Here is a 57,111-nt window from a genome sequence, read left to right on the forward strand (position 1 = left end):
GACGTAGGCACGCTTGCCCGGGTCGACCACGAACATGATGTCGACGGTGTGGTCCTGGTCGTTCGGCTGGGGCACGCCGTTGACGTTGGCGAAGGTATAGCCTTCGTTACCCAGACGGCGGGTAATCAGCTCGGAGGTAGTGGTCATTACCTTGCGCGAGAACACCTGGCCAGGCTGCACCAGCAGCAGCGATTTCACCTGGTCTTCCGGCACCTTGAGGTCACCGGAGAGCTTCACGTCGCGGACGGTGTACTTCTCGCCTTCGTTGACGTTGACGGTGATATAGACGTGCTTCTTGTCCGGGGTGATCGACACCTGGGTAGAGGCGATGTCCATGTTGATGTAGCCGCGGTCCAGGTAGTAGGAACGCAGGCGCTCCAGATCACCGGAGAGCTTCTCGCGGGCATACTTGTCGTCGTTCTTGAAGAACGACAGCCAGTTGGTGGTCTTCAGCTCGAACAGCTGCGACAGCTCCTCATCGCCGAACACGGTGTTGCCGACGATGTTGATGTGCTGGATGGCGGCGACGGTGCCCTCGTTGATCTTGATCTTCAACGCGACCCGGTTGCGCGGCTGTGGCACGACCTCGGCATCGACCTCGGCCGAGTAGCGGCCCTGGGCCACGTACTGGCGTTGCAGCTCGTTACGCACACCTTCGAGGGTGGCACGCTGGAAGATCTCGCCTTCGGACAGGCCCGATTGTTTCAGACCCTTCATCAGGTCATCGGTACTGATCGCCTTGTTGCCTTCGATCTCGATGCTCGACACCGACGGGCGCTCGACCACGTTGATGATCAGGACATTGCCGTCGCGGTTCAGCTGGATGTCCTGGAAGAAGCCAGTCTTGAACAACGAACGGGTCGACTCCACCAGACGCCGGTCGTCGGCCTGATCGCCCACGTTCAGGGGCAAGGCGCCGAAGACGCTGCCAGCGGAAACCCGCTGCAGGCCGTTGACACGAATATCGGAGATGGTGAAGGACTCGGCGTGAACTTCAGCGATCATCAGTGCGGAGAGGACCGCAGTTAGCAGCAGACGTTTCATGAAGTCCTTTTATTCCAACTGGCAATAAACAACCTGCCGCGAAAAGGCGGCAGGTTCGCAATGCGAAGCTTTTATAGTCGACCCAGATCGTTGATCAGGGCGAGCAACATCACCCCTACGACCAAACTGATACCGATCTGGACCCCCCAACCTTGCACCCGATCCGACAGCGGACGACCGCGCGCCCACTCGACCAGGTAAAACAGCAAATGCCCCCCATCCAGTACCGGGATGGGCAGCAGGTTAAGAACCCCCAGGCTTATGCTCAGGTAGGCGAGGAAATTCAGGAAATCCCCGATGCCGGACTGGGCTGAAGCGCCCGCCACTTTAGCAATGGTTATCGGTCCGCTCAAGTTTTTTACCGAGAGCTCCCCGAACAGCATTTTCTTCAACGATTCGAGGGTCAGGACACTCATGTTCCAAGTGCGCGAGACGCCCTCGCCCACGGCCTCCAGCGGGCCATAACTGACCTCGCGGAGCATGCCGGCAGGCCATTCGGTGCCTTTGACGCCAGCCCCCAGGTAACCACCGGCGGCCTTGCCTTCACCCTTGTGAGCCAGGGTTACCGGCACGTCCAGGGCTGCACCATCGCGCTCGACACGCACCACGACCTTGGCGTCAGGGCGGGCCCGCACCGTGTCGACCACCTGCTGCCAATCGCTCAACGCCACACCGTCGAGTGCCAGCAGTGTGTCGCCCAGCTTCAGCCCGGCAGCGGCAGCCGGGCCTTTCGGGTCGAGCTCAGCCACCACGGGCACTACCGCCGGGCGCCATGGCCGCAGCCCCAAGGCCTGGATCGGGTCCGGCTCATCGGCACCTTTCAACCAGCTGTCGAGCTTGACCTGCAACTGACGCGGCGCACTGGCACCTTCATCGAGCACCCCCACCTGCAGGGTTCCGCTTTCACCCAAACGACGGACCAGCTGCAGATTGACCGCTGACCAGCCGTTGGTCGGCTTGCCATCGATCGATACAATTTCCTGGCCAGCCAGCAGCCCAGCCGTAGCGGCCATGCTCCCGGACTCGACTGCACCGATCACCGGGCGGACTTGCTGTGTACCCAGCATCGCCAGCAGCCAGAAGAAGACGATAGCCAGCAGGAAGTTGGCTATCGGACCTGCGGCAACGATGGCAATGCGTTGGCGCACCGACTTGCGATTGAACGATTGGTCAGCCAGCGCCGGCGGAACATCGCCTTCGCGCTCATCGAGCATCTTGACGTAGCCACCCAGGGGAATCGCGGCCACCACGAACTCGGTGCCGTGCCGGTCATGCCAGCGCAGCAGCGGCGTGCCGAAGCCCACCGAGAAACGCAGCACCTTGACGCCACAGCGCCGGGCCACCCAGAAGTGGCCGAATTCGTGGAACGTGACCAGAACACCCAGGGCTACCAGGGTGCCGATAATCATGTAGAGCGCAGTCATACCCATCTCCGAATCACGTTCAGCGCAACCCTGCAGCAGGCCGCCATCAGCGGCCGTGGCGCCTCAGCCACTCGCGGGACAGCTCCCGGGCACGCTGGTCGGCAGCAAATACAGCCTCCAGCGAAGGCAATGGCACCACAGGTTCCTGCTCGAGCACCTGTTCGATCATACCCGCGATCTCAGGGAAGCGGATACGCCGCTCAAGAAATGCCTCGACCGCGATCTCGTTGGCCGCATTGAGCACGGCCGGCGCGCTGTTACCCGCCTCTGCCGCCTGACGCGCCAGGCGCAGGCAAGGGAAGCGCAGCGCGTCGGGCGCCTGGAAATCCAGGCGAGCAATCGCGAACAAGTCCAGTGGCGCTACCCCGGAGTCGATGCGCTCTGGCCAGGCCAGGGCATTGGCAATAGGGGTGCGCATATCCGGGTTACCCAACTGAGCCAGTACCGAACCGTCGACGTAATCCACCAGGGAGTGAATGACGCTTTGTGGGTGGACCACCACCTCGACCTTGGCCGGCGCCGCATCGAACAGCCAGCACGCCTCGATCAGCTCGAGGCCCTTGTTCATCATGCTTGCCGAGTCCACGGAAATCTTGCGCCCCATGGACCAGTTGGGATGGGCGCATGCCTGCTCGGGCGTCACATCGGCCAGGCCAGCCTGCGGCGTTTCCCGGAACGGGCCGCCCGAAGCAGTCAACAGGATACGGCGTACACCCACCTGGTTCAGGCCACGGCCATAGTCAGCGGGTAGGCACTGGAAGATCGCGTTGTGTTCGCTGTCGATGGGCAACAGCACGGCACCGCTTTGCCGCACCGCGTCCATGAACAATGCGCCAGACATTACCAGCGCTTCTTTATTGGCCAGCAGCACCTTCTTGCCCGCCTCGACGGCGGCTAAGGTGGGGCGCAGGCCGGCAGCGCCGACGATGGCCGCCATTACTGCATCGACCTCAGGGGCGGAGGCTATCGCGCAAAGGCCCGCCTCCCCTTCAAGCACCTCGGTGGAGCTGCCAGCGGCTGCCAGCGCAGCACGCAAGCGCGCGGCTGACTCGCCATTGGGCACTACGGCATAGGCCGGGCGATGCTGCACGCAAAGGGCAAGCAACTCGTCGATACGCGAGTAGCCGCTTAATGCGAATACCTGGTAGCGCTCGGGGTGACGGGCGATGACATCCAGGGTGCTCAGGCCGATCGAGCCGGTGGCGCCCAGCACAGTAATACGCTGCACTGCGCTCACATCACACCCCATTCAGCAGCCCACAGCAGCACGGCGAAGACTGGGATGGCCGCTGTCAGGCTGTCGATGCGGTCCAACACCCCACCATGGCCAGGCAACAGGTTGCTGCTGTCCTTGATGCCAGAGCGGCGCTTGAACATGCTCTCGGTCAGGTCACCGATCACCGACGACATTACCACCAGCGCCGCGCCCAAAAGCCCGAGCAGCAGCTGGCCAATACCCCAATCCCGGCTGATGCCGACCACCAGGGTAATCACCAGGCTGACAGCCAGCCCGCCATAGACACCTTCCCAGCTCTTGCCCGGGCTGACTTGCGGGGCCAGCTTGCGCTTGCCGAATGCTCGGCCGGAGAAGTAGGCGCCAATATCGGCAGCCCACACCAGCACCATGACAGAGAGAATCAACCAGTTACCCAACTGCCAGTGCTTGAGCAGCACCAGACCTTGCCAGGCCGGCAGCAGGATCAGCAGCCCGATCAGCAGACGGCAGGCAGCGCTGGCCCACAACTCGCCGCTACGCGGGTAAGTCAGCACCAGCCAGGTTGCCAGCCCCCACCAGATGACCGAAGCCCCCAACACCCAGGGCGCCAGGTCGGGCATCAGGTAGAGGAGCATCAGCGCTCCGGCGACCACGGCGGCGTAGACGATGCGCTGCGACTGGGCCATCAGCCCGGCCAGACGTGCCCATTCCCAGGCGCCAAGGGTCACCACGAAGCCGATGAACAGGGCGAAATCCCCGCCGTTGAGCAGGAAGAAGCCACCCAGCGCGACCGGCAGCAGGATCAGCGCGGTAATGATGCGTTGTTTAAGCATTAAGCACGAGCTCCAGCCTCGACCTGCTCGCTGGTCTTACCAAAGCGGCGCTGGCGCGAAGCGAAATCGGCCAGGGCATTGCGCATGGCCTCGTGTTTGAAGTCCGGCCAGTAAAGGTCGGAGAAGTACAGTTCGGCGTAGGCCAACTGCCACAACAGGAAGTTGCTGATACGGTGCTCGCCACCGGTGCGAATACAGAGGTCCGGCAACGGCAGCTCACCGGTGGCCAGGCAGGTCTGCAACAGGCCTGGGGTGATGTCGTCCGGGCGCAGATGACCGGCCTGGACTTCACGCGCCAACCGCTGTGCAGCCTGGGCGATGTCCCACTGACCGCCGTAGTTGGCGGCGATCTGCAGAATGAAGCGATTATTGCCAGCCGTCAGCGCTTCAGCTTCGCGCATGGCGGCCTGCAACTCGGGATGGAACCGCGAGCGGTCGCCGATGATGCGCAGGCTGATGTTGTTCTCATTGAGGCGCTTGGCCTCGCGGCGCAGCGCCGAGAAGAACAACTCCATCAACGCACCGACCTCTTCGGCCGGGCGCTGCCAGTTCTCGCTGGAGAAGGCGAACAGGGTCAGCACCTCGACCCCGGACTTGGCGCAGACTTCGATAACCGCACGCACAGCATCCACGCCGGCCTTATGCCCGGCAACGCCGGGCAACAGGCGCTTCTTCGCCCAGCGATTGTTGCCATCCATGATGATCGCGACGTGACGCGGCACCGAAGACGGTGCCACCAGCTTGGTCTTTTCCATTAAAAAACCTCGGCCTTAGACGGCCATAAGGTCCTTTTCCTTGGCTTTGAACGCAGCGTCAATTTCGGCGACGTACTTGTCGGTCAGCTTCTGGATCTCGTCAGCGGCGCGACGCTCTTCGTCTTCGCTGATTTCCTTGTCCTTGGTCAGCTTCTTCAGGTCAGCCAGGGCATCACGGCGCACGTTGCGCACGGCAACCTTGGCATCTTCGGCAACGCCGCTGGCCTGCTTGGTGTAGCCCTTGCGGGTTTCTTCGGTCAGGGCGGGCATCGGTACGCGGATAGTGGTGCCGGCACTGGACGGGTTCAGGCCCAGGTCGGAGGTCAGGATGGCCTTCTCGATGGCAGCGCTGAGGTTCTTGTCGTGGGCGACGATCTTCAGGGTGCGCGCATCTTCGACGGAAATCGCGGCCACCTGGTTCAGCGGCATTTCGCTGCCCCAAGCCGGGACCTTGACGCTGTCCAGGATGCTTGGGTGGGCGCGACCGGTGCGGATGGCTGCCAGGTTGCGGCCCAAGGCCTCGATGGACTTGCCCATGCGTTCCTGGGCGTCTTTCTTGATGTCGTTGATCATGCTTGACCTTCCTCGATCAGAGTACCTTCAGCGCCACCCACCACGATATTCAGCAGGGCGCCAGGCTTGTTCATGTTGAATACCCGCAATGGCATCTTGTGGTCACGGCACAGGCAGATTGCGGTCAGGTCCATGACGCCGAGCTTGCGATCCAGGACCTCATCGTAGGTCAGGTGATCGAACTTCTCGGCATGTGGGTCCTTGAATGGATCGGCAGTGTACACACCATCGACCTTGGTCGCCTTCAATACCACGTCGGCATCGATTTCGATGGCGCGCAGGCAGGCTGCCGAGTCGGTGGTGAAGAACGGGTTGCCGGTACCGGCGGAGAAAATTACCACATCCCCGGAGTTGAGGTGGCGAATAGCTTTGCGACGATCGTAATGATCGGTGACGCCAACCATGGAAATGGCCGACATGACCAGGGCCGGGATGTTCGAGCGCTCCAGCGCATCGCGCATGGCCAGGCCGTTCATCACGGTAGCCAGCATCCCCATGTGGTCGCCGGTGACACGGTCCATGCCGGCTGCGCTGAGCGCGGCACCACGGAACAGGTTGCCACCACCGATCACCAGGCCGACCTGGACACCGATCCCTACCAGCTGGCCAACTTCAAGGGCCATGCGATCCAGCACCTTCGGATCGATACCGAAGTCTTCCGAGCCCATCAGGGCCTCGCCGCTAAGTTTGAGCAAAATGCGTTTATAGCGAGGTTGGCGACCACTCACCTGCTGAGCCATTGCGAGTCTCTCCTGCGGCGTACTTTAGAAAATTCGTGCGGGCTGCTTGCAGCCTGCTAACTGTAGCGTGGCACCATTTTGGTGCCAGCGGAACGGGCTGGATAAACGCTGTTCCGCTTTGACAAAGAGGCTGCGCGCGTGAGCGGGCAGCCTCTTTGGGGCGACAGACGGGGCTGTCTTACTGCTTGGCAGCTGCTACCTGAGCGGCAACTTCAGCAGCGAAGTCGTCAACCGGCTTCTCGATGCCTTCGCCCACTTTGAAGTAGGTGAAGGAAACGATTTCGGCACCGGCTTTCTTGGCCAGTTCGCCGACCTTGATTTCCGGGTTCATGACGAAGGCTTGCTCGACCAGCGAAGCTTCGGCCAGGAACTTCGAGATACGGCCCTTGACCATGTTCTCGACGATGTTCTCAGGCTTGCCTTTGATCTTCTCTTCGTTCAGCTGCAGGAAGACGCCTTTCTCGCGCTCGATGGCTTCGGCCGACACTTCCGACGGCAGCAGGAACTCAGGGTTCGAAGCTGCAACGTGCATGGCGATGTTCTTGGCCAGCTCGACGTCGCCGCCCTTGAGGACGACAGCGGCACCGATCTTGTTGCCGTGCAGGTAAGCACCGACAACGTCACCCTCAACGCGGACCAGGCGACGGATGTTGACGTTCTCGCCGCACTTGGCGACCAGGGCTTCACGAGCGGCTTCACGCGAAGCGATCAGCGGAGCAGCGTCGGTCAGCTTCTGAGCGAAGGCTTCTTCGAGGCTTTCAGCAACGAAGTTCTTGAAGTCGTCTTGCAGGGCCAGGAAGTCGGTCTGCGAGTTCACTTCCAGCAGGACGGCGGATTTACCGTCGGTCTTGACGGCGATAGCGCCTTCAGCAGCGACGTTGCCAGCCTTTTTGGCAGCCTTGATGGCGCCCGAGGCACGCATGTCGTCAATGGCTTTCTCGATGTCGCCGCCGGCCTTTTCCAGGGCCTTTTTGCAATCCATCATGCCTTCGCCGGTACGCTCGCGCAGTTCTTTGACCAGCGCCGCAGTAATTGCTGCCATTTCAAAATCCTCTTGGAAAGTTTTTCAACCATTCCACCCGCTCGACACGGGCGTTAAATTCTGCAAATCCGCTGTTTTCAACTCAGCCGACCCATGATGCGGGGCCGTTGCTGACAGCAGGATTTCAAGGTGGCAAAAAGGGGGCTAAGCCCCCTTTTCGCGTGCCAAGTAGACGCTAGCGCCTATTACTCAGCAGCAGGTGCAGCCGCTTCTTCAGCGTAGACTTCGGTGCCGCCAGCAACGTTGTTGCGGCCGCGGATGACGGCGTCAGCCATCGAAGTCATGTACAGCTCGATAGCGCGAATGGCGTCATCGTTACCTGGGATGATGTAGTCAACACCTTCCGGGCTGCTGTTGGTATCGACAACGCCGATAACCGGGATGCCCAGCTTGTTGGCTTCGGTGATAGCAATGCGCTCGTGGTCAACGTCGATCACGAACAGGGCATCAGGCAGGCCGCCCATGTCCTTGATACCACCCAGGCTGCGATCCAGTTTTTCCAGGTCGCGGGAACGCATCAGGGCTTCTTTCTTGGTCAGCTTGGCGAAAGTGCCGTCTTCGGCCTGGGTTTCCAGGTCGCGCAGACGCTTGATCGAAGCGCGGATGGTCTTGTAGTTGGTCAGCATGCCGCCCAACCAGCGGTGGTCAACGTATGGCGAACCGCAACGAGCAGCTTGCTCGGCGACGATCTTGCCGGCGGAACGCTTGGTGCCGACGAACATGATCTTGTTCTTGCCCTGAGCCAGACGCTCTACGAACGCCAGGGCGTCGTTGAACATAGGCAGGGTTTTTTCCAGGTTGATGATGTGGATCTTGTTACGCGCGCCGAAAATGTACTTGCCCATTTTCGGGTTCCAGTAACGGGTCTGGTGGCCGAAGTGCACACCGGCCTTCAGCATATCGCGCATGTTGACTTGGGACATGATAGTTCCTTGATAAGTCGGGTTGGGCCTCCACGTATCCCAATGACCAACCCACGCACCTGAACACGAAGTTCGAGAATACGGGGCACCCAGGTCATCGTGTCGACACGTGTGTGGGTTTAGGGCTTACGGGGTCGTCCCCGAAAGCGGCGCATTTTATACCACAGACCGAGAACGAACGGAACCCAGCAAACATCACGTCCGTCAGCGGCTTTTGCAGCACCCCGCCAAACAGGCCAGAATGCCCCCTGTAGACAGCAGTATGGCCGCCTTTATCCCGACAGACTGCCGCCCTGCTCTGCTAGAATCCGGCCTTTCCCGTTTGTTCGCGCGGTATACCGCGCCGTAGAGAGCCTGTAATGACCGTCACCATCAAGACCGCAGAAGACATCGAGAAGATGCGCATCGCCGGCCGCCTGGCCGCCGAAGTGCTGGAAATGATCGAAGAACACGTCAAGCCCGGTGTCACCACCGAAGCGCTCGACCGCCTGTGCCATGACTACATCGTCAACGTGCAACAGGCCATTCCGGCGCCGCTCAACTACAAAGGCTACCCGAAGTCGATCTGCACCTCGATCAACCATGTGGTCTGCCACGGCATCCCCAACGACAAGCCACTCAAGGACGGTGACACGCTCAACATCGACGTCACCGTGATCAAGGACGGCTACCACGGCGATACCAGCCGCATGTTCCACGTCGGTACCGTGCCGGTATGGGCTGAGCGCCTGTCCAAGGTTACCCAGGAATGCATGTACAAGGCCATCGAGCTGGTCAAGCCGGGTTGCCGCCTGGGCGACATCGGTGAAGTGATCCAGAAGCACGCTGAAAAGAACGGCTTCTCGGTGGTACGCGAGTTCTGCGGCCATGGCATCGGCAAGGTATTCCACGAAGAGCCGCAGATCCTCCACTATGGCCGCGCCGGCACCGGCATGGAACTGAAAGAAGGCATGACCTTCACCATCGAGCCGATGATCAACCAGGGCAAGGCCGATACCAAGGTACTGGGCGACGGCTGGACCGCCATTACCAAGGACCGCAAGCTCTCGGCCCAGTGGGAGCACACCCTGGTGGTGACGGCTACCGGTTACGAGATCTTCACCCTGCGCAAGGACGATACCATCCCGCGCACCTCGGCCTGATTTCGCCCCAAGGCAACCTCAACGACAGGAACGCGACGCGATGCCCCAGGTGGATCCCGAGCTGTTCGATCGCGGCCAGTTCCAGGCGGAACTGGCCCTCAAGGCGAGCCCCATCGCCGCCTTCAAGAAAGCCATCCGCCAGGCCGGCGAGGTGCTCGACAAGCGTTTTCGCGGCGGCTGCGAAATCCGCCGGCTGATCGAGGACCGGGCGTGGCTCGTCGACAATATCCTGCAACAGGCCTGGAACCAGTTCGACTGGGGCGACGCCAACGGCATCGCCCTGGTCGCCGTCGGTGGCTACGGGCGTGGCGAACTGCACCCGCACTCGGACATCGACCTGCTGATCCTGCTCGGTGCGGCTGAGCACGAACAGTACCGCGAGGCCATCGAGCGTTTTCTGACCTTACTGTGGGACATCGGGCTGGAAGTCGGCCAGAGCGTGCGCACAGTCGACGAATGCGCCGAGCAGGCGAGCGCCGACCTCACGGTCATCACCAACCTGATGGAAAGCCGCACCGTCGCCGGCCCCGAACAGCTGCGCCAGCGCATGCTGGAGGTCACCAGCACGGCGCACATGTGGCCCAGCAAGGAATTCTTCCTGGCCAAACGGGCCGAACTCAAGGCCCGCCATCACAAGTACAACGACACCGAATACAACCTTGAGCCCAACGTCAAAGGCTCGCCCGGCGGCCTGCGCGACATCCAGACGGTGCTCTGGGTGGCTCGGCGCCAGTACGGCACCCTGAACCTGCACGCGCTGGCCGGCGAGGGCTTCCTGCTGGAAAGCGAAAACGAACTGCTGGCTTCCTCCCAGGACTTTTTGTGGAAGGTCCGCTACGCCCTGCACATGCTCGCAGGCCGCTCCGAGGACCGCCTGCTGTTCGACCACCAGCGCAGCATCGCCACGCTGCTGGGCTACACCGACGAAAACCCCAAGCGTGCCATCGAGCAGTTCATGCAGCAGTATTACCGGGTGGTGATGAGCATCAGCCAGCTGTGTGACCTGATCATTCAGCACTTCGAGGAGGTCATCCTTGCCGACGATGACAGCGGCACCACGCAGCCGTTGAACGCGCGCTTCCGCCTGCATGACGGCTATATAGAGGCGGTCAAACCAAACGTATTCAAGCGTACGCCGTTCGCCATGCTGGAAATCTTCGTGCTGATGGCCCAGCACCCCGAGATCAAGGGCGTGCGCGCCGACACGGTGCGGCTGCTGCGCGAACACCGGCACCTGATCGACGATACCTTCCGCAACGATATCCGCAACACCAGCCTGTTCATCGAGCTGTTCAAATGCGAAATCGGCATCCACCGCAACCTGCGGCGGATGAACCGCTACGGCATTCTCGGTCGCTACCTGCCGGAGTTCGGCCTGATCGTCGGGCAGATGCAGCACGATCTGTTTCACATCTATACGGTCGATGCGCACACCCTCAACCTCATCAAGCACCTGCGCAAACTGCAGTACACACCGGTCTCCGAGAAATTCCCGCTGGCCAGCAAGCTCATGGGCCGACTGCCCAAGCCTGAGCTGATCTACCTGGCGGGCCTTTACCATGACATCGGCAAAGGCCGACAGGGCGACCACTCCGAGCTCGGCGCGGTGGACGCCCAGAAGTTCTGCGAACGCCACCAGCTGCCAGCGTGGGACAGCCGGCTGATTGTCTGGCTGGTACAGAACCACCTGGTGATGTCGACCACCGCCCAGCGCAAGGACCTGTCCGACCCGCAGGTGATCAACGATTTCGCCCTGCACGTGGGCGACGAGACACGCCTGGACTACCTCTACGTATTGACCGTGGCCGACATCAACGCCACCAACCCCAGCCTGTGGAACTCCTGGCGCGCCAGCCTGCTGCGCCAGCTCTACACCGAGACCAAGCGCGCCTTGCGACGGGGCCTGGAAAACCCGCTGGACCGCGAGGAGCAGATCCGTCAGACCCAGAGCGCCGCGCTGGATATCCTGGTGCGTGAAGGCACCGACCCGGACGACGTGGAACAACTCTGGTCGCAACTGGGCGACGATTACTTCCTCAAGCACAACGCCGCCGACGTGGCCTGGCACAGCGACGCCATCCTGCAGCAACCTGCCGATGGCGGGCCGCTGGTACTGATCAAGGAAACCACCCAGCGCGAATTCGAGGGGGGTACGCAGATCTTCATCTACGCGCCCGACCAGCACGACTTCTTCGCCGTGACCGTGGCGGCCATGTCGCAGCTGAACTTGAACATCCACGATGCGCGCATCATCACTTCGAGCAGCCAGTTCACCCTCGACACCTACATCGTGCTGGACAACGACGGCGGCTCGATCGGCGACAACCCGCAGCGGGTCAAGCAGATCCGCGCCGGTCTCACCGAAGCGCTGCGCAACCCCGAGGATTACCCGACCATCATCCAGCGTCGGGTGCCGCGCCAGCTCAAGCACTTCAACTTCCCCCCCCAGGTGACCATTCTCAACGATGCGCAGCGTCCGGTGACCATCCTCGAGATCACCGCGCCGGACCGCCCTGGCCTGCTGGCACGGATCGGGCGGATCTTCCTGGAGTTCGACCTGTCGCTGCAGAATGCCAAGATCGCCACCCTCGGCGAGCGCGTGGAAGACGTGTTCTTCATTACCGACGCCGACAACCAGCCGTTGTCCGACCCGCAACTGTGCAGCCGCCTGCAGGAGGCCATCGTGCAGCAACTGCAGGCCGGCCAGACCAGCGACGCCAGCCCGACCCGCGTGACCTTTTAACGATTAGACGATTGACGAGACCTTGCGCCGATGAACCATGCCTTGACCCAGCTTCAGCCTTACCCGTTCGAGAAACTCCGTGCCCTGCTGGGCAGCGTGAAGCCTGCGGCGGACAAGCGCGCCATCGCCCTTTCGATCGGTGAGCCGAAGCACGAATCGCCGGCGTTCGTCGCCCAGGCCATGGCCGACAACCTAGACAAGCTGGCGGTCTACCCCAGCACCCTCGGCCTGCCCGCTTTGCGTCAGGCCATTGGTCAGTGGTGCGAGCGTCGTTTCGGCGTACCGGCTGGCTGGCTTGATGCGGAGCGCCATATCCTGCCGGTCAATGGTACCCGCGAAGCGCTGTTCGCCTTCACGCAGGCAGTGGTCAACCGTGCCGACGACGGCCTGGTGGTCAGCCCCAATCCGTTCTACCAGATCTATGAAGGTGCGGCCCTTCTGGCCGGCGCCACCCCGCATTACCTGCCGTGCCTGGAAAACAACGGTTTCAACCCGGACTTCGACGCAGTGACTGCCGACGTGTGGAAGCGCTGCCAGATCCTGTTCCTGTGCTCGCCGGGCAACCCTACCGGCGCGCTGGTGCCGATGGAGACCCTGAAGAAGCTGATTGCACTGGCCGACGAACATGACTTCGTGATCGCCGCCGACGAATGCTACAGCGAGCTGTACTTCGACGAAGACGCACCGCCGCCGGGCCTGCTCAGCGCCTGCGCTGAGCTGGGCCGCAGCGACTTCAAGCGCTGCGTGGTGTTCCACAGCCTGTCCAAACGCTCCAACCTGCCTGGCCTGCGCTCGGGCTTCGTCGCGGGTGACGCGCAGATCATCAAGCCATTTTTGCTGTACCGCACCTATCACGGTTGCGCCATGCCGGTGCAGACCCAGCTGGCGAGCATTGCCGCGTGGCAGGATGAGGCGCATGTACGTGAAAACCGGGACCAGTACCGCGCCAAGTACGATGCGGTGCTGGATATTCTACAGCCGGTGATGGACGTGCAACGCCCCGATGGTAGCTTCTACCTGTGGGCCAAGGTGCCGGGCGGTGATGCCGAGTTCACCCGCGACCTGTTCGAGGCGCAGCATGTGACCGTGGTACCTGGTTCGTACCTGTCACGTGAAGTGGATGGGGTGAATCCGGGTGCTGGACGGGTGCGCATGGCACTGGTTGCACCGCTGGCCGAATGCATCGAAGCGGCTGAGCGGATTCGTGCGTTCCTGCACACCCGCTGATTGATCAGGGCCGCTCTGCGGCCCATTCGCCGGCTTGCCGGCGATCGCCACCCCGCCGCTCTACTTGACGGCCCCCAGGTTCGCTTCACTCATATCCAGCTCCCCCAACACCTGCCGCACGACCTCATCGCCCACCAGATGCTGGCGATGCAGGTTGTACAGCTCCAACCGCTGTGCCCGCAGCGCCCGCAAGCGCAAACGCCGCTCCAGCAAGTCCATCTGCTCGGCCAGGGCCCGCGCCTCGGCCGTGTCGTTGTAACTGTTCAATTCATCGCGATACTCGGCCATCAACCTTGCCTTGAGCTCAGTGGCCATGGTCGCCTGAGCCGCATCTTGCGGTGCGCTGGCGTCAATCACCTCTTCCGCTTCCAGTGCATGAATCGCCGCCTCGACGGTGCGTCGCCAAGCCTCCAGGACTTCTTGATGCAACCGCTCGTCAGGGCTTTTGGTGATACCGCGCAGCAGGATCGGCAAGGCGATGCACGCGCTGATGAGCGACAGCAGGATGACCCCGGCGGCAATGAAAATCAGCAAGTCCCGTTCGGGGAAGGCCTTGCCTGCACCGATCAAGAGCGGCACCGACATCACACCGGCCAACGTCACCGCTCCCCGCACGCCACCCAGGGTCAGCAGCCAGCAGGAGCGCGCGGTCGGCATCAGGACGAGTGCTGGCTTACCGCGCCAACGCCGCACCACACCGATGGCCCGCCAGATGCTTTGTACCCAGATGAACCGCAGCAGGATCAACGCGCCGAAAATCGCCAGGACATCCAGGCATCGCCAGGCCAGGGTCGGCCACACGGTCGTTTCGTGGCTGACCACAGCCTTGATGATGTCCGGCAACTGCAGGCCCAGCAGCAGGAAGATCAGACCGTTGAAAGCGAACTCCAGCAACGACCAGACACTGCGGTTGAGCAGGCGGGTACTGGTCTGGCGTGGCAGCAGGTCGAGCCAGCTCTGCATCATGCCGGCTGCCACCGCCGAGAGAATGCCCGACACCCCAAGGCGCTCTGCCAGCACATAGGCGGCAAACGGCAGCAACAGCATGAACACCACATGGGTGGCCGGGTCATCCCAGCCGCGGGCGATCATCCATGCGCGCAAGCGGCCGATCAGCCAACTCAGGGCAACACCTACCGCCAGGCCGCCCAGGGCGACCAGCACAAAACTGAAACTTGCATCAGCCAGGGAAAACACGCCGGTGATTGCAGCCGCCAGGGCGAACTTGAAGGTCACTAGGCCCGACGCATCGTTCATCAGCGCCTCGCCCTGGAGCATGTGCATCAGCGGCGTAGGCAGGCGGTCCTGGGTTATGGCCGAGACGGCCACGGCGTCCGTGGGCGACAGTACCGCCGCAAGGGCGAATGCCACAGGTAGCGCAATACTGGGCAGCAACCAGTGGATGAAGTAGCCGGCACCGACCACGGTGAACAGCACCAGCCCCACGGCCAGGGCCACCACCGGACCACGGATGCGCCACAGTTCGCGCTTGGGGATGCGCCAGCCGTCGGCAAACAACAGCGGCGGCAGGAACAGAAACAGGAACAGCTCAGGGTCAAGGGCAACATGCAGCCCCAGGGTTGGCCAGGCCAGCAGCGCACCGGCGGCGATCTGCACCAAGGGCAGCGGTAGCGGGATAACCCGCCCGACCAGCTTCGACACACTGACCAGCGTGAGCAGAATAAGGACGGTGTAGGCTGACTGCATCCGTTAAAGCTTCCTTTGTGAACCAAGAACTACAGCGGGGCGAGACATCGCCATTGAAACAATATGTTAGCGGCCAGTGGCGATCCTGGGCCGCTGCACGATAGTCGCAGGACAACCGCGAATATGTAACACGATGATACTGACGGTTGTGACTGACGGATGCATGACGCGATTTCATCGGTGCTGGCAATCCCGAAGCAGCTAAATGGCGCCTGCGCCACTCTGCGAGCCTCAAGGCTTGCACACCCGTGGCGCTCGAAGGACCGATCCCGCATAATCCCGCGACTGACTTTCGGAAAATGGAGAGATTGGGGATACCTGTGGCCCCAATGTACACGATGACCTACACGCTCTACGGCATCAAAGCCTGCGACACCATGAAAAAGGCACGCACCTGGCTCGAAGACCACACCGTCGCCTACGAATTCCACGACTACAAGGCCCAAGGCATCGACCGTGACAGCCTGAACCGCTGGTGCGACGAACACGGCTGGGAAGTCATCCTCAACCGTGCCGGCACCACCTTCCGCAAGCTCGACGACGCCAGCAAGGCCGGCCTCGATCAAGCCAAGGCCGTCGAACTGATGCTGGCCCAGCCGTCGATGATCAAGCGCCCGGTGCTCGACCTCGGCACACGCACACTGGTCGGCTTCAAGCCCGACCTGTACGCCGCCGCCCTGGCCTGAGCCCGCTTACGCTTCTTACCCTATTTCGCACGAGGTAATCACATGTCCAATACCCTGTTCAGCCTGGCCTTCGGTGTCGGCTCCCAGAACCGCCAGGGCACCTGGCTGGAAGTCTTCTACGCACAACCGCTGCTCAAGCCTAGCGCCGAGCTGGTCGCCGCCGTCGCGCCGATCCTCGGTTATGAAGGTGGCAACCAGGCCATCGCCTTCAGCAACGCCCAGGCCGCGCAGCTGGCTGAAGCCGTCAAAGGTGTCGATGCCGCCCAGGCCGCCCTGCTGACCCGCCTGGCCGAAAGCCACAAGCCGCTGGTCGCCACCCTGCTGGCCGAAGACATCGCCCTGACCTCCACCCCGGAGGCCTACCTCAAGCTGCACCTGCTGTCGCATCGCCTGGTCAAGCCGCACGGCCTGAGCCTGGCAGGCATCTTCCCGCTGCTGCCGAACGTCGCCTGGACCAACCACGGCGCAATCGACCTGGCCGAACTGGCCGAGCTGCAACTGGAAGCGCGCCTCAAAGGCGAGCTGCTGGAAGTGTTCTCGGTGGACAAGTTCCCGAAGATGACCGACTACGTGGTCCCGGCCGGCGTGCGTATCGCCGACACCGCACGCGTGCGCCTGGGCGCCTACATCGGCGAAGGCACCACGATCATGCACGAAGGCTTCGTCAACTTTAACGCCGGCACCGAAGGCCCAGGCATGATCGAAGGCCGCGTTTCGGCGGGCGTCTTCGTCGGCAAGGGCTCGGACCTGGGCGGCGGCTGCTCGACCATGGGCACCCTGTCCGGTGGCGGCAACATCGTCATCAAGGTCGGCGAAGGCTGCCTGATCGGTGCCAACGCTGGTATCGGCATCCCGCTGGGCGACCGCAACACCGTCGAAGCCGGCCTGTACATTACAGCTGGCACCAAGGTCAACCTGCTCGATGAGAACAACGAGTTGGTCAAGGTGGTCAAGGCCCGCGACCTGGCCGGCCAGACCGACCTGCTGTTCCGCCGCAACTCGCTGAACGGTGCGGTCGAGTGCAAGACGCACAAATCGGCGATCGAGCTGAACGAGGCGCTGCACGCCCACAACTGAGAACGCCCTACGGGTTCGAAGTGTTAAGATCGGGTCTGGCGTACTCACGCCAGACCCGATTTTCATTCCAGGCCCCGTGATCATGTTCCAGCCCTCCCCCTGGCGTGTCGACTTCCCCGCCATCGCCGCCCTGCAACGGCAGCACCAGACCTACCTGGACAGCGCCGCCACGACCCAGAAGCCCCAGGCCCTGCTCGATGCCCTGAGCCATTACTACGGCCATGGCGCGGCCAACGTGCACCGTGCCCAACACCTGCCTGGCGCGCTGGCGACCCAGGCGTTCGAGGCCAGCCGCGACAAGGTTGCCGCCTGGCTCAATGCCGCCGAATCCCGCCAGATCATCTTCACCCACGGCGCGACCTCCGCGCTGAATCTTCTGGCCTACGGTTTGGAACACCGGTTCGAAGCAGGCGACGAAATCGCCGTGAGCGCCCTGGAGCATCACGCCAACCTGCTGCCTTGGCAGCAACTGGCGCGGCGCCGCAACCTGCGCCTGGTCGTACTGCCGCTGGACGAGCATGGCCGCATCGACCTGGACCAGGCACTGCAACTGATCGGGCCGCGTACTCGGCTGCTTGCCGTCAGCCAGTTGTCCAATGTGCTCGGCACCTGGCAACCGTTGGCCGCGCTGCTGGCCCACGCCCATGCCCAGGGCGCCCTGACCGTGGTCGATGGCGCCCAGGGCGTGGTGCATGGCCGTCATGATGTCCAGCAGCTGGGGTGCGACTTCTATGTGTTCTCCAGCCATAAGCTATATGGCCCCGAGGGTGTCGGTGTGCTCTACGGCCGCCCGCAGGCCTTGGAGCTGCTGCGCCATTGGCAGTTCGGCGGCGAGATGGTGCAACTGGCCGACTACCAGGGTGCTAGCTTCCGCCCTGCACCGCTGGGCTTCGAGGCGGGCACACCGCCCATCTCTGGCGTCATCGGCCTAGGCGCGAGCCTGGACTATCTGGGCGGGCTCGATGCCCACGCCGTTCAGGCCCATGAAACCAGCCTGCACCAGCATCTTCTGCGTGGCCTGGCCGACCGGGAGGGTGTGCGCCTGCTCGGCACGCCGCACACCGCCTTGGCCAGTTTTGTCATTGAAGGCGTACACAATGCCGACATTGCGCACCTGCTGACCGAGCAGGGCATCGCCGTACGCGCCGGCCATCACTGCGCCATGCCGCTGCTCAGGGGGTTGGGCCTGGACGGTGCCATTCGCGTGTCGCTGGGCCTATACAACGACAGCGACGACCTGCAGCGCTTCTTCGATGCGCTCGATCAAGGCCTGGAGCTGCTGCGATGAGCCTGCCCGCCGACGCCCAGGCGGCCCTGGAGCGCTTTGACCAGGCCCGCGGCTGGGAGCAGCGCGCGCGCCTGCTGATGCAGATGGGCGACCAGTTGCCCCCCCTGGCCGAGGGGGAAAAGTCGGAAAGCAACCGCGTACATGGCTGCGAAAGCCTGGTGTGGCTGGTGGCTGAACAGCATGACGGCCAGTGGCGGTTCAAGGCCAGCAGCGACGCACGCTTGCTGCGCGGGTTGCTGGCCTTGCTGCTGGTGAGGGTGCAGGGCCTCGACAGTGGCGCGCTGGCGGGGCTTGACCTGGGCGAGTGGTTTACCCGGTTGGGGCTGGAGCGGCAATTGTCACCCTCACGCAGCAACGGGTTGCATGCGGTATTGCAGCGAATGGCTGAACTGGTTTCAGCCAGTTGAAACGGACGCGGGTTTGACCCGCTCCGAAGGCCGCCGGGCCCCCGCCACCAGTTTTTCCACTGCCTTGCTGGCCGCCACCATGCCAAACGTAGCGGTCACCATCATCACCGCGCCAAAGCCACCGGAGCAGTCCAGGCGCACCCCTTCCCCGACGAAGCTCTTCTGCAGGCACACGCTGCCATCGCCCTTGGGGTAGCGCAGCTGTTCGCTGGAAAACACGCAAGGCACCCCGTAGTTACGGCTGACGTTACGCGAGAAGTTGTAATCGCGGCGCAAGGTCGAGCGTACCCGCGAAGCCAGCGGGTCATTGAAGGTCTTGTTGAGGTCGCCAATCTGGATCTGCGTCGGGTCAATCTGCCCACCCGCGCCACCGGTGGTGACAATGGCGATCTTGCGCCGCCGGCACCAGGCGATCAGCGCAGCCTTGGCCATCACGCTGTCGATGCAGTCGATCACGCAATCGAGGTTTTCGGTGATGTATTCGACCATGGTGTCCCGGGTGACGAAGTCAGCCACTGCGTGCACCGTGCACGCCGGGTTAATCGCCCGCAGGCGCTCGGCCATGACCTCGACCTTGGGCCGCCCCACCTGGCCCTCCAGGGCATGGGCCTGGCGGTTGGTGTTGCTGACGCAGACGTCGTCCAGGTCAAACAGGGTAATTTCGCCCACGCCGCTGCGCGCCAGCGCCTCGGCCGCCCAGGACCCGACGCCGCCGATACCCACCACGCCAACATGGGCCTGGCTCAGGCGGTGCAAACCCTCGTCACCGTACAGCCGGGCAACGCCGGCGAAGCGTGGATCTTCTGTGCTCATGATGGTACCCCGAAGCTCATACCGCAAAATCGGCGCGCATTATATGCCAGCAGCGTCGATGGCCTCCATCGTTAGGTAAGTCCCTACCAACCCTGCTTTAATGTCCTACCTCTTCGACAGATTTGGACGACAATGTCATCACGCAAATTCGGCCTGAACCTGGTGGTTGTCCTGGCCATCGCCGCACTGTTCACCGGCTTCTGGGCCCTGATCAACCGCCCGGTCTCCGCGCCTGCCTGGCCGGAGCAGATCTCTGGCTTCTCGTACTCGCCCTTCCGTCTTGGAGAAAGCCCGCAAAAGGGCCAGTACCCCACCGATGACGAGATGCGCCAGGACCTGGAGCAGATGAACAAGCTGACCGACAACATCCGCATCTATACCGTCGAAGGCACCCAGGCCGAAATTCCGCGGTTGGCCGAGGAGCTCGGCTTGCGCGTCACCCTGGGTATCTGGATCAGCCCGGACCTTGAGCGCAACGAGCGCGAGATCGCCAAGGCCATCGAACTGGCCAATACCTCGCGCAGCGTGGTGCGGGTGGTGGTGGGCAACGAAGCGCTGTTCCGCGAAGAGGTCACCCCCGAAGCGCTGATCCAGTACCTGGACCGGGTACGAGCCGCGGTCAAGGTACCAGTTACCACCAGTGAACAGTGGCACATCTGGAAGGAACACCCGGAGCTGGCCAAGCACGTCGACCTGATCGCCGCGCACATCCTGCCCTACTGGGAGTTCGTGCCGATGAAGGACTCGGTGGAGTTCGTGCTCGACCGCGCCCGCGAGCTCAAGCAGCAGTTCCCGCGCAAGCCCTTGCTGCTCTCGGAGGTCGGTTGGCCGAGCAACGGCCGCATGCGCGGCGGTGCCGACGCCACACAGGCGGACCAGGCCATCTACCTGCGCACTTTGGTCAATACCCTTAACCGCCGCGGCTACAACTATTTCGTCATCGAAGCTTACGACCAGCCATGGAAAGCCAGCGACGAGGGTTCGGTGGGCGCCTACTGGGGCGTGTTCAACGCAGAGCGCCAACAGAAATTCAATTTCGACGGGCCCGTGGTAGCCATCCCGCAATGGCGCGCGCTGGCGGTCGCCTCGGTGGTGCTGGCGATGATCGCGCTGACCGTGCTGCTGATCGACGGCTCGGCCTTGCGCCAGCGTGGCCGGACGTTCCTGACCTTCATCACCTTCCTCTGCGGTTCGGTGCTGGTCTGGATTGCCTATGACTACAGCCAACAATACAGCACCTGGTTCAGCCTGACCGTGGGCGTGCTGCTGGCGCTGGGCGCCCTGGGCGTCTTCATCGTGCTGCTGACCGAGGCCCACGAGCTGGCCGAGGCGGTGTGGATTCACAAACGGCGCAGGGAATTCCTCCCGGTGCAGGGCGACAGCGCCTATCGGCCCAAGGTCTCGGTACACGTGCCGTGCTACAACGAGCCACCGGAGATGGTCAAACAGACCCTCGACGCCCTGGCGGCACTGGACTACCCCGATTACGAAGTGCTGGTGATCGACAACAACACCAAAGACCCGGCTGTGTGGGAGCCGCTCAAGGCCCATTGCGAAAAACTCGGTGAGCGCTTCAAGTTCTTCCACGTCGCGCCGTTGGCAGGTTTCAAGGGCGGCGCACTGAACTACCTGATTCCGCACACAGCCAAGGATGCCGAGGTGATTGCGGTGATCGACTCGGACTATTGCGTGGACCGTAACTGGCTCAAGCACATGGTGCCGCACTTCGCCGACCCGAAGATCGCCGTGGTGCAATCGCCGCAGGACTACCGCGACCAGCACGAAAGCGCCTTCAAGAAGCTGTGCTACAGCGAATACAAAGGCTTTTTCCACATCGGTATGGTCACCCGCAACGACCGTGACGCGATCATCCAGCACGGCACCATGACCATGACCCGGCGCACTGTGCTCGAAGAGCTGGGCTGGGCGCAATGGTGCATCTGCGAGGATGCCGAACTGGGCCTGCGCGTGTTCGAAAAAGGCCTGTCGGCAGCCTACGCCCACAATAGTTACGGCAAGGGCCTGATGCCCGACACCTTCATCGACTTCAAGAAGCAACGCTTCCGCTGGGCCTACGGCGCCATCCAGATCATCAAGCACCATGCCGCCGCGCTGCTACGCGGCAAAGGCAGCGAGCTGACCCGCGGCCAGCGCTATCACTTCCTGGCCGGCTGGCTGCCCTGGATTGCCGACGGCATGAACATTTTCTTCACCGTCGGCGCACTGCTGTGGTCGGCGGCGATGATCATCGTGCCGCACCGGGTCGACCCACCGCTGATGATCTTCGCGATCCCGCCGCTGGCGTTGTTCTTCTTCAAGGTCGGCAAGATCATCTTCCTGTACCGCCGGGCGGTGGGGGTCAACCTAAAGGATGCGTTCGCCGCCGCACTGGCAGGGCTGGCGTTGTCGCATACCATTGCCAAGGCGGTGCTGTACGGGTTCTTCACCAGCAGCATGCCGTTCTTCCGCACCCCCAAGAATGCCGACAGCCATGGCGTGCTGGTGGCAATTTCCGAAGCGCGCGAAGAGCTGTTCATCATGTTGCTGCTGTGGGGCGCGGCGGCGGGGATCTACCTGGTACAAGGGTTGCCGAGCTCTGACATGCGCTTCTGGGTGGCGATGCTGCTGGTGCAGTCGCTGCCATATCTGGCAGCCTTGGTGATGGCACTGTTGTCGTCGCTGCCCAAGCCAAGCGACAACGTTGTGCAAGCCCAGGCAACGTGAAACCCATGGGGCTGCTGTGCAGCCCCATTGGCCCGTGCCGACAACCCCGGTTTGATATAAGATAACGCCCCTCGTTTTTCCGCCTTGCCTTGCCCCGGAGTTCCCCATGACGGCCCCTGCCGAGCTCTCGCCTACCCTTCAACTGGCCTGCGACCTGATCCGTCGCCCCTCGGTCACTCCCGTCGACGCCGACTGCCAGGCGCAGATGATGAATCGCTTGGGCGCCGTGGGCTTCCAGCTCGAACCGATGCGCATCGAGGACGTCGACAATTTCTGGGCCACCCATGGCAGCCAGGAAGGCCCGGTGCTGTGCTTCGCTGGCCACACCGACGTGGTCCCGACCGGCCCGGTGCAGCAGTGGCAGCATGAGCCATTCGAGGCGCTGATCGATGCCCAGGGCATGCTCTGCGGCCGCGGCGCTGCCGACATGAAGGGCAGCCTGGCCTCGATGGTGGTGGCCAGCGAGCGCTTCGTGCGTGACTACCCCGACCACCGTGGCAAGGTCGCCTTCCTGATCACCAGCGACGAAGAGGGCCCGGCCCACCACGGCACCAAGGCTGTCGTCGAACGCCTGCAGGCCCGTAATGAGCGCCTGGACTGGTGCATCGTCGGTGAACCATCGAGCACCACCTTGCTCGGTGACGTGGTCAAGAACGGCCGTCGTGGCTCGCTCGGCGCCACGCTGACCGTGCGTGGCAAGCAAGGCCACGTCGCCTACCCGCACCTGGCGCGCAACCCGATCCACCTGGCCGCGCCGGCCCTGGCGGAACTGGCTGCCGAGCACTGGGACGAAGGCAATGCGTTCTTCCCGCCTACCAGCTTCCAGATTTCCAACCTCAACGCTGGCACCGGCGCCACCAACGTGGTCCCAGGCGAGCTGGTCGCGCTGTTCAACTTCCGCTTCTCCACCGAGTCCACCGTCGAAGGCCTGCAGGCGCGGGTTTCGGCCATCCTCGACAAGCATGAGCTGGACTGGTCGATCGACTGGGCATTGTCGGGCCTGCCATTCCTCACCGAACCTGGCGAACTACTCGACGCGGTGGCGGCGAGCATCAAGGGTGTCACCGGTCGCGACACTCAGCCGTCCACCAGCGGCGGTACCTCCGATGGCCGCTTCATCGCCACCATGGGCACCCAGGTCGTAGAGCTCGGCCCGGTCAATGCCACCATCCACCAGGTCGACGAACGCATCCTGGCCAGCGACCTCGACCTGCTGACCGAAATCTACTACCAGACCCTGGTCCGGTTGCTCGCCTGATGCTCGCCTGCCCGATCTGCCAGGCGGCCCTGACGCGGCTCGACAACGGTGCAGTGTGCCCGGCCGGCCACCGCTTCGACCGCGCCCGCCAGGGTTACCTGAACCTGCTGCCCGTGCAGCACAAGAACAGCCGCGACCCCGGCGACAACCAGGCCATGGTCGAGGCCCGCCGTGACTTCCTCGACGCCGGCCACTACGCCCCTGTAGCTCAGCGCCTGGCCGAACTGGCCGCCGCGTACCAGCCCGGCGCCTGGCTCGACATCGGCTGCGGCGAAGGCTATTACACCGCACAGATCGCCCAGGCAGTGCCCCAGGCCGACGGCTACGCCCTGGACATCTCCCGCGAGGCGGTCAAGCGCGCCTGCCGCCGAGACCCTGGGGTGACCTGGATGGTCGCCAGCATGGCCCGCGTGCCATTGGCCGAGGCCAGTTGCCAGTTCATCGCCAGCGTGTTCAGCCCGCTGGACTGGGCTGAAGCCAAGCGCCTGCTCAGCCCCGGCGGCGGCCTGATGCGGGTGGGCCCGACCAGCGGCCACCTGATGGAGCTGCGCGAAGTGCTCTACGATGAAGTACGCCCTTACGCCGATGACAAGCACCTGGCCTTGGTGCCAGAGGGCATGGCCCACGCCCACAGCGAAATCCTCGAGTTCCGCCTGAGCTTGGCCGCGCCCAAGGCCCGCGCCGACTTGCTGGCCATGACCCCACACGGCTGGCGCGCCAGCGCCGAGAAACGCGCACGGGTGATCGAGCAGCCCGAGCCCTTCGAGGTCACGGTTTCCATGCGTTATGACTATTTTGTGCGCCAAGACTGAGCACACCCGGAGCCCTTATGCGCCAACCTGATATCGAGATCTACCTGAAGGACGCCGACGTCGACCACAAGCAGATTGCCCAATGGCTCGGCGAAGCGGTCGGCCCGTGCAGCGAGTGGCAACAGAAAGGCCAGACGTTCAAATGCAAGGCCGGTAACATTCCGGTCACCTGGCTACCCAAGGCTGTAGGGAAATGGAACAGCCTGTACCTGGAAAGCGACCAGACCCCATGGGCCGATGATGTCGCCTGCGCCCGCGCTGCCTTTGCTGCACTGGGCGTCGAAGTCCGTTGCGCACCGGGTGGCTGGGTCGAAGAAGATGGCGAGGAAGACGCCGATCGCTGGATTCGCATCAGTGCCGACGGAGAAGAAGAGATCACCTGGCGCACGTCATAAGCTGCAAGCCTTAGGCGGCCACCATCAGGAGCGGTCGCATCAGGCTGCAAGTTACACGGTCAACTTGCAGCTTGAAGCTTGTAGCCTCGAGGCTCAGAGCCCCACTACATCCTCGGCTTGCAGGCCTTTCTGGCCCTGCACACAGGCGTACTCCACCCGCTGCCCTTCGACCAGGGTACGATGCCCCTCACCGCGGATGGCGCGATAGTGGACGAAGACATCTGCCCCCCCTTCACGCTGAATGAAGCCATAGCCCTTGGCATCGTTGAACCACTTTACATTCCCAGTCTCACGAGACGACATCTGAACTACTCCGGATTTTTATTGTGAAGATCGCCTTGTAGACACAGAGTCTCCCCCCTGTGCCGACGCCGCTTGCCGAAATATCCTGCAAGTGGCAGGCCGAGTATATGACACAGAACAAAAAAATTTCATGACTGCACCCATCACTGCAGGATTTTGCTGAACTTACGCAGATACGGCAGACTAATTGACTGCACATTCACCTGAAATCACACCCAGGGCACACACCCCATGACCCGTTCCCCCCTGCGCCGCCTGATCTTCGGCGCTTTGCGTCGCCTGTTGTACCTGTGGGTGCGCTCCGAGACCATCAACCAGTCGTCTCTGAGCCTGCAGCTCGACCGCAGCCGCCCTGTTTTCTATGCCCTGCCATCGCCTTCGCTCACCGACCTTGCCGTGCTCGATCACGAATGCACCAAGGCCGGGTTACCACGCCCGGTGCTGCCGGTCGCGGTAGGTTCACTTCACGAGCCTGCCGGGTTCTTCTACCTCACTCCCGCCCCGGACTGGCTCGGCCGCCAGGACAAACGCGGTGCGCCACCCACCCTCGAACGCGTGGTCGCAGCCGTGGCCCAGCATGCCGAAGAAGACGCCCAGATCATTCCGGTCAGCGTGTTCTGGGGCCAGACGCCCGCCAGTGAATCCAGCCCGTGGAAGCTGCTGTTCGCCGACAGCTGGGCGGTCACCGGCCGCCTGCGCCGGCTGCTCACCATCCTGATTCTGGGGCGCAAGACCCGCGTGCAGTTCTCGGCGCCGATGCATGTCCGCGAACTGGTGCAGCACAACAAAGGCCACGAACGCACCGTGCGCATGGCCCAGCGCCTGATGCGCGTGCATTTTCGCAACCTCAAGGCCGCGGTCATCGGCCCGGACATCTCTCACCGGCGCAATCTGGTCAAAGGCCTGGTGCATGCCCCACTGGTCCGCCAGGCCATCACCGAGCAAGCGCAGCGCGAGAACATCCCCCTGGCCAAAGCCGAGGCGCAGGCGCTGCGCTACGGTAACGAAATCGCCTCGGACTACACCTACACGGCGATCCGCTTCCTCGAAGTGGTGCTGAGTTGGTTCTGGAACAAGATCTACGACGGCATCAAGGTCAACCACATCGAGCAAGTGCAAGGCATCGCCCCCGGCCATGAAGTGATCTATGTGCCGTGCCACCGCAGCCACATTGACTATCTGCTGCTGTCCTACCTGCTGTTCCGCAACGGCCTGACGCCGCCGCACATCGCTGCGGGCATCAACCTCAACATGCCGGTGATCGGCGGCTTGTTGCGCCGGGGCGGCGCATTCTTCATGCGTCGCACGTTCAAGGGCAACCCGCTCTACACCGCGGTATTCAACGAATACCTGCACACCCTGTTCACCAAAGGGTTCCCGGTAGAGTACTTCGTCGAGGGCGGACGCTCTCGCACCGGGCGTATGCTTCAGCCACGAACCGGGATGTTGGCGATCACCCTGCGCAGCTTCCTGCGCTCCTCGCGCACGCCGATCGTCTTCGTGCCGGTGTACATCGGCTACGAGCGGGTGCTCGAGGGCCGCACCTACCTGGGCGAATTGCGCGGTGCCAGCAAAAAGAAGGAATCGATCTTCGACATCTTCAAAGTCATCGGCGCACTGAAGCAGCGTTTCGGCCAGGTCTACGTCAACTTCGGCGAACCGATCCGCCTGGCGGGCTTTCTCGACCAACAGCAACCCGGCTGGCGCGAACAGGCGCTTGGCCCGCAGTTCCGCCCTGCCTGGCTCAACGAGGCCACCACCCGCCTGGGCGAAACCGTGGCTCGTCACCTCAACGAGGCTGCGGCGGTCAACCCCGTCAACCTGGTGGCACTGGCATTGCTCTCCACCAGCCGCCTGGCCCTGGACGAAAACGCTCTGAACCGGGTGCTGGACCTGTACCTGACCTTGCTGCGCAAGGTGCCGTACTCCGAGCACACGACCCTGCCAGAGGGTGACGGCAAGGCGTTGATCGAACACGTCAGGGGCATGGACTTGCTGGCCGAGCAAAACGACGCTCTGGGCCGCATCCTTTACCTGGATGAAGCCAACGCGGTCCTGATGACCTATTACCGCAACAACGTCCTGCACATCTTTGCCCTGCCGGCGCTGTTGGCGAGTTTCTTTCACAGCAGTTCGCGAATGAGCCGCCAGTTGCTTGGCCAGTACGTGCAGGCGTTGTACCCGTACCTGCAGGCCGAGCTGTTCCTGCGCTGGGCGCCCGAGCAACTGGACGCGGTGATTGACCAGTGGCTGGCGGCACTGGTCGAACAGGGCCTGCTGCGCCAGGAAGGCGATGTCTACATACGCCCGGCACCGAGCTCGCGGCAATTCGTCCTGCTGACCTTGCTCGCCCGCACCGTTACCCAGACGCTGCAGCGCTTCTACATGGCCACGTCGCTGCTGCTCAACAGCGGGCAGAACACCCTCAGTGCCGAGGCGCTGGAAGACCTGTGCGTGATGATGGCCCAGCGCCTGTCGATCCTGCATGGCCTGAACGCCCCGGAGTTCTTCGACAAGACGTTGTTCCGCCACTTCATCCAGACCTTGATCGAACAAGGTGTGCTGCGCCCGGACAGCAACGGCAAGCTGGGTTACCACGACAAGCTTGGCGAACTTGCCGAGGGCGTAGCCAAGCGCGTGTTGTCGGCTGAGCTGCGCCTGTCGATTCGCCAAGTGGCGCTGCACCGCGAGGACTCGCTGGAAGCATCGATCATCTAGGGCTTCATCGGCAGGAAAAATCCGCTAAAGTCCCTGGGGTTGGCCACAAGCCAGCTCCAAGGACAACGGAGATTCCATGAAAAAGCTCGTTATGCTGTGTTGCGCATCCCTGCTCGCGGCCTGCTCCAGCCACACCCCGTCGACCCAGGCCAGCCTGGATGGCGAAGTCTTCTACCTGCAGCGCATCGCGCTGCCGCCCGCCGCCACCTTGAGCGTGGAACTGCAAGATGTGTCGCTGATGGACGCCCCCGCCGTGACCCTGGCCCGCCAGGCCGGCCCGGTCAAAGGCAACGTGCCGCTACCGTTCCACCTCACCTATGATTCGGCCCAGGTCAAGCCCGGCCACCGCTATGCGGTCAGTGCCCGGATCGAACTGGACGGCAACCTGCTGTTCATCAATACCGAACACCACGGCGTTGCGCTCGATGGCAGCGATGCGCAGCCAGTACGGGTCAAAGTCGACCCAGTGCGCTGATTTCCGCCTACTTCTGTTGAAAAGGAACGCTTCATGATCCGCTCCTCCCTGCGCTTCACTGCGCTGTGCGCCGGCCTGCTGCTGTCAGCCAGCGCGCTGGCCCTGTCGCTTGGCGACCTGAGCCAGAAAGACGCCACCGGTGGCCTGAAAGACGCCCTCACCCAGGGTGCCCAGATCGCCGTCAAGCAATTGAGCACCCCCGGCGGTTTCAGCAACAACCCGGATGTACGCATCGAACTTCCAGGCAACCTCGGCAAAGCCGCCAAAGCCATGAAGATGTTCGGCAAGGGTGACCAGGTCGAAGCCCTGGAAACCAGCATGAACAAGGCCGCCGAAGCAGCGGTCCCGCAAGCGCAGGCAATCCTGGTGAATGCGGTGAAGAACATGAGCGTGACCGATGCCAAGGGCATTCTCAGCGGCGGTGACGATTCGGCCACCCAGTACCTGAACAAGAGCAGCCGCGAACAGATCCGCGCCAAGTTCCTGCCCATCGTCAAGCAAGCCACCGACAAGGTCGGCCTGGCCCAGCAGTACAACAGCTTCGCTGGGCAGGCCAAGGGCCTGGGGCTGATCAAGGACGATGCCAACATCGAGAACTACGTGACCGAGAAAGCCATGGACGGGCTGTTCGAGATGATCGGCAAGCAGGAACAGAGCATCCGCCAGAACCCGGCACAGGCGGCCACCAGCCTGGCCAAGAAGGTGTTTGGCGCCCTCTGATCGCCAATGGGCTGCTTGGCAGCCCATTCACTGGGCCCACGCCACAGAGTCCTGTAGGAGCGGGCTTGCCCCGCGATGGAGGGCAACGCCCTCCCCCTTATACCCTCAACCTTTCCTAACCCTAAACCAAGCCGCATACAATGCCGGCAGGAACAGCAAGGTCAGCGCCGTGGCCACAATCAGCCCCCCCATGATCGCCACCGCCATCGGCCCGTAGAACACACTCCTCGACAACGGAATCATCGCCAGCACCGCCGCCAGTGCCGTCAGCACGATCGGCCTGAAGCGCCGCACGGTAGCCTCGATGATCGCCTGCCAACGGTCCAGCCCCGAAGCAATGTCCTGTTCGATCTGGTCCACCAGAATCACCGAGTTGCGCATGATCATCCCTGCCAGGGCAATGGTGCCGAGCATGGCGACGAACCCGAACGGCTGGCGGAACACCAGCAGGAACAGGGTCACGCCGATCAGCCCCAAGGGCGCGGTGAGGAACACCATCACCGTGCGCGAGAAACTGCGCAGCTGGATCATCAGCAAGCTCAGCACCACGACGATGAACAGCGGCATGCCGGCATTCACTGACTTCTGCCCGCGCTCGGCATCCTCTACCGTGCCCCCCACTTCCAGCAGGTAACCATCCGGCAGCCTGGCCTTGATCTCGTTCAAGGTTGGCTCGATCTGGCGCACCAAGGTCGCCGGTTGCTCCTTGTCGTAGATATCGGCGCGCACGGTTACCGTCGGCAGGCGGTTGCGGTGCCAGATAATGCCTTCCTCGAAGCCATATTGCAGGGTCGCCACTTGCGACAGCGCGACGCTCTGGCCGTTGTCCGTGGGCAAGGCCAGGCTGCCAAGGTTACCCAGCTCGCTGCGCTCCTTCAGCGTGCCGCGCAGAAGGATCTCGATCAGCTCGTCGTCCTCGCGGTACTGGCTGACCGTGGTGCCGGTCAGCGAGCTTTGCAGGAAGCTGGCCAGGTGCGCGGTGCTCACCCCCAGGGCACGAGCCCGGTCCTGATCGATTTCCAGGAATACCGCCTTGCTTGGCTCCTCCCAGTCCAGGTGCACATTCACCACATGGGGATTCTCGCGCACCTTGTCGGCCACCTCGCGGGCCAACGCGCGGGCCTTCTCGATATGCTCGCCGGTAACCCGGAACTGCACCGGGTAGCCCACGGGCGGGCCGTTTTCCAGGCGGGTGACGCGGGCACGCAGGTCGGGGAATTGCTGGTCCACGGTGTCGATCAGCCAACTGCGCAGGCGCTCCCGATCCTCCATCGACTTGGCCAGCACCACGAACTGGGCAAAGCTGGCCGCCGGCAGTTGCTGGTCCAGCGGCAGGTAGAAGCGTGGCGACCCAGTGCCGACATAGGCCACATAGTTGTCGATGCCCTCCTGCTGCTTGAGCAGCGCTTCCAGTTGTTTGACCCGTTCGGTGGTGTTGGCCAGCGACGCGCCTTCGGCCAGCTTCAGATCGACCATCAGCTCCGGGCGCCCGGATGCCGGGAAGAACTGCTGGGGCACGAAACGGAACAACAGGATGCTGCCGACGAACGCTGCGACGGTCAGCAGGATGACCGTCTTGCGCCGACGCACGCACCATTCCACCACACGCCGCACGCGCTGGTAGAACGGGGTGGCATAAGGGTCTGGCGCGCCGTCCCCATGGCGGGCCGCATGCAACTTTGCCAGGTCAGGCAACAAACGTTCGCCCAGGTAAGGCACGAACACCACAGCCGCTACCCAGGAGGTCAACAGCGCAATGGTCACGACCTGGAAGATCGAACGGGTGTACTCACCCGTGCTCGAGGCGGCAGTAGCGATGGGCAGGAAGCCGGCGGCGGTAATCAGGGTGCCGGTGAGCATCGGGAAGGCCGTGCTGGTCCAGGCGTAACTGGCCGCCTTGAGGCGGTCGAAACCCTGCTCCATTTTGATCGCCATCATCTCCACGGCAATGATCGCGTCGTCCACCAGCAAGCCCAAGGCCAGCACCAGCGCCCCGAGGGAGATCTTGTGCAGACCAATGCCGAAGTAATGCATGGCAGCGAAGGTCATGGCCAGCACCAGGGGGATAGCCAGGGCCACTACCAGCCCGGTGCGCAAGCCGAGCGAGAAGAAGCTCACCAGCAGGACGATCACCAACGCTTCGATCAGCACCTGGACGAACTCGCCTACGCCTGCCTTGACCGCAGCGGGCTGGTCGGAAACCTTGCGCAGCTCCATGCCGGCCGGCAGGTTGCGCGCCAGGCGTTCGAACTCGCCTTCCAGGGCCTTGCCCAGTACCAGGATGTCGCCGCCATCTTTCATCGACACCGCCAGCCCAATGGCATCCTCGCCCATGAAGCGCATGCGCGGTGCGGGAGGGTCGTTGAAACCACGGTGTACGTCAGCCACATCACCGATGCGGAAGGTGCGGTCACCGACACGGATGGGGAACTGTCTGATCTGGTCAACGCTGGCGAAACGCCCACTTACCCGCAACTGCAGGCGCTCGCTAGGCGTCTCGAAGAAGCCCGCGGTGCTGACGGCGTTCTGTTCACGCAGCGCTTGCTGCACGGCCTCCAACGGCACGCCAAGGGTGGCCAGCTTGAGGTTGGACAGTTCGATCCAGATCTTCTCGTCCTGCAGGCCGAGCAGCTCCACCTTGCCCACATCCTTGACCCGTTGCAGCTGGATCTGGATACGGTCGGCATAGTCCTTGAGCACCGCATAGTCGAAACCGGCGCCGATCAGTGCGTAGAGGTTGCCGAAGGTGGTGCCGAATTCGTCGTTGAAGAACGGCCCCTGGATTTCAGGCGGCAAGGTGTGGCGAATGTCCGCGACTTTTTTGCGGATCTGGTACCACAGCTCGGGAATGTCCTTGGAATGCAACGAGTCGCGGGCCATGAAGGTCACCTGCGACTCACCGGGCCGGGAGAACGAGACGATCTTCTCGTACTCACCGGTTTCCATCAGTTTCTTCTCGATGCGCTCGGTGACCTGGCGCGACACTTCCTCGGCGGTGGCGCCCGGCCACAGGGTGCGGATGACCATGGCCTTGAAGGTAAAGGGCGGGTCTTCGCTCTGGCCAAGCTTGGTGTAGGACATGGCGCCAATTGCCGCCAGCAGGATCATCAGGAACAGCACGATCTGGCGATTACGCAGCGCCCAGGCGGAAAGGTTGAAACCCATCGGGACTTACTCCTTGGCCGTCAGGTTCACAACGCGGTTGGTGCGGTCCACAGGCCGCACCTCCTGCCCTTCTCGCAACACATGGCCGCCAGCGGCGACCACCCAGTCGCCAGGATTCAAGCCTTCGAGTACCGGTACAGTTTCGCTGCCATACGGCCCCAGGCGCACAACGGCCCGCTCGACACGGCGTTCCTGGTTGACCCGCCAGACATAGGCCTGCCCGTCTTCAGCGGTAACCGCCGACAACGGCACCGCCAGTGGGACCATCCCGTCATGGGCGATGAACACCCGCGCGCTCTGGCCCAGTTCGGCCGGTGCCTTGACCGAGGTGAAGGCGATGCGAGCGGCAAAGGTGCGCGAACGAGGGTCGGCAGCAGGTGACAATTCACGGATGCGCCCCGGGAACCGCTCATTGGGGTGCGACCACAGCTCGACGCTGACCGGCTGGCCCACGGCGAAGCGGGCGAACTGCTGTTCCGGCAGGCTGATGGCCACTTCCCGCTCACCGTCCGCGGCCAGGGTGAAGACTGTCTGCCCGGCGGCAACCACCTGGCCGACCTCGACCTGGCGCTTGGCTATGACACCCGCCTGCGATGCACGCAATACGGCGTATTCGGCCTGGTTGCCGGCCACCTCGAACTCGGCCTTCGCCTGCTTCAGCCGCGCCTGGCCGGCACGGAACAGGTTTTCGGCATTGTCGTACTGCGAGTGGCTGACCATCTGCCGGTCCAGCAGCTTCTGGTAGCGGTCACGCTCGGCACGCACCAGCGCCAGGTTGGCCTCGGCGCCCGCCAGTTGGGCGCGGTTGGCTTCCAGTTGCAGGCGCACGTCCTGGGGGTCGAGTTCAGCCAGCGGCTGCTCGGCGTTCACCCGTTGGCCCTCTTCGACCAGGCGCTTGGTGACCTTGCCGGCGATACGAAATGCCAGTTCCGGCTCGAGCCGCGCCCGTACTTCACCGGGGTAGCTGTCCGCCGCGGCTTGCGCCGGCTGCGGCTGAACGACCAGCGCCGGGCGAGGTGCTGCTGGCGGAGCGGCTTGCTGGCCACAGGCTGTCAGGAGCAGCGTGGCGGCAACGGGCAGAGCGAGGGACAAGGCATGACGCAACATGATGAATCCTTTCGCGACGGGCGCATCGAATATTTATACTGGCGAGTATATTAAGTCAGGGAACCGAAGCCGGGAAGCCAGCGTCGGAAAGAAAATCACCCTCAGCGATTGGTCGTTCCTTGCAGCCGGAAGCCGCCTTAGCCGGTAAGATGAGCGCCTTCTCACCCAGATGCGGACTCCAATGCCCAACGACGCACCCATCGGCCCCGGCCGGCCCAAGGACCTCGCCAAGCGCGAGGCGATCCTCGAAGCCGCCAAGACACTGTTCCTCAGCCTTGGCTATGCCAACACCAGCATGGATGCGGTCGCTGCGGCGGCAGGTGTTTCAAAACTCACCGTGTACAGCCACTTCAACGACAAGCAGACCCTGTTCAGTTCGGCGGTAATGGCGACCTGCCAGAACCAACTCCCCGACCTGATCTTCGAGTATCCCGAAGGCGCGGCGGTGGAGGACGTGCTGCTGAACATTGCACGCAGCTTCCAGGCGCTGGTCAGCAGCGACGAGGCAGTCAAGCTGAGCCGGCTGATCATGGCCCTGGGCAGCCAGGACCCGGGGTTTGGCGAATTCTTCTACGAAGCGGGACCCAAACGGGTGCTGGCAGGCATGGAAGCGCTGCTGCGCGGGATTGATGAGCGTGGGCTATTGCGCATTGCCAACCCATTGCAGGCGGCCGAGCATTTCTTCTGCCTGGTCAAGGGTGCACCCGATTATCGGTTGTTGCTGGGGTGTGCGGGGCCACTGGAGCGGGACGAGGCCGAGGCGCATGTGCGCGAGGTGGTGGGGGTGTTCTTGCGAGCGTTCCACCCTTGAAAGATCTACCGCTTGACGTGTGCGCCCCCCTATAGGAGCAGCCTTGTGCTGTGCAGGGCCGCAAAGCGGCTCCAGCACTATTCGCGACACCGCAAGAGCGCCTGAGGCGCTCTGCGTGCAGGCTAGCCCTTCAACGCCTTCTTCGGGTAGATGTCATACCGGCTCGACTTGCCCTCCAGGCTATGGCTGGGCTTGGGCCCGTCGATGATCGGCGCCTTGCGTGGGCGCTTGACCACGACCCGGTGGCTGGCCAGGGCCAGAGCGGCCTCGAGCAAAGCCGGGGCATCCAAGTCATCACCCACCAATGGCCGGAACACGCGCATCTCCTTTTTCACCAAGGCGCTCTTGTCCCGGTGCGGGAACATCGGGTCGAGGTAGATCACCTGCGGCGCCTCCCCTTCCCAGGCGCGCATGCGCTCGATGGCGTTTCCCGTCAACAGGCGCATGCGCCCGACGATAGGCCCCACCTCTTCATCCGATCGCGCCCGCGCCAGGCCATCCTCCAGCAGCGCGGCAACCAGCGGCTGGCGCTCGATCAGGGTCATCTGGCAGCCCAGGCTGGCCAGCACGAACGCATCCTTGCCCAACCCAGCCGTAGCATCGAGCACCTGCGGCCGGACACCTTGGGCAATACCCACGGCCTTGGCGATCATCTGGCCGTTGCCACCGCCAAACTGGCGGCGGTGCGCGGCCTGGCCTTCAACGAAGTCCACACGCACCGGCCCAGGCGCCTGCGGGCCCAGTTGCTGGATCTGCAGGCCTTGAGCACCTACCTGTACGGCGAAGCCGGCGGTAGCGTCCTGCAGCGGCAGGCCCAGGCGCTCGGCCCATGCCGTAGCCTGTTGCGCGTACTCAGCCGACATCGCTTCGACCCTGATCCCCGTGCCTTGCTCTTCCATCGTCCACACCTAAAAAATCAAACCAAGCCCTTAATGAATCGGCAGCATCGGCCGATACAGGCAATATCCCGCTATTCTGCCAGAGCACAACGCGCGCGACTGCCATGACAGATACTCTTCCCATCGGCTTGACCTACCTGTCGCCTGTCGGCAACTACGGTCGGCAGAATACCCAGGCACTCGGGGGCGTCAGCCACCTGTGGCAGGATTTCTTCGCCCGTGCCATGGCCGAACAGCAAGGGGATGGGACAGACAGCGTCAGCCAGGCGCTGATGCAATACGACAAAGACAGCGGCGAGCCACTGGGCGGGGCCAAGGCCCTGGCCCTGATTGACGCCCAGCGCGCTTGCCCAGTGCACGACACCATCGTTGCGCCACCCGAGCCGCTGTTCCTGCCCAAGGCCGAACTCGAGGCCAACCTGCTCGAACCTGCCCCAGAGCCCTTCAGTGCTGCCGAACTGATCCAGCAACAGCGCCAGCTCGACCTCAGCAACAGCTGGTTGCGCCCGGTGGTCATGAGCCAGGGCCACCCACTGCCTGAACCTGGCCCGGGGCCGTCACCGCGTCCGCTGCACCTGCCGATCGCCGAGTTGGAAATGAACCTGCTCGACCCGGCGCCAGAACCCTTCGACGACGCGTCAATAGCCAAGCAGCAGAACGACCTGGAATTCGACATTCACTGGGCACGTCCAGTGGTGCTGAACAACGTCCGCGTCCACGCCTGAGATCAGCGGCACGCCTGCCAGCGCCCCATGTCCAGGTGAAAGTGGTTGTGGTGGGCGGCATTGTAGTCCGGGCCCAGCACCGTACTGAAGCTTTCGCACGCCGCCTGTTGAACCTCGCGCAGAAACTGCGCCTTCTGCCCACCGGCCTGCCAGTCCCGCGCCAGCACGATGCGCTCACCGCCCTGCAGGCGAAAGCCGCTGATGTCCAGGGCATTGGCCGTGGCGTGCTGGCTCAGCCGCCCCTGCTTGCGGTGGTAGACGTTGCGGCAAGCGAAGCTGCCCAGGTGCTCGACCTGCGCCACGGGCTCGCCGAATACCCTTTGCGCCGCGGGTTGCAGGCCGTGCACCTCGAACAAGGCATACGCCACCGCCAGCGGGCAGGTGGCGAGAAAACTGCTGCCCAGGCGCGCCTGCCCCCGCTCGATACGCCACACATTGCGCAGCGGGCAGTTGGCCGTTGCCGGGCTGTCGGCCTGCGCCTTGAAGCGCAGATCGCTGGTTTCCAGCGCCTGGCGACACAACCCTGGATCGTCGCGCAGGCGTGCCAGCTTGTAAGGGGTCAACAGGTTGGGTGGCTGGCGCACATCCAGCACCGCCCAAGGGTTCCAGGCGTCCGGCAGGCGCCAGCCATGGTGCCAGGCCAGGCCCGCCGCGATCAGCAGCAGCCCACCCAGCCAAGCCAGTGTGCGCACGCCGCCTCAGCGGCGGAACAGGTCGTTGAGCTGGGCGAAGGGCAACGCCTGCTCCCCATAACCGAACGTACCTTGATCGCGTATCTCCAGCGCCGCGCGCTGGAGTGCCCCGAGTGCCACGCGGGCCAACGACGAGCCTACGCTGATACGGCGCACGCCCAGGTCCTGCAACTGGTTGACGCTCAGCGGCACGCCTGCCAGCCCCATCAGCACGTTCACCGGTTTCGGCGCCACGGCCTGCACCACCGCACGGATCTCGTCAACGCTGCGCAGCCCTGGCGCATACAGCACATCGGCGCCCGCCTCGGCATAGGCCTGCAGGCGCAGGATGGTGTCGTCCAGGTCCATGCGCCCGTGCAGCAGGTTCTCCGCACGGGCACAGAGCGTGAACGGGAATGGCAAGCTGCGCGCGGCCTGCACGGCGGCACGCACCCGCTCCACCGCCAGGCCGAAGTCATAGATAGGCGCATCGCTGTGGCCACTGGCATCTTCGATCGACCCTCCCACCAAGCCCGTTTCGGCGGCGCGCAGAATGGTCTGGGCGCAGGCCTCGGGCAGGTCGCCAAAGCCATTTTCCAGATCGGCCGCAACCGGCAGGGCCGTCGCATCAACGATATGCCCGGCGTTGTCGAGTGTTTCATCCAGGCTCAAGGCGCCCTCGGCGTCCGGCCGCCCGAGGCTGAAGGCGAGGCCCGCACTGGTTGTGGCCAGCGCCTCGAAGCCAAGGCTTGCAAGGAGCTTGGCGGAGCCGGCATCCCAAGGGTTGGGGATGACGAAGGCGCCATCACGCTCGTGCAGCGCCTTGAAGGCTTCAGCGCGCAGGGTTTGTACATCCATGGTCACAACCTCCGGGTGGTCGGGGAAAGATCAGAGTAGTCCCAGTTGTTCGACCTCAGGGGCGCGCGGCAATTCCGGCAAAGCCGCCAGGCCAGGCAGGCGGGCCATCAGCCGCTGATGGAAGCGCTGGGCCAACGCGGCAGCCAGGCGATTGTCAGAGGTATGCAGAAAGACATAGGGGCTGCGCCCCTCCTCTACCCAGCGGGCGACCTTTTCCACCCACGGCGTGAGGAAGGGTTCGTTGGCTTCGAGTTCGGGGTGGCCGATGAAACGCACCTGCGGGTGCTGACTGAACGCCGCCGGGCGCGGCGGCACTTTGGGTTTCTTGGCCTGGGCATGAAGCACGGCAGGTTCGCGCGAGGCGCAACTGAACAGTGCACGCGGGTCCAGGCAGATGCGCTCCACGCCACGTTCATGCAGCAAGCGGTTGAGCAGGCGCTCTTCTTCACCTTTGGCGAAGAACGCCTGGTTGCGCACCTCCACCGCCACCGGTACCCCAATCTGATCGAGAAAGGCGCCCAGCTCTGCCAAACGCGCTGGGCCGAACTGGGCCGGCAGTTGCAGCCAGTACGGCGATACCCGCTGGCCAAGCGGCGCCAGCAGCCGTGTGAAGTCGAAGGCTGACTCGAGCCGGTCACGCAGGTCGCCCTCGTGGCTTACGTCACCGGGGAACTTCGCGGTAAAGCGAAAGTGCGCAGGCATCACCTGAGCCCAGCGTGCGACGGTAGCCGGCGCAGGGCGGGCATAGAAGGTGGTGTTACCCTCCACCGCGTTGAACACCTGGCTGTACAGACCCAGGAACTCGTTGGTGCGGGCATCAGCGGGATACAGATAGTCGCGCCAGGCGTTTTCACTCCACGACGGACAACCGAGAAAATAAGGCAGGTGGGATAGAGTCATCCCTCAAATGTACAGGTCGAGCCCCAGTACTTCCATTTCCCAGTCAGTAAAGCCTGCAGTACTGAGGTAACTGGCAAGGGCGGTTGCCGTGCGCCGATCGCGAGCGCGAGGGAACACCATGTCCTGCTGGCGAGCTGGCAAACCTCCCGAACGGGGACGTGGAGTCGCCTCCTGGGCGGCGTCCCCCTCTTCGATCAGTTCGCCATCGTCAATCGTCTCATCGCGCACCGGCGCCTTTCGCGGCATGCGCTTGATGGGATAAGACTGCGATGAGAAACCGTCGATACGCATGAATGAGTACTCAGGACCAGTGATGGCAATTTAGCAGCATCCGGCCCGCGCCGCTAATGCTCCCGTGATAACTGGACCACACTTCGCAGCAAAGGTCTTATCGTCAAGTGCGATAACCGACGAACAGCACTCAACGTGCCTTGGGGGTGGCGACGTTGTCACGCAGGTAGACCGGCTGCGCCTGCTCGGCGGCGATGGCCTCGCCGCGGGCCCAGGCGAAATTGGCCAGGGTGAGAATATCCAGGGCATTGGGCAACGCCGCGGGGTTGCTGGCACTGGCCTGCACCGCCAACTGCTCGGCGTAGCTCCAGCCCGTGCCGGCGCCGAACCATTGACCATGGCTGCCCTCTGGCAACGCCACGCGCTCCGGCGGCAGCACCGCCTCCAGCCCTTGCAGGCGCATCTCCCCGGCCACCGCCTGGTAGCAGCCCCAATAGACTTCGCCCATACGAGCATCAATCGCCGCTGCGACTTGCTGCACGCCTTGTTCACGCAGAGCGCCCTGAGCCAGTGCCGCCAGGTTGGAGACCGGCAAGACCGGGCGCTCCAATGCAAAAGCCAGACCCTGCACTACACCTATGGCAATACGCACGCCGGTGAAGGCGCCAGGGCCACGGCCAAACGCGATAGCGTCGAGGTCGTTCAAGGCCACCCCGGCATCCGCCAGCAACTGCTTGATCATTGGCAGCAGCTTTTGCGCATGCATGCGCGGGATCACCTCGTAATGGCTGGTTACCTTGCCATCATGCAGCAGCGCAACGGAACAGGCTTCGGTGGCGGTATCCAGGGCCAGCAGGGTGGTCATCGAACGGGTATCCAGGTGCGAATGAAAAGAGCGGCAGTATAGAGCAGCAGCGGCGTTGTGTCCCGAGGGGGCGCTGTGCGGCCCTTGTAGGAGCGGCCTTGTGCCGCGATGGGGCGCAACGCGGCCCTTGTAGGAGCGGCCTTGTGCCGCGATGGGCCGCAACGCGGCCCCACGATTTCAGCTTCGCCGCAGAAATTGCCGGGGCCGCTTTGCGGCCCATCGCGGCACAAGGCCGCTCCTACAAGGGCCGCGGCGGGCCGTGGATTGCAGCCCTGAAACGACAACGGCCCGCAAGCGGGCCGTTGTGACGCACGGTGATGGATCAGCTCAAAGCAGCCAGCACCTTGGTGGTGATCGAGTCGACCGAACCTACGCCTTCGATGTGGCTGTACTTGGGCTTGCCGGCGTTGGCGGCCGAGAGCTTCTGGTAGAACTCCACCAGCGGCTTGGTCTGGCTGTGGTAGACCGAGAGACGATGACGCACGGTTTCTTCCTTGTCGTCGTCACGCTGAATCAGGTCTTCGCCTGTAACGTCGTCCTTGCCTTCCACTTTCGGCGGGTTGTACTGAATGTGGTAGGTACGGCCCGAGGCCGGGTGCACGCGGCGGCCAGCCATGCGGCCAACGATCTCTTCGTCGTCCACGGCGATCTCGACCACGGCGTCGATGTCGACACCGGCAGCGACCATGGCTTCAGCCTGCGGAATGGTGCGTGGGAAACCGTCGAACAGGCAGCCGTTGGCGCAGTCCGGCTGGGCGATGCGCTCCTTGACCAGGCTGATGATCAGCTCGTCGGAAACCAACTGGCCGGCATCCATGACTTTCTTGAGCTCCAGGCCCAACGGGGTGCCGGCCTTGACGGCGGCACGCAGCATGTCACCGGTGGAGATCTGTGGAATACCGAACTTCTCGGTGATGAACTTTGCCTGAGTACCTTTACCGGCCCCGGGAGCTCCCAGCAGAATTACGCGCATCTCGTGCTCCTCAAATTTTTTTATGAAATTCAATGGATTCGGCGACCAGGGCCAAGTCCGGAAAATCGGGTATGACCATAAATCGGTCAGAAGGCTGCTCAAGATACACAGCGCCCGGCAGCCAGACAAGCGTCCCAAAGGTGCAGGAATGTCCCACGCGCACGCTGGGTTGCGGGTGGTTGCGCCCGGTGCAACCACCCTCCCGACACTGCCTCGGCCGATCCCACGCCACTGGGTACAGGCGCAGCCTCTTGACCTCAGCCGGTGTTGCGCAAGCCCGCGGCAATCCCGGCCACCGTCACCAGCAAGGCCTGCTCCAATGGGCTGTCCAGAGCGGCTTCACGGCTGCGCGAACGGGCCAGCAACTCAGCCTGCAGGCGGTGCAGTGGGTCCAGATAGGTGTTGCGCAGACTGATGAATTCCAAGGTTTCAGGGCTGTGCGCCAGTAGCACCGGCTGCCCCGTCAAGCCCAGTACCACCTGGCAGGACTGCGACAATAGGTCGCGCAAATGCGCCCCCAAAGCAAGCAAGCCCGGTTGCACCAGACGTTCGTCGTAGGCCTCGGCGATTTGCGCGTCGGCTTTGGCCAGCACCATTTCCAACATGTCGATGCGGGTGCGGAAGAACGGCCACTGCTCACGCATCTGCGCAAGCAACTCGCCTTGCCCACGGGCCAGGGCATTGTTCAGGGCCGTTTCCCAGCCCAGCCAGGCTGGCAACATCAGGCGCGTCTGGGTCCAACCGAAAATCCACGGAATCGCGCGCAGGCTTTCGATACCGCCAGCGCGCCGCTTGGCCGGTCGGCTGCCCAGCGGCAGCCGCCCCAACTCCTGCTCCGGCGTGGATTGGCGGAAGTACTCGACAAAATCTGGGTTCTCTCGCACAACGGCCCGGTAGGCCTTGACGCCATCGGCGGCCAGCTGGTCCATCAGCGCACGCCAGGCAGGCTCCGGCGGTGGAGGTGGCAACAAGGTGGCTTCCAGCACCGCTGCCAGGTAAAGGTTGAGGTTCTGCTCGGCGATGCCCGGCAAGCCGAACTTGAAACGGATCATCTCGCCCTGCTCGGTGGTGCGAAAACGCCCCGCCACCGAGCCCGGCGGCTGCGACAGGATTGCCGCGTGGGCTGGGCCACCCCCTCGGCCGACGGTACCGCCACGGCCGTGGAACAACAGCAGCTCGACCTGATGCTCGCGGCAGATGCGTACCAAGTGCTCCTGGGCGCGGTATTGCGCCCAGGCCGCCGCTGTGGTGCCGGCATCCTTGGCCGAGTCGGAGTAGCCGATCATCACCTCCTGCGGCCCGCGCAACCCGGCGCGATAGCCCGGCAGGCCCAGCAACCGCTCCATCACCGGCCCGGCGTTGTCCAGGTCGGCCAGGGTTTCGAACAACGGCACCACCCGCATGGGCCGAGTCAGGCCAGCTTCCTTGAGCAGCAACTGCACCGCCAGCACATCGGATGCGGCACCCGCCATCGAGATGACATACGAGCCCAGCGATGCCCCTGGCGCTGCGGCGATTTCACGACAGGTGGCGAGCACCTCGGCGGTGTCAGCCTGGGGATGGAAATGCGCTGGCAGCAGTGGCCGACGGTTTTTCAGTTCGGTTTGCAGAAACGCGATACGGGTGTCTTCGTCCCAATCGGCATAGCTACCAAGGCCCAGGTAATCAGTGATCTCCGACAGCGCATCTCGGTGTCGTGCTGCATCCTGGCGTACGTCCAGGCGGCCCAGGAACAGCCCGAAGGTTACCGCCCGGCGCAGGCTGTCCAACAGTGGGCCATCGGCGATCACACCCATGCCGCATTCATGCAGCGAGTGATAGCACAGCTCCAGCGGGGCGATCAGGTCGCGGTTGTCCACCAGCACGTCGGCGCTGGCCGGCTGGCTGCTGGTCAATGCCGAATGGGCCCAGGCACGCGTCGCCCGCAAGCGGTCACGCAGTTGCTTGAGCACGGCGCGGTATGGCTCGGCGCTGTCCCCCACCCGCTCGCGCACCGCACTGCTGGCCTGCTGCATCGACAGCTCAGCGGCCAACGCGTCAATGTCACGCAAGAACAGGTCGGCAGCCATCCAGCGTGCCAACAGCAGCACCTCACGGGTAACGGCGGCGGTGACGTTGGGGTTGCCGTCACGGTCGCCGCCCATCCAGGAGGCGAAGCGGATGGGTGCGGCTTCCAGCGGCAGGCGCAGGCCGGTGGCCTCGAACAACGCCTTGTCGACCTTGCGCAGATGGTTGGGTATGGCCTGCCACAGGGAATGCTCGATAACTGCAAAACCCCACTTGGCTTCATCCACCGGGGTCGGCCGGGTGCGGCGGATTTCTTCAGTGTGCCAGGCCTCGGCGATCAGCCGTCGCAGCCGCTCACGCACCTGCTCACGCTCGCCGCAGGTCAAGTCACGATGGTCTTGCACCGCCAACTGGCCGGCGATGGCATCGTACTTCTGGATCAACGTGCGCCGCGCCACTTCGGTCGGATGCGCCGTAAGCACCAGTTGGATATCGAGCTTGGCCAGTTGCCGAGACAGGGCATCGTCCTTGTGCCCGGCCTGCTTTAAGCGCGCCAGCAATTCGGGCAGGACGCGGGCTTCGAAAGGCTCGGGCTGCTCGGTATCACGGCGGCGAATCAACTGGTACTGCTCAGCGATGTTGGCCAGGTTGAGGAACTGGTTGAAAGCCCGCGCCACCGGCAGCAGGTCTTCTTCGGCAAGGTCGGCCAGGGTCGAGCTCAGTTGCTCGCCCGCGCTGCGGCGGTCGGCCTTGGCACTGTGGCGGATGTCCTCGATCTTCTGCAGGAACGCCTCACCGTGCTGCTGGCGAATGGTCTCGCCGAGCAACTCCCCCAACACATGGACGTCTTCACGCAGGCGTACATCGATATCGGTCATTGGCCCTCTCTTCGGCGCGGCTCGCCCGCGCTCTGTTCAGAAAACAGCACGGGTTCAAGAGTGCCCACAGGCGGGGTCCCATGGCAAGCCACGATCAGGCAAAGCAAACTAAAGTGAGAGCACGACAGTCCGATGCAATGCAGCCTTTGCAGGCGTTTACAGAGGTCATCATGAAAATCCGCGAACTCGCCCAGCACTGGGAACAGAATGCCGCCGGCACCTTGAGCCCAACCGGCCATACCTTGCACCTGGACCTCGAATCGGAGGCCAGGCTGGCCGCGCTCATCGACATGTACCCCAAGCGCACCGCTGAGGAGCTGCTCGGTGAACTGGTTGCTGCCGCGCTGGAAGAACTGGAAGCCAGCTTTCCTTACGTACAGGGCCAGAAGGTCATTTCTACCGACGAAGAGGGCGACCCGCTGTACGAAGACATAGGCTCTACTCCGCGCTTTCTGGCCTTGTCACGGCGCCATCTGCAAGCACTGAGCAACACCGACGAATAACCTGCGCATGGGCCGTTGCGAAGCTGTTCGCCAGCCCGCAACGGGCCACGCACCTACACGGTTTTATCGGCACGCAGGCGCCGTGATAAGTGACTTATTAGTCACAAATTCCCGCTCAAAATTGGCAATTTTTTCTGAACTATTCTAAAAAGCTATCAGTCACAGCCAATAGCCATCACGCTAAAACCCTGCACACCTGCGTTGTGCACCGTTAGGCTGAAACACCGCGGAATGTCAGGGATTGAGCGATGGACTGCTACGGACATCGTCGTTATCAGGAGTGATCCAATGGAGCTGACCACCATGAAGACCCGCACTTCAAAACTTTCATCCACTCATGTGCGCGGGTTCAAGCTGGCCGCGCTGGCCCTGGGCAGTAGCCTGGTCCTGGCCGGCTGTGCGGGCAACCCGCCCACCGAGCAGTACGCCGTTACCCAGTCCGCCGTGAACTCTGCCGTCAGCGCTGGCGGTACTGAGTACGCTGCCGTTGAAATGAAAGCGGCACAGGACAAGTTCAAGCAGGCCGAAATCGCCATGCATGACAAAAAGTACGACGACGCCAAGCGTCTGGCCGAACAGGCCGAATGGGACGCTCGCCTCGCCGAACGCAAGGCCCAGGCGGCCAAGGCCCAGAAGGCCGTGCAGGATGCCCGCCAGGGCGTTCAGGACGTACGTGAGGAAGGCCTGCGCAGCGCTCAGTGAGCCCTGCCCCGCCTGCCTTAGCCTTCGCACTCGATCAAAGGATGAACACTATGCGCAATTACGTCATGATTCCCGCTCTGCTGGCCCTGAGCGTCGGCCTCGCTGCCTGCTCGCACGACCCGAACGCCAACCTGGAATCGGCCCGCACCAACTTCTCGGCGCTGCAGAGCGATCCACAATCGAGCAAAGTCGCCGCCCTTGAAACCAAGGACGCCCAGGACTGGCTGAACAAGGCCGACAAGGCCTACATGGACCGTGAAGACACCAAGAAAGTCGACCAGCTGGCCTACCTGACCAACCAGCGCGTCGAAGTGGCCAAGCAGACCATCGCCTTGCGTACCGCCGAAAACGAGCTGAAAAACGCCTCCGCCCAGCGCGCACAGGCCAAGCTCGATGCACGCGATGCGCAGATCGCCAAGCTGCGGGACAGCCTCAACGCCAAGCAGACCGACCGTGGCACCCTGGTGACCTTCGGCGACGTGCTGTTCGATTTCAACAAGGCCGAGCTCAAGAGCAGCGCCTTGCCCAACGTCACCAAGCTGGCTCAGTTCCTTCAGGAAAACCCTGAGCGCAAGGTGATCGTCGAGGGTTACACCGACAGCGTAGGTTCGGCCAACTACAACCAGACCCTCTCGGAGCGTCGCGCCGGTGCCGTGCGCATGGCACTGGTACGTGCTGGCGTCGACCCGGCGCGCATCGTCGCCCAGGGCTATGGCAAGGAGTATCCGGTAGCGGACAACTCCAGCAACTCTGGCCGTGCGCAAAACCGTCGCGTGGAGGTGACCATCTCCAACGACAACCAGCCAGTGGCACCGCGTTCGGTAAGCCAAGCGCAATAAGCCTGGTTAGCTGAAAGCAGAACCCCGCCGTGATGGCGGGGTTTTTTATGGGCGACCTTTCCAAAAGCCAGGCGCGCCTGGGTACACGTCGCTCACTGTTGTTGTTGCGGGGTTTCTTCCCCCATGCAACGCACAGCCCGTTTGCGCTCGTCCACCAACACACCCGTCAGGCCTTTTTGCTGGGTATCGAACAGCACCAGCACGCCGTCGATACACTGCGCGACCTGCGGCGCAGGGTCCAACGACACCTTGTAATCCTCCCCTGGCACGGTCTTGAGCATCGTGAACTCTTGCAGCAGCAGGGCATCCTCGGGCTTTGCGAAATGCAGGTAGCCGTAGTACCAAAGGGCCCCCACCGTCACGATGATGCTGCCGACACCGGTCAGGATCAGCGGGATGGCGTTGCGTTCTTCACTCATTGCTTATTCTTCTCGTCAGGGTAATTGGGCACTTCGGCAAGTCGCCGCAGGCCGTTGAAATGGCTCGGGTCATCGAGAAAGCGCAGCATCACCTGGCGCCACACCGGGTCGGCGAAGGTCTGCACGTGACCGCCCCGCGTCAGTTGCAGCACCCGCGGCGGCGGTGCGTGCTGGTAAAGGCGGATAGCGTTGTCCATGGGCACCAGGTCGTCGTCGATGCTGTGGAAGAACAGCTTGGGAGGGCTGCTCAGGCGCTCGATCGAGCGGATCGCGCTGTCGCCGTCCGGCACCAGCCACGACAGCGGCACCTGCAGCGGCCAGGTCATCCATGACGTGCTCAGGGCGAAACGCCCTACATCCCGGTAACTGGCCGGCACACCGTCGAACACCAGTGCGCTGAAGCGCTGGCGTTGTTCCGGATGGGCCGCCAGGTAATGAATGGCCATCGCGCCGCCGAGGCTCTGGCCCAGCAGCACCAAGGGCTTGCCCTTGACCTCCGGGGCCTGGTCAAGCCAGGCCATGGCCGCTGCGATGTCCTCGTAGACCTGCGGCAGGCTGGGCTTGCCCTGGGACAGCCCATAGCCTCGATAATCGATCATCAGGACCTGATAACCCCGCTCCGGCAACCAGTAGCTGCCGCCCAAGTGCCCGGCGAGGTTGCCGCCGTTGCCATGCAAGTGCAGGACCGTGCCCTTGGCCTGGACGCCTGCCTTGGCCGGCAGCCACCAGCCGTGCAGGCGGATGCCGTCGGCAGTTACAAGGGTGACATCACGGTACTCGAGCCTGGCCCGCTCAGGGGTGAACGGCTGGCCCGGCTCCGGGTAGAACAACAGGCTGCTGCAGCCACCCAGGCCCAACAACGCCAAGCTCAGGGCCAGGCAACGGCAGCATTCAGAGAATGTTCGCGTAGTCGGCTTCAATACGGTCCAGGCTCAAGTGGTTGAGGAAGTTGGAGAAGCACATCCATGCCGACAGCGCATTGAGGTCACGGAACTGCTCCGGCAGGTACTTGGGCGGCTCGACCAGCCCCTCTTCGACCAGCTGGCGCAAGGTGCGCATGTCTTCAAGGGTGGTCTTGCCGCAGAACAGCAGCGGAATCTGCTCGAGCTTGCCTTTCTTCACAGCCAACTGAATGTAGTTGTAAACCATGATGAAGCCCTTGAGGTAGGACAAGTCCTTGGTGAATGGCAGGCCATCGGGCACCGAGCCGCGGAACACCCGGCTGGCATTGCTGTAGCTCTGCGCCATCTCGAAGCCCTGGGCGCGGAAGAACTCGAAGATCTGCAGAAAATCGGCGCCCTCCTCGACCATGTGGATGGCGCGGGTCCGGTTGGTGAGCTTGCGCAGGCGGCTGGGGTAGGAAGCGAAGGCAATCACCTCCATGAGAATCGCCAGGCCTTCCTGGGTCACCGTCGACGAAGGCGGCCCTTTGGCCAGGAAGGTGCAGATCGGCTGGTTGAGGCCGTTGAGCGTGGTGCCCACGTGCACCAGCCCTTCATGCACCTCCAGCGCCCGCACGTCGCGGCTGTTGAACATGGCGTCGGCACGGACCTTGATGTAGTCGGCACCCGCCGCCGCATCGGCAACAATCCCATCGGACTCGAATACGCGGATGGTTTCCTCGGCCTCGCCGAACACCTTGTTCAGGCGGCGCTGGAGAATATCCACGGCCTCCTTGGCGGTCAGGTTCTTCGGTTCATCCTTGAGGTCGCCACGGCCATCGATGTTGTTCAGGTAGTCCGACAGCATCAGGCCCAGGTCGGCCAGGGTCGGGTCACCGGCGTGGAAGGCGTCGGAGGCGGCGCCGTACAGTTCCTGAGAGATCAGCCCGAAGTCCTCGGTGCCGCGTGCTTCGAGCATACGCACCACCATGCGGTACTCCTTGCACATACGCCGCATAATCTGCCCGACCGGGTTGAACTGGCCCAGCCGTCGGGTGATGTCGCGCTCGATGCTCTGGAATTCGGCCTTGACCGCGCTGGAATCGAACGCCAGCGGGCGCGACTGGTAATAGGCACGGTCCACCGCCGGCGGCTCCTTGCCCTTGGCCTTGAGGAAGCCCTGGCGGATGTTGTCATCCCACTTCACCGCATCAAGCACACGGATCGGGGTTTGCGCCGCCACGATGCGGTCGGACAGTGCGCGGATGGTCTGCTGATACTCGTCCACTCAGGACTCCTTGCATGCCGGCAAAAACGCCGGCAGGGTCATTTGCCGCTGCGCTGGAAGCGCGCCACCTCGACGAACAGGTCGGAGTTGGCCGGGTCATCCAGATACGCCAGCACGCGCGCCGACGGGCTGTCGATCAGCACGCCGTCACCGTTGTCCTCGGGCACTTCGACGCTGCGCCCGGTCAGTTCCTTCTTCTCGACCGCCTGTTGCACCTGCTCGACGTCAAGGTTGTAGACCACCAGTTCCTTGCCATCGACGATATCGAAACCACCAATCAGGAAGTTGCCACCCAGGCGCTTGGGCACACCGGCCGAAATGTACCAGCGGTTGCCGTGGCGCGACACGGTGAAGACATATTCTTCAGGCTTCTTACCCTTGGCGGTCGCCACGGCCTTGTAGGCATCGCCGCCCGTGCGGCTGATGACCAGCTTCAGGGGCTCGCCCCAGGCATCCTTGCTGCTCCACTTGCCCAGCAACGCCTTGGGCGCCGCCTGATTGCTCGGCAGCGGCTCGTGGAAGGTCACCAGACAACCGCCCAGCAGCAGGAATGACAACGTCAACAACACCACACGCCAGGCTTTCATCAGGTTCTCCTTGAAAAGTTCGCACCAGGCTCAGGCCGATGCCAACACCAGGTGAAGGTAACGGGTAAGCATAGCGAGCATCTGCCCATCGGCTTGCGCATCGGCATCCTTGAGCAGGCCCTGATATTCCATCTGCTCGATAATCGCCGTCAACATCTGGGCGTCCTGCTCCGGTTGTTGCGAGCCGACCACCTGCAACAGCTGCCGTGTGCCATGCAGCAGAATCTGCTCATGGGCGCGCACCAGTTCGGCCAGGCGCGGGCATAGCAGCGCCTCTTGGCGAAAGGCCTGCTCGGCCATGAGGAAGTCGCGGCGGTTGAGCAATTGCCGCGAAACGTAGTCGGCGGTCATGCGCGCCACTTCGTCTGCCAGCCGTGCCCGAGATTGCGCGCTGCTGTCGCCCTGGGCAAGCAGCTGGCGCAAGACCACCTCCGTGTTGGCCCAGAGCTTGGCCATATAGGCCGCGCTGCGTTCGACGTACTGGGCGAAGGTATCGGTGAGCAGGTCCTCGATATCCTTGAAGTAGTAAGTGGTGGCCGACAACGGCACACCGGCCTCGGCGGCCACCGCACGGTGGCGCACCCCGCGCACGCCATCACGCACGACAATGCGCATGGCGGCATCGAGGATCAGCTGGCGGCGCTGCTCGCTGCCTTGGCGGGCGGTCTTGCGACCCTGGTACTGCACGCTTTCGGCGACGGCGGTGGCGATGCCGGCGGCGCCCTGGTGAGGCATGGCGGGTGTCACGGGGGGTACCTCATGGGTCAGTACAAACAACATAAAGCTTCAGGCAAGAAAAAGCCGCCTCGAAAGGCGGCTTGTTCAGTTCACTCAGGCCTGCGGACGCATGTGCGGGAACAGGATCACATCGCGAATCGACGGCGAGTTGGTCAACAGCATCACCAGGCGGTCGATGCCGATGCCTTCACCAGCGGTCGGCGGCATGCCGTACTCCAGCGCGCGAACGAAGTCGGCATCGTAGTGCATGGCCTCGTCGTCACCGGCGTCCTTCTCCGCTACCTGGGCCAGGAAGCGCTCGGCCTGGTCCTCGGCATCGTTGAGCTCGGAATAGGCGTTGGCGATTTCGCGGCCACCGATGAACAGCTCGAAGCGGTCGGTCACGGCCGGGTTGTCGTCATTGCGACGGGCCAGCGGCGACACTTCGAACGGGTATTCGGTGATGAAGTGCGGCTGCTCCAGCTTGTGCTCGACCAGTTCTTCGAAAATCATCACCTGCAGCTTGCCCAGGCCTTCATGGCCAAGCACCTTGGCACCGGCTTTTCTGGCGATCTCACGGGCCTTGTCGACGTCCTGCAGGTCGGCGGCGGACAACTGCGGGTTGTACTTGAGGATCGAGTCGAACACCGACAGGCGCACGAACGGCTCACCGAAGTGGAACACCTTGTCGCCGTACGGCACGTCGGTGCTGCCCAGCACCAACTGCGCCAGCTCGCGGAACAGCTCTTCGGTGAGGTCCATGTTGTCGCGGTAGTCGGCATAGGCCTGGTAGAACTCGAGCATGGTGAACTCGGGGTTGTGCCGGGTCGAAACGCCTTCGTTACGGAAGTTGCGGTTGATCTCGAAGACCTTTTCGAACCCGCCGACCACAAGGCGCTTGAGGTACAGCTCCGGCGCGATACGCAGGAACATGGCCATGTCCAAGGCATTGTGGTGGGTTTCGAACGGCTTGGCGGCAGCACCACCGGGAATGGTTTGCAGCATCGGCGTTTCGACTTCAAGGAAGTCGCGCTCGGTGAGGAACTTGCGGATGTGCGAGATCACCTGCGAACGCACACGGAAGGTGTGGCGAGTTTCTTCGTTGACCATCAGGTCGACGTAGCGCTGGCGGTAGCGCTGCTCGGTGTCGGTCAGGCCGTGGTGCTTGTCCGGCAGCGGGCGCAGCGACTTGGTCAGCAGGCGCACGTTGGTCATTTCGACGTACAGATCACCTTTACCGGAACGCGCCAGGGTACCTTCTGCGGCGATGATGTCGCCAAGGTCCCAGGTCTTGACCGCAGCCAGGGTCTCTTCCGGCAGGGTCTTGCGGTTGACGTAGACCTGGATACGGCCGGTCATGTCCTGGATGACCATGAACGAGCCACGGTTGAGCATGATGCGACCGGCAACCTTGACCGGGATCGCTGCAGCTTCCAGCTCTTCCTTGGTCTTGTCGACGTATTGCTTCTGCAGGTCGTTGCAGTAGCTGTCGCGGCGGAAGTCGTTGGGGAAGGCCTGACCCTTCTCGCGCTCAGCGGCAAGCTTTTCCTTGCGCAGGGCGATCAGGGTGTTTTCTTCCTGTTGCAGGTCTTGCGATTCGGTCTTGAGGTCGCTCATGTCGTCATTCTTTCCATCAGGTATTCGTTGCCCTTTTCGGGCAGGGCACGCGATACCGGCGGGCGGCCTGGTATCGCGGCGGTGGTGTGCGGCTTACAGCCCCTGCTTGAGGCTCGCTTCCAGATACTGGTCGAGGTCGCCGTCCAGAACCTTCTGGCAATCGCTGCGCTCGACGCCGGTGCGCAGGTCCTTGATGCGGGAGTCATCAAGCACGTAGGAGCGAATCTGGTGACCCCAGCCGATATCCGACTTGCTGTCTTCCAGCGCCTGAGAGGCGGCGTTGCGCTTCTGCATTTCCAGCTCGTACAACTTGGCCCGCAGCATTTTCATGGCGGTATCCTTGTTGGCATGCTGGGAGCGTTCGTTCTGGCAGGCCACCACGGTGTTGGTCGGCACGTGGGTGATACGCACCGCGGAGTCGGTGGTGTTCACGTGCTGACCGCCGGCGCCCGAGGAGCGGTAGGTGTCGATACGCAAGTCGGCCGGGTTGATCTCGATTTCGACCTTGTCGTCGATCTCGGGCGACACGAACACCGCCGAGAATGAGGTGTGGCGACGGGCACCGGAGTCGAACGGGCTCTTGCGCACCAGACGGTGCACACCGATCTCGGTGCGCAGCCAGCCGAAGGCGTACTCGCCCTTGATGTGCACGGTGGCGCCCTTGATGCCGGCGACCTCACCTTCGGAAAGCTCGATGATGGTGGCGTCGAAACCGCGCTTGTCGGCCCAGCGCAGGTACATGCGCAGCAGGATGTTGGCCCAGTCCTGCGCCTCGGTCCCCCCCGAGCCGGCCTGGATGTCCAGGTACGCGTTGTTCATGTCCATCTCGCCGCTGAACATGCGACGGAACTCAAGCTGAGCCAGGTTCTCTTCCAGGCTTTGCAGCTCGGTCACGACGTCGCTTACCGCGCCTTCGTCATTTTCCTCGACAGCCATGTCGAGCAGGTCCTTGCAGTCGGCCAGGCCGCCAGACAGCTTGTCCAGGGTCTCGACGACCTGGGCCAGCATGGCACGTTCGCGGCCCAGGGCCTGGGCATACTCGGGCTTGTTCCAGACGGCCGGGTCTTCCAGCTCGCGGTTGACTTCGATCAGGCGGTCATGCTTGTGATCGTAGTCAAAGATACCCCCGAATGGACTGGGAACGCTCGGTGAGGTCCTTGATGGTGTTCAGGATCGGTTGGATTTCCATGGGCTGGCTACTCGCGCGAATTCGGTGAAAAGCCGGGGAGTATAACTGAGTCTGGGGCTCGGCGGCAGACCCGCCGGGCGGTAGAAATCCGAATGGCCTCCTCGTCGGCGAGCCGACGGTGAGGCCCGTTCAGGCAATCCCCACCTGGTTACGGCCGCTGTCCTTGGCCAGGTACAAGCCCTTGTCCGCCGCCGAGATCAACTGCCGGCAATGGCTGCCCAGCGGTGGCGTCTGCGTCGCCAGGCCAATACTGACGGTCAGGCGCGAATCGGCCTGCGGCGCAGTGTGCGGGATAGCCAGGCCATGTACGGTCTGGCGCAGCTTCTCGGCGACCAGGCGCGCCCCGCCGGGCGAGGTATTGGGCAGCACCAAGGCGAACTCCTCGCCCCCATAGCGCGCTGGCAGGTCGGTCGGCCGCGAACAGGAGCCACGAATGGCTTCTGCGACCTGGCGCAGGGCCTCGTCACCGGCCAGGTGGCCAAAGCTGTCGTTGTAGACCTTGAAGTAGTCGACATCGATCATCAGCAGCGACAACTGCTGCTGTTCCCGCATCGCCCGGCGCCATTCCAGCTCCAGGTACTCGTCGAAGTGGCGGCGGTTGGACAGCCCGGTCAGGCCGTCGGAGTTCATCAGCCGCTGCAACATCAGGTTGGTGTCGAGCAACTGCTGCTGGCTCACCCGCAACGCGCGATAGGCCTCATCACGCTGCAGCAGCGTCAGGTAGGAACGGGAGTGATAGCGAATGCGTGCCACCAGTTCGATGGTGTCCGGCAGCTTGACCAGATAATCGTTGGCCCCGGCGGCAAATGCCGCGCTCTTGACCAGCGGGTCTTCCTTGGTCGACAGGACGATGATCGGGATGTCCTGGGTGGCCGGGTTGTTGCGGTACTCGCGCACCAGGGTCAGGCCATCCAGGCCCGGCATGATCAGGTCCTGGAGGATCACCGTGGGCTTGATGCGCATCGCCTGGGCCACGGCCTGGTGCGGGTCGGCGCAGAAGTGGAAGTCGATGTTCTCCTCGTGGGCCAGGCCACGACGCACCGCTTCGCCGATCATCGCCTGATCATCGACCAGCAGCACCATCGCCGAATTTTCGTTGGTGGTCGCAAAACCATCCATCGGTAGATCATTCATCCCTATTCACCTGACCACAGCCGCAGCGTGATTCACATATCGTCATTTTGCAAAGATTTCCATCAAGCGCCCGGCGATTCGCTCCAGCGGACGGATCTCCACCGCTGCATCGATTGCCGCGGCCGCCTTGGGCATACCGTAGACTGCGCTGCTGGCCTGGTCCTGAGCAATGGTCAGGAAGCCCTGCTGGCGCATCAGTTTCAGGCCCTGGGCGCCGTCGCGGCCCATGCCGGTGAGCAGCACGCCCACCGCATCGCCGCGCCAGTAGCGCGCCACGCTCTCGAAGAACACATCGATCGAGGGCCGGTAGATTTCATTGACAGGTTCGGCAGTGTAGGCCAACTGGCCATTCTGTATCAGGCGGATATGGTGGTTGGTGCCGGCCAGCAGCACTTGCCCCGGCTGCGGTGGCTCCCCCTCACGGGCCAGACGCACCGGTAGCCCGCACGCGCTGCCAAGCCATTCGGCCATGCCGGCAGCGAACACCTGGTCGACATGCTGGACCAGCACGATGGACGCCGCAAATCCCTTGGGCAGCCCTTTGAGCAACACTTCCAACGCGGCGGGCCCGCCTGCCGACGAGCCAATCGCCACCAGCCCACGGCGCTGCGCACTGTCACGCAGCGGCGCCGCGACCGGTTTGGTGGCCGCTGGGCGCTGCTGACCGATCAGCCAGCTGATGTTGAGTATCTTGCGCAGCAATGGCGCCGCCGCAGCGCGCGCATCACCAGCACCCAGGGACGGGGTGTCGACCACATCCAGGGCACCATGGCCCATCGCTTCGAACACCTGGTGCACGTTCTGCTTGCGATCGACAGTGACGATGACGATGGCGCAGGGCGTCTCGGCCATGATCCGCCGCGTTGCCTCGACACCGCCCATCACCGGCATGATCAGGTCCATGAGAATAAGGTCGGGGGTAAACTCGGCACACTTGCTTACCGCCTCGGCACCGTTGCTGGCCACCCACACCACCTCGTGCGCAGGCTCGAACGCCAAGGCTCTGCGCAAGGCTTCCACGGCCATGGGCATGTCATTGACGATGGCGATCTTCATCCCTGAGCACCTCCGATCAATTCCACCACGGCGTCCAGCAACGCATCGTCGTGGAAGCTCGCCTTAGCCAAATAGTAGTCGGCCCCGGCATCCAGGCCACGCCGCCGATCTTCTTCACGGTCCTTGTACGAGACCACCATCACTGGTAGCGACTGCAGCCGCTGATCACGGCGCACCAAGGTGACCAGCTCGATGCCGTCCATGCGCGGCATGTCGATATCGGTAATCAACAGGTCGAAGTCTTCACTGCGCAGGGCGTTCCAACCGTCCATGCCATCGACCGCAACGGCAACATCGTAGCCGCGATTGCCCAGCAGCTTGCGTTGCAGCTCGCGCACCGTGAGCGAATCGTCGACCACCAGGATGCGCTTGCGGCTGACCCCACGCCCGCCTTGTACGCCGCGCTCGATGCGTTCCAGGCGGCCGGTGCTGAGCAGCTTCTCCACCGAGCGCAGCAGGTCTTCCACGTCGACGATCAGCACCACGGAACCATCGTCCAGCAGTGCCCCCGCCGAGATGTCCTGAACCTTGCCAAGGCGCGGGTCCAGCGGCATCACCACCAAGACCCGCTCGCCGATCAGGCGCTCCACCGCCACCCCATACAACTGCTCGCGCTCGCGAATCACCACTACCCGCAAACTGCGTTCATCCCCCGGTGCGGTCGGCCGGTTGAGCAACTGGTTGGCAGCAACCAGGCCGATGTGCCTGCCCTCGTGCCAAAAATGCTGCCGGCCTTCGATCTGCACGATCTGCTCGGCGGTCACTTCCAGGGTGCGCTCGATATGCGCCAGCGGGAATGCATAGGCCTCACCGCCCACTTCCACCACCAGGCTGCGCACCACCGACAGGGTCAGCGGCACTTGCACGTGAAAACGACAGCCCTGGCCCGTTACCTGGGTCAGTTCAATCGAGCCACGCAGGTCACGCACCATATGCTGCACTGCGTCCAGGCCAACGCCACGGCCGGACACCTCAGTCACCTTGTCGCGCATGCTGAAGCCCGGCAGGAACAGAAAGGTCAGCAGCTCTGCCTCACTCATCTGCGCCACGGTATCGGCCGGGGACAGGCCCCGCTCGACGATATTGCGGCGCAACCGCTCAAGGTCGATACCACCTCCGTCATCGCTCAGTTCAAGCACAAGCAGGCCTGCCTGATGCGAGGCATGCAGGCGAATGGCACCCTCTTCTGGCTTGCCAGCCAGCAGGCGTAGCTCGGGCATTTCGATGCCGTGGTCGACGGCATTGCGCAGCAGGTGGGTAAGCGGTGCCTCGAGCTTTTCCAGCACATCGCGATCGACCTGGGTCTTTTCGCCATCGATCTGCAGGCGCACCTGCTTGCCCAGCGAGCGCCCCAGGTCGCGCACCATACGGCTTTGACCAGTGAGCACGTCGGCAAACGGCCTCATACGGCAGGCCAGCGCCGTGTCGTATAGCAGTTGCGCACGCTGGCTGGCCTGCCAGCCGAATTCGTCGAGGTCGGCAGCCTGCTGCTGCAGGATCTGCTGGGTTTCCAGCAACAGGCGCTGAGTCTGGGCCAGTGCTTCGAGCACTTCAGGGCTTTGGCCGCCTTCTTCGAGTTGGGCCTTCAGCCCGTCGAGGGCGCGCATGCCCTGGCCATGCATGCGCTTGAGGCGCTGCAGGGTGGCCAGGTAGGGCTTGAGGCGCTGGGTCTCCACCAGCGATTTGCTCGACAGGTCGAGCAGGCTGTTCAGGCGATCGGCAGTAACCCGCAGTACCCGCTCGGCCCCGTCTGCGCCGCGTTTACCGGCCTTGCGCGGCGCTGGCGGTTCAGCCTCTGGCTCAGCCTCGACCGTCACCGGCTCGGCGGCCAACGCAGCGAACACTGCAGGTTCTGGCGCCAGCGTTGGCAGCGGCACCGGCGCAGCACTTGGGTCGAGCAGGCCCGCCATCTGTACCAGGAACGCCGGCACGCCCGCTTCGCCCGACGGATCGCCGGGCGTTGCGATATGCAGCAGCAGGTCAGTGCCACGCAACAGTGCATCGATATGGTCCGCCCGCAACTGAAGCCGGCCCTCTTGGGCAGCCACCAGGCAATCTTCCATCACATGGGCGACGCTGACCCCGGCATCGATGCCAACGATCCGTGCGGCGCCCTTGAGCGAATGTGCCGCACGCATGCAGGCTTCCAGCTGGTCAGCCTGGGTCGGGTTGCGCTCCAAGGCCATCAGGCCGGTGCTGAGCACCTGGGTCTGGGCCTCGGCCTCGAGGCTGAAGAGTTCGAGCAACGATGCGTCGCGCATTTGCTCCGGGGTCATGACAGGCTCCGCTGTACGGCAGACAGTAAGTGTTGGTCGTCCAGCAGGCGCACGCTGCGTCCGCGCCATTGCAGTACGGCCGTGGTGAACGGCGCAGCGCCCTCGGCGACATCCGGCCATTCGAGGTCCAGATGATGAATGCCATCGATTTCGTCCACCGCCATCACCACCGGGCCACCCACCGCAGCCAGGATCAGCATGCGTGGCATCGCTCGGCCACTGTGCGGCTGCTCAGGCAAACGTTCCCCTCCCAACAGGTCACCCAGGGACAGGCAAGGCACCAATGCCCCACGTACATTGGCCACCCCTTGCAGCACCCGTGAACGCTGATGGGGCAACGAGTGCACCGGCTGCACTGGCGCGATCTCGGCCAGGCAGGCAGTGGCCAGGGCCAGCCATTCCTCACCCAGGCGAAACAGCAACAGCGAACGCCCGCTGCTGACCTCGACCGCGGCCGCTGGGGCCTGTTGATCCTGGACCAGGGTGTAGCGGTCCAGCAGGCGCGTGGCCGCTGCCGCATAGACTTCACAGTTGCGGCAGTGGATATGCCGCTCCAGCAACGGGCACTGCTTGTTGCCATGCACACCGATACGGTTCCAGCAGTCATCGATGCGCTCGTCGTCCTGAGCGAGCAGCCCGATCGCGTGTTCAACATTCATCGTTCAGCCTCCCGACCAGCGCGCGCCGCGCGTTCCTGCAGGCGCCGGGCGCCGGCTTCATCGCCCTGGGCAGCCAGCAGCGTGGCCAGGTGCAGCAAGGCTTCAGGGT

53 protein-coding genes (2 of these 53 only partly in view) are annotated in these 57,111 nt (G+C 63.3%); 19 read left to right on the forward strand and 34 right to left on the reverse strand.

Features of this window, described 5'->3' with window-relative positions:
* The 9 genes from bamA to rpsB form a co-directional block, all read right to left on the reverse strand.
* On the reverse strand, positions 1-1,044 hold the start of the coding sequence (gene bamA / locus APH34_RS16535; protein ID WP_054902110.1) for an outer membrane protein assembly factor BamA. The gene continues 1,326 nt to the left of window position 1, outside the view; the window shows 1,044 of its 2,370 coding nt (coding positions 1-1,044); it begins with the start codon at positions 1,042-1,044; the stop codon falls past the left edge of the window.
* Between the two features lie 71 nt (positions 1,045-1,115).
* Entirely contained in the window at positions 1,116-2,468 is a 1,353-nt protein-coding gene (gene rseP / locus APH34_RS16540; RefSeq protein ID WP_054902111.1) for an RIP metalloprotease RseP, read from the reverse strand.
* A gap of 46 nt (positions 2,469-2,514) precedes the next feature.
* On the reverse strand, positions 2,515-3,705 hold the full coding sequence (gene ispC / locus APH34_RS16545) for a 1-deoxy-D-xylulose-5-phosphate reductoisomerase (protein ID WP_054902112.1): 1,191 nt from the start codon (positions 3,703-3,705) through the stop codon (positions 2,515-2,517).
* Positions 3,702-4,517 carry a phosphatidate cytidylyltransferase gene (locus APH34_RS16550; RefSeq protein WP_054902113.1) on the reverse strand — a complete coding sequence of 272 codons (816 nt, stop codon included), beginning with the start codon at positions 4,515-4,517 and terminating at the stop codon, positions 3,702-3,704. Before APH34_RS16550 ends, ispC begins: the two co-directional genes overlap by 4 nt.
* Positions 4,517-5,272, reverse strand: coding sequence for a polyprenyl diphosphate synthase (gene uppS / locus APH34_RS16555; RefSeq protein ID WP_054902114.1), 756 nt, complete (start codon positions 5,270-5,272; stop codon positions 4,517-4,519). Before uppS ends, APH34_RS16550 begins: the two co-directional genes overlap by 1 nt.
* Positions 5,273-5,287: 15 nt before the next feature.
* A complete protein-coding gene (frr, locus tag APH34_RS16560) occupies positions 5,288-5,845 on the reverse strand; it encodes a ribosome recycling factor (RefSeq protein WP_054902115.1) in 558 nt (185 codons plus the stop codon).
* Positions 5,842-6,585 (reverse strand): UMP kinase, encoded by a 744-nt coding sequence (gene pyrH / locus APH34_RS16565; RefSeq protein ID WP_003252294.1) that lies wholly within the window; start codon positions 6,583-6,585, stop codon positions 5,842-5,844. The genes frr and pyrH overlap by 4 nt, the downstream gene beginning before the upstream one ends.
* Before the next feature lie 178 nt (positions 6,586-6,763).
* Positions 6,764-7,627: a translation elongation factor Ts gene (gene tsf / locus APH34_RS16570; protein WP_054902116.1), complete on the reverse strand. Its 864-nt coding sequence runs from the start codon at positions 7,625-7,627 to the stop codon at positions 6,764-6,766.
* Positions 7,628-7,812: 185 nt separating this feature from the next.
* Positions 7,813-8,550 carry a 30S ribosomal protein S2 gene (gene rpsB, locus APH34_RS16575; RefSeq protein ID WP_054902117.1) on the reverse strand — a complete coding sequence of 246 codons (738 nt, stop codon included), beginning with the start codon at positions 8,548-8,550 and terminating at the stop codon, positions 7,813-7,815.
* Positions 8,551-8,909: 359 nt separating this feature from the next.
* On the opposite strand from rpsB, the gene map reads away from it, so the two are divergent.
* From map to dapC, 3 genes are read left to right on the forward strand one after another with little or no spacing between them, the layout of a single operon-like run.
* On the forward strand, positions 8,910-9,692 hold the full coding sequence (gene map, locus APH34_RS16580; protein ID WP_016712936.1) for a type I methionyl aminopeptidase: 783 nt from the start codon (positions 8,910-8,912) through the stop codon (positions 9,690-9,692).
* Between the two features lie 40 nt (positions 9,693-9,732).
* Positions 9,733-12,435 carry a [protein-PII] uridylyltransferase gene (locus tag APH34_RS16585; RefSeq protein WP_054902118.1) on the forward strand — a complete coding sequence of 901 codons (2,703 nt, stop codon included), beginning with the start codon at positions 9,733-9,735 and terminating at the stop codon, positions 12,433-12,435.
* Between the two features lie 30 nt (positions 12,436-12,465).
* Positions 12,466-13,662, forward strand: coding sequence for a succinyldiaminopimelate transaminase (gene dapC, locus APH34_RS16590; RefSeq protein ID WP_054902119.1), 1,197 nt, complete (start codon positions 12,466-12,468; stop codon positions 13,660-13,662).
* A gap of 60 nt (positions 13,663-13,722) precedes the next feature.
* Here the strand turns inward: dapC and APH34_RS16595 are convergent, their stop codons facing one another.
* Entirely contained in the window at positions 13,723-15,369 is a 1,647-nt protein-coding gene (locus tag APH34_RS16595; protein WP_054902120.1) for a Na+/H+ antiporter, read from the reverse strand.
* A gap of 338 nt (positions 15,370-15,707) precedes the next feature.
* Here APH34_RS16595 and APH34_RS16600 point away from each other — a divergent pair, with 338 nt between their 5' ends.
* From APH34_RS16600 to APH34_RS16615, 4 genes are all read left to right on the forward strand, one after another.
* A complete protein-coding gene (locus APH34_RS16600) occupies positions 15,708-16,055 on the forward strand; it encodes an ArsC family reductase (RefSeq protein ID WP_176513239.1) in 348 nt (115 codons plus the stop codon).
* Positions 16,056-16,097: 42 nt separating this feature from the next.
* Positions 16,098-17,132: a 2,3,4,5-tetrahydropyridine-2,6-dicarboxylate N-succinyltransferase gene (gene dapD / locus APH34_RS16605; protein ID WP_054902122.1), complete on the forward strand. Its 1,035-nt coding sequence runs from the start codon at positions 16,098-16,100 to the stop codon at positions 17,130-17,132.
* Between the two features lie 82 nt (positions 17,133-17,214).
* Positions 17,215-18,420, forward strand: a complete 1,206-nt coding sequence (locus APH34_RS16610) for a cysteine desulfurase (protein WP_054902123.1) — start codon at positions 17,215-17,217, stop codon at positions 18,418-18,420.
* Positions 18,417-18,827, forward strand: a complete 411-nt coding sequence (locus tag APH34_RS16615) for a SufE family protein (protein WP_054902124.1) — start codon at positions 18,417-18,419, stop codon at positions 18,825-18,827. The genes APH34_RS16610 and APH34_RS16615 overlap by 4 nt, the downstream gene beginning before the upstream one ends.
* Here APH34_RS16615 and tcdA read toward each other — a convergent pair.
* Positions 18,816-19,640, reverse strand: a complete 825-nt coding sequence (tcdA, locus tag APH34_RS16620) for a tRNA cyclic N6-threonylcarbamoyladenosine(37) synthase TcdA (protein ID WP_054902125.1) — start codon at positions 19,638-19,640, stop codon at positions 18,816-18,818. The two genes, APH34_RS16615 and tcdA, sit on opposite strands and share 12 nt — an antisense overlap.
* Before the next feature lie 132 nt (positions 19,641-19,772).
* Here tcdA and APH34_RS16625 point away from each other — a divergent pair, with 132 nt between their 5' ends.
* The 4 genes from APH34_RS16625 to APH34_RS16640 all read left to right on the forward strand — a co-directional run bounded on the left by APH34_RS16625 (position 19,773) and on the right by APH34_RS16640 (position 24,829).
* Positions 19,773-22,364: a glycosyltransferase gene (locus APH34_RS16625; RefSeq protein ID WP_054902126.1), complete on the forward strand. Its 2,592-nt coding sequence runs from the start codon at positions 19,773-19,775 to the stop codon at positions 22,362-22,364.
* Between the two features lie 106 nt (positions 22,365-22,470).
* Complete coding sequence (gene dapE / locus APH34_RS16630) at positions 22,471-23,622, forward strand: succinyl-diaminopimelate desuccinylase (protein WP_054902127.1); 1,152 nt, start codon at positions 22,471-22,473, stop codon at positions 23,620-23,622.
* Entirely contained in the window at positions 23,622-24,434 is an 813-nt protein-coding gene (locus APH34_RS16635; RefSeq protein ID WP_054902128.1) for a putative RNA methyltransferase, read from the forward strand. Before dapE ends, APH34_RS16635 begins: the two co-directional genes overlap by 1 nt.
* A 17-nt stretch (positions 24,435-24,451) precedes the next feature.
* Positions 24,452-24,829: a hypothetical protein gene (locus APH34_RS16640; protein ID WP_054902129.1), complete on the forward strand. Its 378-nt coding sequence runs from the start codon at positions 24,452-24,454 to the stop codon at positions 24,827-24,829.
* 93 nt (positions 24,830-24,922) lie between these two features.
* Here APH34_RS16640 and APH34_RS16645 read toward each other — a convergent pair whose 3' ends face one another.
* Positions 24,923-25,132 carry a cold-shock protein gene (locus tag APH34_RS16645; protein ID WP_003252255.1) on the reverse strand — a complete coding sequence of 70 codons (210 nt, stop codon included), beginning with the start codon at positions 25,130-25,132 and terminating at the stop codon, positions 24,923-24,925.
* 231 nt (positions 25,133-25,363) lie between these two features.
* Between APH34_RS16645 and plsB the strand changes: the two genes are divergently transcribed.
* The 3 genes from plsB to APH34_RS16660 all read left to right on the forward strand — a co-directional run bounded on the left by plsB (position 25,364) and on the right by APH34_RS16660 (position 29,045).
* The gene (plsB, locus tag APH34_RS16650) at positions 25,364-27,850 is read left to right on the forward strand and encodes a glycerol-3-phosphate 1-O-acyltransferase PlsB (protein WP_054902130.1); all 2,487 of its coding nucleotides are present in this window, start codon (positions 25,364-25,366) and stop codon (positions 27,848-27,850) included.
* Positions 27,851-27,926: 76 nt separating this feature from the next.
* Complete coding sequence (locus tag APH34_RS16655) at positions 27,927-28,325, forward strand: YbaY family lipoprotein (RefSeq protein WP_054902131.1); 399 nt, start codon at positions 27,927-27,929, stop codon at positions 28,323-28,325.
* 33 nt (positions 28,326-28,358) lie between these two features.
* The gene (locus APH34_RS16660) at positions 28,359-29,045 is read left to right on the forward strand and encodes a DUF4197 domain-containing protein (protein ID WP_054902132.1); all 687 of its coding nucleotides are present in this window, start codon (positions 28,359-28,361) and stop codon (positions 29,043-29,045) included.
* Positions 29,046-29,150: 105 nt separating this feature from the next.
* On the opposite strand, the gene APH34_RS16665 is transcribed toward APH34_RS16660, so the two are convergent.
* Positions 29,151-32,210, reverse strand: coding sequence for an efflux RND transporter permease subunit (locus APH34_RS16665; RefSeq protein WP_054902133.1), 3,060 nt, complete (start codon positions 32,208-32,210; stop codon positions 29,151-29,153).
* Between the two features lie 6 nt (positions 32,211-32,216).
* Positions 32,217-33,317 carry an efflux RND transporter periplasmic adaptor subunit gene (locus tag APH34_RS16670; RefSeq protein WP_054902134.1) on the reverse strand — a complete coding sequence of 367 codons (1,101 nt, stop codon included), beginning with the start codon at positions 33,315-33,317 and terminating at the stop codon, positions 32,217-32,219.
* A 169-nt stretch (positions 33,318-33,486) separates the two neighbouring features.
* On the opposite strand from APH34_RS16670, the gene APH34_RS16675 reads away from it, so the two are divergent.
* Complete coding sequence (locus tag APH34_RS16675) at positions 33,487-34,128, forward strand: TetR/AcrR family transcriptional regulator (protein ID WP_054902135.1); 642 nt, start codon at positions 33,487-33,489, stop codon at positions 34,126-34,128.
* Between the two features lie 122 nt (positions 34,129-34,250).
* On the opposite strand, the gene APH34_RS16680 is transcribed toward APH34_RS16675, so the two are convergent.
* Complete coding sequence (locus APH34_RS16680; protein ID WP_054902136.1) at positions 34,251-35,027, reverse strand: class I SAM-dependent methyltransferase; 777 nt, start codon at positions 35,025-35,027, stop codon at positions 34,251-34,253.
* 104 nt (positions 35,028-35,131) lie between these two features.
* Between APH34_RS16680 and APH34_RS16685 the strand changes: the two genes are divergently transcribed.
* The gene (locus APH34_RS16685; protein WP_054902137.1) at positions 35,132-35,752 is read left to right on the forward strand and encodes a hypothetical protein; all 621 of its coding nucleotides are present in this window, start codon (positions 35,132-35,134) and stop codon (positions 35,750-35,752) included.
* Positions 35,753-35,754: 2 nt separating this feature from the next.
* Here APH34_RS16685 and APH34_RS16690 read toward each other — a convergent pair whose 3' ends face one another.
* From APH34_RS16690 to ppc, 7 genes are all read right to left on the reverse strand, one after another.
* Entirely contained in the window at positions 35,755-36,444 is a 690-nt protein-coding gene (locus APH34_RS16690) for an extensin family protein (protein ID WP_054902138.1), read from the reverse strand.
* Between the two features lie 6 nt (positions 36,445-36,450).
* Positions 36,451-37,281, reverse strand: a complete 831-nt coding sequence (locus APH34_RS16695; protein WP_054902139.1) for an oxaloacetate decarboxylase — start codon at positions 37,279-37,281, stop codon at positions 36,451-36,453.
* A 30-nt stretch (positions 37,282-37,311) separates the two neighbouring features.
* Complete coding sequence (locus tag APH34_RS16700) at positions 37,312-38,181, reverse strand: DUF72 domain-containing protein (RefSeq protein WP_054902140.1); 870 nt, start codon at positions 38,179-38,181, stop codon at positions 37,312-37,314.
* A gap of 3 nt (positions 38,182-38,184) precedes the next feature.
* Positions 38,185-38,472: a hypothetical protein gene (locus tag APH34_RS16705; protein WP_054902141.1), complete on the reverse strand. Its 288-nt coding sequence runs from the start codon at positions 38,470-38,472 to the stop codon at positions 38,185-38,187.
* Between the two features lie 130 nt (positions 38,473-38,602).
* The gene (gene tsaB, locus APH34_RS16710; protein WP_054902142.1) at positions 38,603-39,277 is read right to left on the reverse strand and encodes a tRNA (adenosine(37)-N6)-threonylcarbamoyltransferase complex dimerization subunit type 1 TsaB; all 675 of its coding nucleotides are present in this window, start codon (positions 39,275-39,277) and stop codon (positions 38,603-38,605) included.
* Between the two features lie 322 nt (positions 39,278-39,599).
* Entirely contained in the window at positions 39,600-40,250 is a 651-nt protein-coding gene (gene adk / locus APH34_RS16715) for an adenylate kinase (RefSeq protein WP_054902143.1), read from the reverse strand.
* Between the two features lie 257 nt (positions 40,251-40,507).
* Entirely contained in the window at positions 40,508-43,135 is a 2,628-nt protein-coding gene (gene ppc / locus APH34_RS16720) for a phosphoenolpyruvate carboxylase (RefSeq protein WP_054902144.1), read from the reverse strand.
* Positions 43,136-43,305: 170 nt separating this feature from the next.
* Here ppc and APH34_RS16725 point away from each other — a divergent pair, with 170 nt between their 5' ends.
* The 3 genes from APH34_RS16725 to APH34_RS16735 all read left to right on the forward strand — a co-directional run bounded on the left by APH34_RS16725 (position 43,306) and on the right by APH34_RS16735 (position 45,179).
* Positions 43,306-43,638, forward strand: coding sequence for a hypothetical protein (locus APH34_RS16725; protein ID WP_054902164.1), 333 nt, complete (start codon positions 43,306-43,308; stop codon positions 43,636-43,638).
* A 288-nt stretch (positions 43,639-43,926) separates the two neighbouring features.
* Positions 43,927-44,340, forward strand: a complete 414-nt coding sequence (locus tag APH34_RS16730; protein WP_054902145.1) for a DUF4398 domain-containing protein — start codon at positions 43,927-43,929, stop codon at positions 44,338-44,340.
* Between the two features lie 50 nt (positions 44,341-44,390).
* Entirely contained in the window at positions 44,391-45,179 is a 789-nt protein-coding gene (locus APH34_RS16735) for an OmpA family protein (RefSeq protein WP_054902146.1), read from the forward strand.
* A 92-nt stretch (positions 45,180-45,271) separates the two neighbouring features.
* On the opposite strand, the gene APH34_RS16740 is transcribed toward APH34_RS16735, so the two are convergent.
* From APH34_RS16740 to APH34_RS16795, 12 genes are all read right to left on the reverse strand, one after another.
* Entirely contained in the window at positions 45,272-45,598 is a 327-nt protein-coding gene (locus APH34_RS16740) for a hypothetical protein (protein ID WP_054902147.1), read from the reverse strand.
* Positions 45,595-46,518 carry an alpha/beta hydrolase gene (locus tag APH34_RS16745; RefSeq protein ID WP_054902148.1) on the reverse strand — a complete coding sequence of 308 codons (924 nt, stop codon included), beginning with the start codon at positions 46,516-46,518 and terminating at the stop codon, positions 45,595-45,597. The genes APH34_RS16740 and APH34_RS16745 overlap by 4 nt, the downstream gene beginning before the upstream one ends.
* A complete protein-coding gene (locus APH34_RS16750; RefSeq protein ID WP_054902149.1) occupies positions 46,490-47,767 on the reverse strand; it encodes a flavohemoglobin expression-modulating QEGLA motif protein in 1,278 nt (425 codons plus the stop codon). The genes APH34_RS16745 and APH34_RS16750 overlap by 29 nt, the downstream gene beginning before the upstream one ends.
* A 38-nt stretch (positions 47,768-47,805) precedes the next feature.
* Positions 47,806-48,354: a hypothetical protein gene (locus APH34_RS16755; protein WP_054902150.1), complete on the reverse strand. Its 549-nt coding sequence runs from the start codon at positions 48,352-48,354 to the stop codon at positions 47,806-47,808.
* 30 nt (positions 48,355-48,384) lie between these two features.
* Complete coding sequence (locus APH34_RS16760) at positions 48,385-49,089, reverse strand: TetR/AcrR family transcriptional regulator (protein ID WP_054902151.1); 705 nt, start codon at positions 49,087-49,089, stop codon at positions 48,385-48,387.
* Positions 49,090-49,185: 96 nt separating this feature from the next.
* Positions 49,186-50,688 carry a lysine--tRNA ligase gene (lysS, locus tag APH34_RS16765; RefSeq protein WP_054902152.1) on the reverse strand — a complete coding sequence of 501 codons (1,503 nt, stop codon included), beginning with the start codon at positions 50,686-50,688 and terminating at the stop codon, positions 49,186-49,188.
* Positions 50,689-50,781: 93 nt separating this feature from the next.
* Positions 50,782-51,877 (reverse strand): peptide chain release factor 2 gene (gene prfB, locus APH34_RS29250; RefSeq protein ID WP_156358090.1). Its coding sequence is split into 2 segments (ribosomal slippage): positions 50,782-51,804 and positions 51,806-51,877, totalling 1,095 coding nucleotides; the frame shifts between segments, so codons are not numbered across the junction.
* A 129-nt stretch (positions 51,878-52,006) separates the two neighbouring features.
* Positions 52,007-53,011, reverse strand: coding sequence for a Wsp signal transduction system regulator diguanylate cyclase WspR (gene wspR / locus APH34_RS16775; protein WP_054902154.1), 1,005 nt, complete (start codon positions 53,009-53,011; stop codon positions 52,007-52,009).
* Positions 53,012-53,053: 42 nt separating this feature from the next.
* Positions 53,054-54,067: a chemotaxis response regulator protein-glutamate methylesterase gene (locus APH34_RS16780; protein WP_054902155.1), complete on the reverse strand. Its 1,014-nt coding sequence runs from the start codon at positions 54,065-54,067 to the stop codon at positions 53,054-53,056.
* A complete protein-coding gene (locus APH34_RS16785; protein WP_054902156.1) occupies positions 54,064-56,343 on the reverse strand; it encodes a hybrid sensor histidine kinase/response regulator in 2,280 nt (759 codons plus the stop codon). Before APH34_RS16785 ends, APH34_RS16780 begins: the two co-directional genes overlap by 4 nt.
* Positions 56,340-57,002 (reverse strand): chemotaxis protein CheW, encoded by a 663-nt coding sequence (locus tag APH34_RS16790; protein WP_054902157.1) that lies wholly within the window; start codon positions 57,000-57,002, stop codon positions 56,340-56,342. Before APH34_RS16790 ends, APH34_RS16785 begins: the two co-directional genes overlap by 4 nt.
* A protein-coding gene (locus APH34_RS16795) for a CheR family methyltransferase (protein ID WP_054902158.1) crosses the window boundary here: on the reverse strand, positions 56,999-57,111 show its 3' portion. The gene runs 1,138 nt beyond the window's last position; 113 of the gene's 1,251 nt are visible here — the last part of the coding sequence; its start codon lies beyond the right edge, outside the window — the gene reads right to left on this strand; the stop codon is at positions 56,999-57,001. The genes APH34_RS16790 and APH34_RS16795 overlap by 4 nt, the downstream gene beginning before the upstream one ends.

It is taken from the genome of Pseudomonas sp. NBRC 111131 (assembly GCF_001320525.1).
In the GTDB taxonomy this organism is placed as follows: domain Bacteria; phylum Pseudomonadota; class Gammaproteobacteria; order Pseudomonadales; family Pseudomonadaceae; genus Aquipseudomonas; species Aquipseudomonas ceruminis.

Bases quoted from the DNA above. Each gene is read 5' to 3' on its own strand.
- APH34_RS16785 (WP_054902156.1), bottom strand. From the start codon at position 56,343: ATGACCCCGGAGCAAATGCGCGACGCATCGTTGCTCGAACTCTTCAGC.
- wspR (WP_054902154.1), bottom strand. From the start codon at position 53,011: ATGAATGATCTACCGATGGATGGTTTTGCGACCACCAACGAAAATTCG.
- APH34_RS16700 (WP_054902140.1), bottom strand. From the start codon at position 38,181: ATGACTCTATCCCACCTGCCTTATTTTCTCGGTTGTCCGTCGTGGAGT.
- tsf (WP_054902116.1), bottom strand. From the start codon at position 7,627: ATGGCAGCAATTACTGCGGCGCTGGTCAAAGAACTGCGCGAGCGTACC.
- plsB (WP_054902130.1), top strand. From the start codon at position 25,364: ATGACCCGTTCCCCCCTGCGCCGCCTGATCTTCGGCGCTTTGCGTCGC.
- APH34_RS16665 (WP_054902133.1), bottom strand. From the start codon at position 32,210: ATGGGTTTCAACCTTTCCGCCTGGGCGCTGCGTAATCGCCAGATCGTG.
- map (WP_016712936.1), top strand. From the start codon at position 8,910: ATGACCGTCACCATCAAGACCGCAGAAGACATCGAGAAGATGCGCATC.
- APH34_RS16725 (WP_054902164.1), top strand. From the start codon at position 43,306: ATGAAAATCCGCGAACTCGCCCAGCACTGGGAACAGAATGCCGCCGGC.
- rseP (WP_054902111.1), bottom strand. From the start codon at position 2,468: ATGACTGCGCTCTACATGATTATCGGCACCCTGGTAGCCCTGGGTGTT.
- APH34_RS16550 (WP_054902113.1), bottom strand. From the start codon at position 4,517: ATGCTTAAACAACGCATCATTACCGCGCTGATCCTGCTGCCGGTCGCG.
- APH34_RS16615 (WP_054902124.1), top strand. From the start codon at position 18,417: ATGAGCCTGCCCGCCGACGCCCAGGCGGCCCTGGAGCGCTTTGACCAG.
- APH34_RS16670 (WP_054902134.1), bottom strand. From the start codon at position 33,317: ATGTTGCGTCATGCCTTGTCCCTCGCTCTGCCCGTTGCCGCCACGCTG.
- dapD (WP_054902122.1), top strand. From the start codon at position 16,098: ATGTCCAATACCCTGTTCAGCCTGGCCTTCGGTGTCGGCTCCCAGAAC.
- APH34_RS16740 (WP_054902147.1), bottom strand. From the start codon at position 45,598: ATGAGTGAAGAACGCAACGCCATCCCGCTGATCCTGACCGGTGTCGGC.
- APH34_RS16735 (WP_054902146.1), top strand. From the start codon at position 44,391: ATGCGCAATTACGTCATGATTCCCGCTCTGCTGGCCCTGAGCGTCGGC.
- APH34_RS16755 (WP_054902150.1), bottom strand. From the start codon at position 48,354: ATGAAAGCCTGGCGTGTGGTGTTGTTGACGTTGTCATTCCTGCTGCTG.
- APH34_RS16600 (WP_176513239.1), top strand. From the start codon at position 15,708: ATGACCTACACGCTCTACGGCATCAAAGCCTGCGACACCATGAAAAAG.
- APH34_RS16635 (WP_054902128.1), top strand. From the start codon at position 23,622: ATGCTCGCCTGCCCGATCTGCCAGGCGGCCCTGACGCGGCTCGACAAC.
- APH34_RS16595 (WP_054902120.1), bottom strand. From the start codon at position 15,369: ATGCAGTCAGCCTACACCGTCCTTATTCTGCTCACGCTGGTCAGTGTG.
- APH34_RS16625 (WP_054902126.1), top strand. From the start codon at position 19,773: ATGTCATCACGCAAATTCGGCCTGAACCTGGTGGTTGTCCTGGCCATC.
- APH34_RS16675 (WP_054902135.1), top strand. From the start codon at position 33,487: ATGCGGACTCCAATGCCCAACGACGCACCCATCGGCCCCGGCCGGCCC.
- APH34_RS16780 (WP_054902155.1), bottom strand. From the start codon at position 54,067: ATGAAGATCGCCATCGTCAATGACATGCCCATGGCCGTGGAAGCCTTG.
- ppc (WP_054902144.1), bottom strand. From the start codon at position 43,135: ATGACCGATATCGATGTACGCCTGCGTGAAGACGTCCATGTGTTGGGG.
- APH34_RS16680 (WP_054902136.1), bottom strand. From the start codon at position 35,027: ATGGAAGAGCAAGGCACGGGGATCAGGGTCGAAGCGATGTCGGCTGAG.
- pyrH (WP_003252294.1), bottom strand. From the start codon at position 6,585: ATGGCTCAGCAGGTGAGTGGTCGCCAACCTCGCTATAAACGCATTTTG.
- adk (WP_054902143.1), bottom strand. From the start codon at position 40,250: ATGCGCGTAATTCTGCTGGGAGCTCCCGGGGCCGGTAAAGGTACTCAG.
- APH34_RS16640 (WP_054902129.1), top strand. From the start codon at position 24,452: ATGCGCCAACCTGATATCGAGATCTACCTGAAGGACGCCGACGTCGAC.
- APH34_RS16645 (WP_003252255.1), bottom strand. From the start codon at position 25,132: ATGTCGTCTCGTGAGACTGGGAATGTAAAGTGGTTCAACGATGCCAAG.
- APH34_RS16660 (WP_054902132.1), top strand. From the start codon at position 28,359: ATGATCCGCTCCTCCCTGCGCTTCACTGCGCTGTGCGCCGGCCTGCTG.
- tsaB (WP_054902142.1), bottom strand. From the start codon at position 39,277: ATGACCACCCTGCTGGCCCTGGATACCGCCACCGAAGCCTGTTCCGTT.
- APH34_RS16585 (WP_054902118.1), top strand. From the start codon at position 9,733: ATGCCCCAGGTGGATCCCGAGCTGTTCGATCGCGGCCAGTTCCAGGCG.
- dapE (WP_054902127.1), top strand. From the start codon at position 22,471: ATGACGGCCCCTGCCGAGCTCTCGCCTACCCTTCAACTGGCCTGCGAC.
- APH34_RS16730 (WP_054902145.1), top strand. From the start codon at position 43,927: ATGGAGCTGACCACCATGAAGACCCGCACTTCAAAACTTTCATCCACT.
- frr (WP_054902115.1), bottom strand. From the start codon at position 5,845: ATGATCAACGACATCAAGAAAGACGCCCAGGAACGCATGGGCAAGTCC.
- dapC (WP_054902119.1), top strand. From the start codon at position 12,466: ATGAACCATGCCTTGACCCAGCTTCAGCCTTACCCGTTCGAGAAACTC.
- APH34_RS16790 (WP_054902157.1), bottom strand. From the start codon at position 57,002: ATGAATGTTGAACACGCGATCGGGCTGCTCGCTCAGGACGACGAGCGC.
- APH34_RS16685 (WP_054902137.1), top strand. From the start codon at position 35,132: ATGACAGATACTCTTCCCATCGGCTTGACCTACCTGTCGCCTGTCGGC.
- APH34_RS16610 (WP_054902123.1), top strand. From the start codon at position 17,215: ATGTTCCAGCCCTCCCCCTGGCGTGTCGACTTCCCCGCCATCGCCGCC.
- uppS (WP_054902114.1), bottom strand. From the start codon at position 5,272: ATGGAAAAGACCAAGCTGGTGGCACCGTCTTCGGTGCCGCGTCACGTC.
- APH34_RS16705 (WP_054902141.1), bottom strand. From the start codon at position 38,472: ATGCGTATCGACGGTTTCTCATCGCAGTCTTATCCCATCAAGCGCATG.
- APH34_RS16655 (WP_054902131.1), top strand. From the start codon at position 27,927: ATGAAAAAGCTCGTTATGCTGTGTTGCGCATCCCTGCTCGCGGCCTGC.
- APH34_RS16760 (WP_054902151.1), bottom strand. From the start codon at position 49,089: ATGCCTCACCAGGGCGCCGCCGGCATCGCCACCGCCGTCGCCGAAAGC.
- lysS (WP_054902152.1), bottom strand. From the start codon at position 50,688: ATGAGCGACCTCAAGACCGAATCGCAAGACCTGCAACAGGAAGAAAAC.
- APH34_RS16695 (WP_054902139.1), bottom strand. From the start codon at position 37,281: ATGGATGTACAAACCCTGCGCGCTGAAGCCTTCAAGGCGCTGCACGAG.
- rpsB (WP_054902117.1), bottom strand. From the start codon at position 8,550: ATGTCCCAAGTCAACATGCGCGATATGCTGAAGGCCGGTGTGCACTTC.
- tcdA (WP_054902125.1), bottom strand. From the start codon at position 19,640: ATGAGCACAGAAGATCCACGCTTCGCCGGCGTTGCCCGGCTGTACGGT.